We start from the raw sequence: 53,807 nt of genomic DNA on the forward strand, positions 1-53,807 counted from the left end.
GCAATTGCGACGCTGGAGCTGTTCAAGGAAGAACAGCTGTATGAACGTGCCGGCCAGATGGGCAAGGTATTGGGCGACGCGATGCACAGCGGCCTGAAGGGCCTGCCCAATGTGATCGGTATTCGCAGTCTGGGGCTGGCCGGCGCGGTCGAGCTGGCGCCGGTGGCGGGTGTGCCGGGCAAGCGCGCCTATGACATCTTCATGGACTGCTTCCACAACGGTGTGCTGGTGAGGCCGGCGGCTGACAACGTCGTGGTCTGCCCGCCCTATATCGTCGAAAAAGAACATATCGACCGCATCGTCAATGTGGTCGCCGACGCCATCCGCAAAAACGCCTGATTCACCGATGGAAGAGCCTCAAAGGGCTCCTCAGGGTTTGGGTGCCAGCTGCTTCTGCAGGCCCGCGCAATAGTCGGTCTCCGGGAGCGGGGCCGTTGCCCACACAGCATCGAAAGCGTCTGCCCTCTCAGCATTGGCAGGGTTCCCGGCAAGCAGGCGCACTGCTTTGGCCTTTACGTCCGTCGGCAGATGTTGCGGCACGCCCAGTTGCCGGTTCGCATGGCCGCTTCCGGCCAGCTGCAGCACTGTCTTGCCGGGCAGCACGGCCTGACCCAAGGTATTGGCCATGGTGATGTCTTTGGCAATCTGGATGCGTGTCATGGGCGTGATCTGGCTCTCGGGCAACAGGTTGCAGTGGCCGAGACGGATCAACTGCTGCTGGGCCTTGAGGGCGGGGCCTGGCAAGCGCGTGTCAAGCCGGCTGTCAGCCATGCTGTCTGGCATCTGCACCCGGGGCAGATTGGCGCCCATCACGGGGACACCGGCGCGCACGGCGGTCATCACGGCAGGCCCGTAGGCTGTCCAGGGCCAGCCCTTGTCGTTCCAGTTGAGCGCATTGCGCACCTGCTGCTCGGTGGCGCTGGGCCTGAGCGCGGAAGTGCTTGCACCCGTGTCGGCCATCTCAAGGGCTACCGCAGCCAGCGCCCCTTTGGCCGCCAGGGCGGCGACCACCTGCTGTTCGATTGTCTGGTGCTCAGCGGCGTCGTGCTGCTCCCCGAGGATCAGGACGTCGGCAGGGAGCAGCGCCTCCAGCCGGGTGGATGTCTGTGCGGCTTCGCTGCCCGGCGCCTGCAGGATGGGCGCTTCGGGCCGTCCCGCGCAGCCTCCCGCCAAAGCCGTCGTGGCGGCGCAGACAAGGCATGCCAAAGCACGAGGGGTGAGGAGATGGGGCATCGGTGGATACTACCGCTTCCAGGCCCTCCTTGCCCCATCGCACCGCCCAGTCCCGCCCGTGCGTGTCGTCCTGACCTTGTTGCCGGCCTGGGGTGCCGCTTCTCTGTGTATTGCGCTGCGCACGCCTTTGGCCTTTGCCCTGGATGATCGGCCGCCTTGCTGGCGGCGACGATGGTTTCAGTGCTGAGTGGAACCACGGCCCACTGGACGCCGCTGCGGAACGTCGGGCAATGGATCATCGGCTGCGCACTGGGCTGCACCTCACGCCGCTGGTGGTGCAGGCAGAAAGCCCACCAGGCGATTGATTGGGCAGAAAGACACACCCAGCGGGGGACTCTCTTTCAAGTAGGGGCCGCGGGACTGGTTTCGCCAGGCCGCAGGCGCGGCGGCCCCCTCGGGGGCAGGGAGCTACACGAGGTGAGCGATCGTGGAGGCGCTACTTCTAATGAAGCGATATCGGCGTGTTGGCAAGGCCGCTGTAGCCTTCCAGCGTGTCTTCGATTTCTTCCTGCGTGGGAGTATTTTGCGCCCAGGCGCTCAGGCGCTGCTGAAACATTTCAGCCCAGGAGCCGTCCAAGTAGACCTCTTTGCCGGAGCGCTTGTCCACAATTTCAAAGCCGTGACGGGCCAGTTGAGGCACTGCGGGCGCGGGCGCGGATTCTTCCGGTGCGTTCGCGTGAATCTGCATCACCACAAAAGAGTCTGAGTCGTATAGCATTTGCATGATTTTGTCCTTTCTCCTTACATAGCAACGATGGTGCCAAGTTCAAGAGGACAGGGTAAGCCGCAATACGCCGTATAAACAGGCAGAAAGTCACGTGAGGGCATTTATGGCAACTTGCGCAGCCGTTTTCAGAATTTATTCACGGCATTGTGTTGCTGGGCGACAAAATCGCCGTTGTGCTGCGTGATTTGTTGCGAACCGGCAAGCCGCCCAGGGGGCATACCAGACTTCGACTTTTTGGTCGAATTCGCGACGGGGTTGTCGGGTCAGCTAGAGGCGCCGAGCCGGCGCATAGCAGCGCAAGGGACGCAAGTTAAAGCAGGGGCGTGCGGACGTTGAGGAAAGAAAAGTCGATTTGGCGTGCCCCGCCCCTCTCATGGTTTGCTTAGCTCCGAAAGTTGCTGGTCGAGGAACTCCCCGTTGGACTGGGTGATCTTGTTGCGAACCGGCAGGTAACCCAGCGACGGGGCATACCAGACCTCGACTTTGGTATCGAACTCCCGCCGGGGCTGTCGGGTGAGTTTGAGGGTGTCGGTTTCGCCAAAAGGCAGGCGGAGTTTTTCTTCGGTCTCCACCAGGAAAGTCCAGGTATCGGCATCGCGTGGCCCGACGGTGTAAAACGAAATGGTGGATCCCACCGGAAACGCCGGTGGATTGGCGGCCAGCATGCCGGCCATTTGGAAAAATACGCTGGTGCGGTCCTGCGCACCCTTTACCCAGGGCGCCGTGGGTGTGTTGGCGCTAAAGATGATCAGGCCCTTGTCGGGTTCGAAATGCGCGGCGACCTCGCTGCGTGATTTCTCGAAATAGCGTGTGGGGGCGAGCCCCTCGGTATTGATCTGGCCGGCGCTGCCCACGCTGCGCGAGCCGAGACCCCAGGCACTGGCGTCGATGCGGGCTTCGTAACTGTCGCCGCGGTTTTGCCAGTTCAACTGAGCGGTCGCATGCCACGACAAGCCCCGCGCATTGCTGGTCATCTTGTATTCCAGGATGGTGCTGGCAGGCAGCGTCATGGCTGTCGCCGGCGTCAGGGCAGGGTCGCCGGTGGGCATAGACACAGGGGCACTGGCCGCCGCGATTGCGGGCGTTGGCTGGCCGGGCGTGCTTTCCGGACTTTCCGCCTGAGGCATGCTCGGTGCCACCGCATCAGGAGGCAGGTTTGCTATTAAATCAGTAGCTGGTTGCGCCGGACTTTCTTGGGCTACAGCGGGTTTCCTCTTCAAAGTATCTGGTTTCGGAGGTGGTACGGAAGGCGTGGGGGCAAGCGCGGCCGGTGCAGGAGTTGATGTGATGCTGCGCGTTGCGAAAACCTGGCTGCGGGCGAAGGCGGCAGTTTGCTCGGGACCGAATCGTACCGGCGATGACTTCAGCATCAGCGTGTGGACCGCCAGCACCCCTGCAGCCAGTGCTGCAAGCACACGCCAGCGAGGCGCCGAAGGATAGCGGTCGGTGGACGTGGTCACGCCTGTGTGAATCCAAGATCACCGGAAAGTTGCCGGGCGGCGGCGGCCAGCGGCCGTGCCACCGCGCCGTCCCAGTCCGGATCAAACGTTGCAAGCGAACCCAGCGCCACAATGCCGAGTGCGAGGTGGCCGTCGGCATCGAACACCGGCGCACAGAAGCCGGCTACGCCGGGCAGCAGGGTATTGACTGCGCGCGCCATGCCGCGGCGGCGGATATCTTCCAGCAAGGCATTCAGTTCGGCCATGGTGGCGGGAACATCTTTGCGCGCCAGCTTCTGGTTGCGTGCCAGTTCAGCCCTGACCAGCAGCGCCAGCCTCCCTTGTGGTTTGGCTTTGGCCTTGGGCAGGTTCGAAGACAAAAATGCGGCAAAGCACAAGCCCGTGGCGGACGACAGCAGCGGCATGACATCGCCCAGCCGCAGGTTGACCGTCACAGACTGCGGCGATTCTTCCCAGTGGACGAGGGTCGGTCCCTGGTTGCCCCAGACCGCCAGTGCGAGGGTCTGGCCGGTTTGCATCATCAGGCGCGGCATGAGCTGGCGGGCCAGCTTCACGCTGTCCAATCTCGAAAGGGAAGCGAGTCCTAACTTGAGCGCAGCCGGGCCGAGGTCGTATCGGGCGGTTGCCTCGTCCTGGACGACCAGCGCCAGCCGCTGAAAACTGACGAGATAACGGTGCGCCTTGGCCGCGCTCATGCCCGCGGCGGCTGCCAGGTCGCGAAGCATCAGTGGACCGGGTGAGGTAGAGAGTGCCTCCAGCAAGCTGAAGCCGACCTCGACCGACTGGATACCCGCGCGTTGCGGCGGCAGGCTGCTGCGTGCTGTGGCGGGGGCGCCTGGGCTTGCTTTCATGGCTTGTCTAGAATTTCGGGTTAGCCGTCGGTCAATGAATGCAGGGATCGTAACGCGAGGGGGGCGCAATGCCGGCCGGTCGCCAGCCACGGCACAATTGGCCCTTCGGTAACACCGACAGCCACCAATCAGGATATTGATGAAACTTGCCACTTACAAAGACTCTTCACGCGACGGCCAGCTGGTCGTGGTGTCGCGCGATCTTTCAACAGCCCATTATGCGACGGGCATCGCGGGCAAATTGCAGCAGGTGCTGGACGACTGGAACTTCATGTCGCCGCAGTTGCAGGACTTGTACGAAACATTGAACCAGGGAAAGGCGCGGCACGCCTTTCCGTTTGAGCCATCGCGCTGCATGGCACCGCTGCCGCGCGCCTACCAGTGGGCCGACGGCTCGGCCTATATCAACCACGTGGAACTGGTGCGAAAGGCGCGCAATGCCGAAGTGCCGGAAAGTTTTTACACCAACCCGCTGATGTACCAGGGCGGCAGCGACGATTTCATTGGGCCCTGCGACGATGTGGTGGTGGCGAGCGAGGAGTTCGGCATTGACTTCGAGGCCGAGATCGCCGTGATCACCGGCGATGTGCCCATGCGCGCCACGCCCGAGCAGGCACTGGAAGGCGTGCGCCTGCTGATGCTGGCCAACGACGTGTCCTTGCGCAACCTGATTCCCGATGAGCTGGCCAAGGGTTTCGGCTTCTTCCAGAGCAAACCGGCAACCGCTTTCAGCCCGGTGGCAGTGACGCTGGACGAAGTCGGCGACGCCTGGGACAAAGGCCGCCTGCACATGACCCTGCAAAGCACCTGGAACGGCCGCAAGGTCGGTATGTGCGAAGCCGGCCCAGAGATGACATTCAGTTTCGGCCAGCTGATCGCCCACATCTGCAAGACCCGCAATGTGCGCGCCGGCAGCATCATCGGTTCAGGCACCGTCAGCAACAAGGACTGGAGCCACGGCTACAGCTGCATCGCCGAAAAGCGCGCCATCGAAACCATCGAGGATGGCAAGCCCAAAACCGAGTTCATGAAGTTCGGCGACACCATCCGCATTGAAGCCAAGGGCAAGGATGGGCTCTCAGTATTTGGCGCCATCGACCAAAAAATTGTCGAGAACGTCTGAGCTACCCCGAATAAAACCAGCAGGGGCCGCGGAACCGGCTTTGCCGGGCCGCTGGCGCCGCCCCCTCGAGGGGGGAACAGGCTACACGCAGTGAGCCTGGACGGGGGTGTTATCTTGAATAGGCCTTGCGTGAACCGTCTTCGAACACGGCGTCGTCACGTGAGGGCTTGCCCTCGTCGTCCCAGGTTCTCTCGCGCGTGATGCGGCCGCGCTCGTCGTAGCTCGATTCGGCCACCAGCCTGCCGGCTTCGTTAAAGCGCTGGTGCGTACCCTGGGGCAGTTGCCGGTAGCGGTTGGAGGCTGTGTAGCGGCCGGTGGCGGCGATTTTTCCGCTGTCGAAGAAGTCGGTAGTTTGCAGCCAGGCGGTGTCGCCTTCGCCACCGTACTCGGTTTTGCTGCGCGGCTGGCCGTTCAGGTAGTAAGTCTGGTCGCTGACCGGCTTGCCGGCCGACCAGCGCCTGTCGCGCGTCAGGGCGCCGCTGTCGGTGAACTCCTGCTCGCGTTCCTTGAACGAGGTTTTTGACGGGTTGGTCTCCAGCAGCCACTGGATTTCGCGGCGTTTCACGCCAGCGTTATTGAAATAGCGTTCAGTGCGAATGTTGCCCGACACTTCATCCAGGTAATCTGGTTTTCCACCGTCACCCAGCGTTTCATGGCGAATGCGTTTACCGGCCAGGTAACTGCTGGTGCCGTTCAGCACGCCCTTGCTGCTGAAGAGTTCGATTTTTGAGGCGCCTCCCGAAAAACCGCACCAACGGGCGTCCTCGGCCGGCGCTGCCAGCAAAGGCTTGTCGCCGCAGCGCAAGGCCTGGAGCTGGCCGCGGTCATTGAATTCGGCATAGGCCTGCTCGACGCTGCCGCCTGCGCGCGGCCCGTAAAACACGATGCGCCGCAACTGCCCATTGGTGTGAAAGCTGCGCGCCAGGCCGGCCTCGGTGCCGTTGTCGTAGATGGAGTCGCGCAGCACCTGGCCGTCCGGTGCGAATTCACGCGCGCGGCCATGGCGGTTGCCGCGCTCGTTTTCGCCGTATTCCCGCTGTAGCTTGCCATTCTGGTAGTAGCGCATCAAGCCCATGAACTTGCCGCCCTGCAACTCCTGTTCACGTGTCAGCTGGCCCGAATCGCGGTCCTTGCAGCGCATGATGCCGGTCTTGCCGGCGGTGGTGCCACCGTGGTTGGGGTTGACGCTTTCGCCGTTGACTTCGCAGTCCTGCACCGCATGTGCCCAGACCGGGGCCAGCAGGCAGAGGCAGAGCAGGGCCAGCCGGTGCGCGGCAATCATGCGGCTCCCCCGGTCTGGGTGATGAACAGCCGTATGCCGCGCAGCAACATTTCAACTGAAATGGCCACGAGGATGAGGCCCATCAGGCGCTCGAAGGCCATCATGACGCGGTCGCCCGCCACCCGCTGGATCCGCTCGGACAGCACCAGCACCACGGCGCACACCGCCATGGTCACGCACAGCGCCGCGATCCATTCGAGCCGCCGTGCCGGCGCCTGGGACACCAGCAGCATCACCGTGGCCAACGCCGAGGGGCCGGCCAGCGCGGGAATCGCCAGCGGCACAATCAGCGGCTCGCCCTGCAGCGGCGCGGCCTCGGGCTGGTCCGACGGGAAAATCATGCGCAGCGCGATCAGGAACATGACGACGGCGCCGGCGATCTGCAGCGACAAATCGCTGAGGTTCATCAGGCGCAGGAAACCGTCGCCGACAAACATGAAAGCCAGCAGCAGCAAAAACGCGATCAGCACCTCGCGCAGGATGACGCGCATGCGCCGCTCCGGCGCCACACCCTTCAGGGCATTGACAAAAATCGGGATATTGCCGAACGGATCGGTGATCAGCAGCAGCAACACCGTAGCGGAAGCAAAGGTATAGGCCATATATATCTCAGGCCGGGTTGGCCGAGTAAAGGGCTTCAAGTGATTTGAAACCCTTGATCTCGATGGGGTTGCCAAAGGGGTCGCAGAAAAACATGGTCCATTGCTCGCCGGCTTCTCCTGCAAAGCGCACTTGCGGCTCCAGCACAAACTCCATGCGGGCCGCTTGCAGGCGCTGCGCCAGGGCCTGCCAATCGGCCAGGGCAAGCACCAGGCCGAAATGCGGCATGGGCACGAGCTTGTCGCCGACATGGCCGGTGCGCTCTGTCTTGAACGGTTCGCCCAAGTGAAGCGACAGCTGGTGTCCGAAAAAGTCGTAGTCGACCCAGGTAGGGGCCGAGCGACCTTCCGCGCATCCCAGGACCCCGCCATAAAACCGGCGGGCCACGTTGAGGTCTCTGACATTGAAGGCAAAGTGAAAGAGGCTTTTCATGGTGCAAGCTTATCAGGGCATTGCCCGAAAGAGACGCTTTTGCAACCTGGCCGGCAACAGGCATGGCGTCAGGCTTGCCGATGAATGCTATGAAATGGATAGCTGCTTGCGCCCGTCAATAAAGGTTCGTGGGCTTTTTTTGCTTGAATCTATATCGAGATCGATTCGACGCCGGTGTTTGCTTGCTGAAAACACAAAAAGCGGTTGACGCGCTGCTGCGGCGTTGCACAATGAAGGCGTGCGCTGGATCATCCAGCCGCCCGATGCAAATCGTGCACAACCTGCCAGGAGACATTCATGAGTGACGCGGACAATCCTTCCTTCCCCGGTTTCGGCAAGCTGGTGCCCGGCTTTGACTTTTTGCAGAACCTGGCCAAACAGGCGGCAGGCAGCGCCACACAAAGCATTCCGCAGTTGCCCAACCTCGGCAACTGGGTAGCGCCCACGCTGAATGTCGAAGAGCTCGACAAGCGCATCGATGAACTCAAGGCCGTCCAGTTCTGGCTTGACCAGAACGCCACAGCGCTCAAGGCGACCATCCAGGCGCTGGAGGTGCAGAAGATGACGCTGGCTACCCTGAAAGGCATGAACTTCAACATGGGCGACGTGGCCAATGCCTTCAAGCTCAAGGTGGCCGACAGCGTGGCCGGTGGCGTGCAGCGTGTGGCCGACAAGGCCCGCACGTTTTCGGGGCTGGAGGTCCCGCCAACGAGCTTTGGCGCGGACAAGCCGGCCGCCAAATCCAAGGCACCCGCCGCAGCCAAGGACGGCGCGCCGCCGGCCGGCGTGGTCGACCCGATGCAGTGGTGGGGTGCCCTGACCCAGCAGTTCCAGACGATTGCGGCAGATGCCATGAAGGATGCCGCCAAAAAAACGGCCATGGACACCACCAAAAGCCTGGCGACCGGCCTTGCCAAGGACGCGATGAAGACCGCCACCGGCATGGCAACGGGCATGGCCCGCAACATGGCGGAGTCCGCCGGTAAAACCGTGGCGGGCGGCGCACGCGCGGCCATGAACACGGCCCTGCGCAGCAGCCAGGCCTGGCCTACACCGGCCGCCGGCAAAACTGCCGCCAAAACGAAACCCAGGGCCAAGGCGCCAGCGCGTAAGGCTGCAACTAAAACCGCACGCAAAACCACGCGTTGATACAGGCTGGCTTTTCGCTGAATTTCACCAGGACCCCATGAAGCTTTTTCCCTACGGGCACGCCACCCATCCGCAATGGCAGATGGCGGCAGGCCTTGTGCTGGCGCAGCTGCGCGCCTACCTCGCATTGCCCGGCTACGCCAAATCGCCCACGCTGGCGCTGCTCTACATCACCGATCACTATGCGGCACATGCGCAGGACATTCTTGACCATCTGAGCGCCGAATTGCCCGACATCACCGATTGGAGCGGCACGGTGGGTGTGGGTATCGCCTCCAACAATGTCGAGTACTTTGACGAGCCGGCGCTCACGGTCATGTTGTGCGAGCTTCCGCACGACCAGTACCGTGTGTTCTCTGGAGTCTCGCCCTTGCCCCCGGCCAGCCTGGGAAGGTTCAAGGCGCATACGGCGCTGGTGCATGCGGACGCCACGACGCCCGACGTCGCCGAATTGATCGACGAAATGGCGCAGCGCACCGGCAGCGGTTATGTGTTTGGCGGCCTGGCCTCCAGCCGTTCCAGTACGGTGCAGTTTGCCCTCAGCGGGCATGGCAATGTCAAGGGGCAGGGTGCGGCCGGCGGTGTCTTCACGGGTGGTCTCAGCGGTGTGGCTTTTGGCCAGGGTGCGGCGCTGATGTCGCGCATTACCCAGGGGTGCAGGCCCGTGTCTGCGCATCATGAAATCACGGCCTGCGAGTCCAATGTGGTGACGGAGCTCGATGGACAGCCGGCACTGGAGGTGATGCTGGCAGACCTGGACGTGTCGCTTGATGAGCCGCGGGAGGCCCTGGCCAAAGTGCGGACCACGCTGGTCGGCCTGAGCCGCCCGGCAGACATTCCCCATGATGGCGCCGGGCGGCACGGCCAGTTTGGCGCAGAGGTGCTGGTGCGTCACCTGATCGGGCTGGATCCGGCGCGCAAGGGGATTGCCATTGCGGAGGTGCCCGTCGTGGGCATGAAGCTGGCTTTCTGCGAACGCAACATGGAAGCCGCGCGCGCCGACCTGGTGCGTGTGTGCGCCGAGATCCGTGAGGAACTGGAACCGGAAGAAGTCACACTGGAAGTTGCCAGCGCCTTGAGCGCGTCAGAGGCCGAGTCCGCGCCGCATGCGGCCCGGCGCATTGCGGGCGCGGTGTACGTCAGTTGCTCCGGCCGTGGCGGCCCGCACTTCGGCGCGCCCAGTGCCGAACTGCAGATCGTGCGGAGGGCCTTGGGCGATGTGCCGCTGGTTGGCTTTTTCGCCGGCGGCGAGATCGCCCGGCACCACCTTTACGGCTACACCGGCGTGCTGACGGTGTTTACGGCGCCTGGATAGGCTTACCCCTATCGGACGCTCACTGCGTGTAGCGCCTTTTCCCCTTCCAGGGGACGGCGCCTGCGGCCCGGCAAAGCCGGTTCCGCGGCCCCCACTTGAAGTTGCCGTGGGACGCTATAAAACCTGAGCTTCCAGCAATTCAACAGGGTCGCCATAGCGCGCTGCCATCGCCACCACCGACGGGTCGCGCAGCGCGCACAAAAAACCGTCCTTGATCAAGGTCTGATTGCCTGCGGTCACGGTGCCGTCCAGCGTGATGAGGTCCATGTGTACGGGCGGCTCTTCCCAGTCAGGCATGACGCGGCGTATGTAGTCGCTGGGTTGCGCCAGGTCGATGCCGAAGTGCAGCGCGCCGGGCGCGTTCGAGCCGGCGGGGTACACCGTGTGGCGCGGCGCCTTGGGGTTGAAGCCGCAGCCGCCGCCTTCGATCATGCGGCCGCCGACCAGCATCTCGCGCAGGATCACCGCTTCGTCTGAAATTCCGTCGACCGAGGAAATCGTGTCGCCTTCAAAATGCACGGCGATTTTTTCCTCAAACGGTTTGGCAAAGCCGACAGCCCATTGCGGGTAAAGCACGCCCGCCATGGGCACCACGGCCTTGAAGTCGTTTTTGACCGAGTTGTGGTCCCACAGGTTGGGGCCGTGTGTCGGCAGGTAGTGCACATAACAGCCGTCTTCCTCGGCCGTCATCTGGCCGCGCCAGCGGTTGGTGGCGAGCTGGTTCGCGCGCATCGCCTGCGTGAAGCTGATGCGGAAGTCGCTGCCCCGCGGATCGGTGAAGCGCAAGTCAAAATCGCCTTCGGCCGGGTAACGGCTGGCCGTTTGGCGGATGATCTCGCCGATGAGGTCGACCGGAAAGCGCGCCTGCGGCGTGTGCAGCAGATCCAGATTGCGAAAATAGGTGATCTTGACCCAACGCTGGCCGGTGCGGCGCAGGTTGATGCACAAAGGGTCCAGGATGGAGCAGAACCAGGTTGAGACCACAAAGGTGGCCTTCTTCAGCATGGCGTGTACTTCTTCGGGCACGGCAGTCACCTGCGTGCTCGGCTCCATGTAAATGCGCACTTCGGCGCCGCGTGACTTGGCAATGCCGATCACGGCGTCGATCACACGCGGGTCCAGCAACGGATCAGCCAGTATCAGGACCCGGTCCCCGGGGCGTATCGCCATCACGCGCGAGAAGTTGTCCAGCGCCTGGAAGAAGTACTTGGTGTCGGTCAAATTGACCGCAACCGGGATGGGAAGGCCAACGTAGGTGGAGATGGGGTTCATCGTGCTTCTGATGGAAATTGCATGCATAAATCAGTCTTGCAGGCTGCAATTCGCTGAATATTACCAGTAAATTCCGTTTTTTCTTAGCCAACTAATATAATTGCGTGCAATGGGCTCGGGCGGCGACCTGAACTGAATACCAGCAGGCCCCGCGGAACCGGCTTTGCCGGGCCGCAGGGGTCGCCCCCTTGAGGGGGGAGCAGACTACACGAAGTGAGTCTGAACGGGGGTGCTACCTACGGAGCGCAGCGAAGGCCTCGAACTCCCAGCTCCGCATCGCCAGCAGCAAGGTGAATCCTTCGCGGTCCTTGTCGCCCAGCTTCTGGTCGGTCTGGTGCTGTTGGGCAAAGTCCTGCGCCACTCGCTGCATGCGCTCAAGGAACGAAGGCGCCAGGCCGCGGCTGATGGAGCCATGTACCAGCAGCAGGCCTTCGCCATTGCCGTCAAATCCACCGGAAAAATAGTCAAGAAGGGCGTTTTCGCGGAAGTAGTCCATGACCGGCCCGTGCGGTCGCCAGCGGAAGGTCTTGGCGAGCTTGAGCCGGTAGCGGTTCAGCGGCTTGAGCTCGATGATGCCGATGCGGTCGAGTTGCGCGAGGTATTTGATGCACTCGGCTTCGGTCAGCCGGTAACTGGTGGTGATTTGCTCCAGCGTCCATTGCGACAGCACGCAGATGGCGGCCAGCAACAGCTTCTTGTCGGCCACCACGGCTTTTTCCTGTGCTTCGGTCAGTTCGGCCAGCAGGGGCTGGGTGTCGGCGATGCGCCTGGCCAGGTCGGCAAAGTCCAGCTTGAGCGCGCGGCAGATCGCGTCGATACGCGAGAGGGGCATATCGCCCCTGGCCAGCATGCGCTTGACGCTTGACTCGGCCATGCCAAGTTTGACGGCCAGGTCGGCGTACGTCATGCGCGCCGCCTTGAGCTCTTTTTTGAGGGCGGTGATCAGATCTGCGGTAGTGCTCATAAGTATCGATTATCGGTACTTTAAGGATGAGCGGCGAGAACTGGTTCTAATTTCGGTGCTTTTTCGGAAGATGGCCTGCACAGTGCGGCTTCATTCACACAGGAGCTGCCCATGCCAATCAGCCTGAAAACCGCCCACCGCCGCGTTGTGCCACCACCTTCCTGGTTCGCGCAGATGAAGGTATCGGGCTGGAAAGCACCGGCCTGCCGCCGCGAATGCGCGCTCGCCGGCGTGTTGCTTGCGATGCTGGCGGCGGCATTGCTGGGGCCGTCGGTGGCGCAGCCTTTGCACTATCACGACTTCGCCGACCAACGAGCCTGGGGATGGTTGCCGCATGCGATGGACGTCCTCAGCAACCTGCCGTTCGCGCTGTGGGGTATGGCGGGTGCCTGGGCCCTTGTGCGGGCGGTGAAGGCGCGGGCTGTCAGCGCCGCAGCCGCAGGTTTCGCAGGGCTGTTCTTTGCCGGCCTGGCCCTCACCTCCGTGGTTTCTGCGGCCTACCATCTGCAGCCGGGAGATGCCGGGCTGGTCTGGGATCGCGGCGGCATGGTGTTTGCCTTCGCCGGCCTGCTCGGGCTTGGCACCATGCAGGCCGTCAGCACCCGTGCCGGTATGGCGGTTGCTGCAATGGTCCTCGTTCTCGGACCGTTGTCCGTGCACCTGTGGTCGCAGACGGGCAATGTGCTGCCCTGGGCCGTTTTGCAACTCGGTGGCATGTTGCTGATTGTCGGCGTCGCCTGTTTGCGGCCCACGCTGGCAGGGCGGGTGTTGCCCATCCGCTGGATGCTGGTGGTGGCCATTTATGCGCTGGCCAAGCTGCTCGAGCTGGGTGACCACGCGGTGTTCGAATGGACGGGCCAACTGGTTTCGGGCCACACCCTGAAGCACATGGTGGCCAGTTGTGCTGCCTGGCCCGTCGTTGCGGCGCTTCTGGACGCCCGAAAATTCAAGGCAGAATCCACAGCAGCATTAAAAAACAGAGCAGGCAGGCCATCTCGCCACAGCTTGCCGCACAACAACTGAAAAGAGGAGTCAAGCATGCCTGTTGATATGGCCGCCGCGGTGTCGCCACCCCCCGTTCACGAGCATCCGAACCAGTTCGCGCTCCTCAAGCAGCGCCGCTTTGCCCCTTTCTTCTGGACGCAATTTTCAGGCGCCGCCAACGACAACCTTTTCAAGTTTGCCTTCACCGTGATGGTGACCTACCAGCTCAGCGTGAGCTGGCTGCCTCCCGCGCTGGCGGGGCTGGCCATCGGGGCATTGTTCATCTTGCCGTTTTTGCTGTTCTCTGCTACCAGCGGGCAGCTCACGGACAAGTTTGAGAAGACGCGCGTGATCCGCTTTGTCAAGAATCTGGAAGTGGTGATCATGCTGATCGCTGCGGTCGGCTTCATGAGCAGCAATGCCAATGTCCAGGTGCCCGTGCTTTTGGGTTGCACGTTTTTAATGGGGTTGCATTCCACGATATTCGGCCCGGTCAAATTTGCCTACCTGCCGCAGGCGCTCAACGAGCGCGAGCTGACCGGCGGCAACGGCATGGTTGAGATGGGCACCTTTGTGGCCATTTTGCTGGGCCAGGTGGTGGGCGGGCTGATGGTGGCCGTACCCCAGGTCGGGCCGGACTATGTGGCCATTGCATGCATCGGCCTCGCACTGGTTGGCCGGCTTGTCTCGCAGTTCATTCCGCTGACGCCTGCGACTGACCCGGGCCTGAAAATCAACTGGAACCCGGTGACAGAAACCTGGCGCAACCTCAAGCTTGCCAACGGCAACCTGGTGGTGTTCCGCTCCATGCTGGGTATCAGCTGGATGTGGTTTTTTGGCGCGGTATTCCTGAGCCAGTTCCCGAGTTTTGCCAAAGAGGTGCTGCACGGCAATGAGCAGGTGGCGTCTTTACTGTTGGTCGTTTTCTCCATCGGCATCGCGACCGGATCGCTGCTCTGTGAGGTGCTCAGCAAACGCCACGTCGAGATAGGGCTGGTTCCTGTGGGAGCCATCGGCATGAGCGTGTTTGCGGTTGACCTTTACTTCGCCTCGCGCGGCTTGCCGTCAGCGCCCGTCATGACCTTGGGCGCCTTCATGCCGCAGCCTGCGCATTGGCGCGTAATGATCGACCTGGCCTTGCTCAGCCTCTTTGCCGGCCTTTACAGCGTGCCGATGTACGCGCTGATCCAGTTGCGCAGCCAGTCCACGCACCGGGCGCGCATCATCGCGGCCAACAACATTCTCAATGCGCTGTTCATGATCGTCAGCGCCATCCTGGCCGGCGCCCTGCTCAAGGCCGGGTTCAGCATTCCGCAAATATTCCTGTTCGTTGGACTGGCCAATGCAGTGGTGGCGTTCTACATCTTCATGCTGGTGCCCGAGTACCTGCTGCGTTTTATCGCGCTGATTGCTTCGCGCCTGGTCTACCGCTTCAAGATCACCGGCGACGACAACATCCCTGCCGCCGGCGCCGCCGTGCTGACCTGCAATCACGTCAGCTTTGTCGACCCGGTGCTGCTGATGGCCGCCAGCCCGCGCCCCATCTACTTTGTGATGGACCACCGCATCTTCAAAATGCCAGTTCTGGGCTGGCTGTTCCGGCTGGCCAAGGCGATCCCGATTGCACCGCGCACGGAAGACCCGGCGTTGTACGAGGCGGCTTTCGAAGCCGCCGCCAAGGTGTTGCGTGACGGCGACTTGCTCGCAATATTTCCCGAGGGCGGTATTACAAAAAATGGCGAACTGCAGGAGTTCAAAGGCGGCGTCATGAAGATTCTGGAGAATGCCCGGCGTGATGGTGTGCAGGTCAATGTGGTGCCGATGGCGCTGACCGACTTATGGGGTTCATTTTTCAGCCGCGCCGAAAAAGGAGTCGCCATGACCAGACCCTTTCGGCGCGGGCTCTTCAACCGGGTGGGCCTGAATGTAGGCATGCCAATTGCTGCGGACAAAGTGGAGCCTTCGGATCTGAGGGCGAAGGTGGAACAACTTCTGGGACAGGACAAGACATGACTGCGCTTCAATTTTTCAAGGCTGGCGGCAGGCTTTCTCGCGGTGGCTTCTGGCTGCATGGCCTCATCGCGTGGATGGTTTTGTACCTGGCCTGGGCAGCCGCAGGGCCGGCGCCTTCGGTGGTTCTGGCCTGGCTCATCAATGGTCCGGTACTGGCGGCGTTGATATTGCTCTGCATCCGGCGCCTGCATGACCGTAATCGTTCGGGCTGGTGGCTGCTGCTGGTCCTTGTGCCGGTGGCCGGTGCGTTGTGGCTGGCGTGGCAACTGGCTTTCAGGCGCGGCTTGCCGCAAGACAATCGTTGGGGCCCCGACCCATTGGCGCCGCGCGGCGACTATCTGGTGGTGCGGTAGAGGATGACGCGGGACCACCACATGCACAACAACACTTTGATCGTGAACGATGTGACCGGCCTCAACCCGGTTGCCGTCTGGGCCATCAGCAAACCCAAAACCGTGGACGAGGTGTGCGATGCCGTGCGCCGTACCGATGGCCCGCTGTCGGTGGGCGGCGGGCATTTCAGCATGGGCGGGCAAACCGCCAGCCCCGGCAGCCTGCACCTGGACATGCGTGAACTCAACCAGATCATCCGCTTCTCGCCGATGGAGAAAACCATACGCGTACAGGCTGGCATTCGCTGGTGCGACATACAGCGCTTTGTCGATCCGCACGACCTGGCCGTGAAGATCATGCAAACCTATGCCAACTTCACGGTGGGTGGCGCGCTGAGCGTCAACTGTCACGGCCGCTACATGGGCCTGGGCGCAGTAGTGATGTCGGTGCGGGAGATCCGGGTGGTGCTGGCCGACGGCAGCGTGCAGGATGCTTCTCCTTCCGTCAATGCGGAACTCTTTTACGCCGTGATCGGCGGCTACGGCGGTGTGGCCGTGATCGTTGAGGCCGAACTGGACCTGGCAGACAACACCAAGGTCAAGCGACTGGCCCGCAAGATGAGTGCGGCCGAATACATCAGCCACTTCAAGGCCAAGGTCAGGTATTTTCAGGATGCTGTTTTCCACAATGCCGACCTGTACCCGCCGCATTACCGCAAGGTGCGCTCCGTCACGTGGGCGCGCACTGACGAAGCCACCACCGAGCCAAGACGTTTGCAGCAAGGCGGCGAAACCTATCCTGTGAACCGCTACTTTGTGTGGGCCGTGACCGAAACCCCCCTGGGTAAATGGCGGCGCGAATACCTGATTGACCCCCTCCTTTATCTTTTCCGCAAGGTGCACTGGCGCAACTTCGAGGCGGGTTACGACGTGGCGGAGCTTGAACCGGCTTCGCGCAAGTACACGACCTATGTGCTGCAGGAATACTTCATTCCGGTGGAACGGTTTGACGACTTCGTGCCGATCATGGCGGAAATCCTGCAGCGCTATCGCGTCAATGCGCTTAACGTGTCGGTGCGGCATGCGCGGCCCGACCCTGGCACCCTGCTGGCATGGGCCCGGGGTGAGACCTTTGCGTTTGTTCTCTATTACAAGCAGCGCACCCGCGACAACGCGATCAACCGCGTTTCGGTCTGGACGCGGGAGCTGATTGATGCGGCCATCCGTGTCGGCGGCAGCTACTACCTGCCTTACCAGCCGCATGCAACGGCCGAGCAGTTCCATGCTGCCTATCCGCGGGCCAAAGAGCTGTTCGCGCTGAAACGCAAGCTCGATCCGCAGTTCCGCTTGCGCAATGTGCTCTGGGACAAATACTACGCTCCCACACTGAACCCCACATTGAATGCCTCCAACACCTGAACGACAGGACCTGCCATGACCACCACCTCACCCGTCTCGGAATTTCGCGCCGTTTTCAGCGTCACCCGCTGGCACGACGGCTTTTACAAGTTTCTGCAGAACATCTACCGCCTTTATCCCGAGGACCGCTTTCACACACTGATAAAGAACACCTCGGCCGAGCTTGACAACGATGAAGCCATTTACCGCAGGCTCCAGCGTGAGCTGCCGAAGATCAAGCCCTTTATGGCGGACCTGACCCTGGCGTTGCCGGCGCTCTTCAAGCAGAAGAAGGAGATGGCCGACCAGACCCAGCGGCTCCTGGGCGACAAAAAGCAGGTTGACGGTTATGTGGAGATCGGCTCCACCGGCCGCTATATCAGCGAACTGAAGAAGCGCATCAAGGTCAATGGCCCCATTACCCTGATGAACGATGTGGCGCCCACCAACTCGCCGGTGGACATCGCCGAGCGCGGCGGCCTGTTCAAGATCGGCAGCTTTGTGCCGATGAACGACTATGACCCGCTGCCGGCGAGCATTCCCGATGCCAGCGCGGACCTGGTGACCTGCTATATCGGCCTGCACCACTGCCCGCTGGACAAGCTGGATGCCTATGTTGCCTCCATCGTGCGTGTGCTTAAACCGGGCGGCGTGTTCATCCTGCGCGACCACGACGTCACGACGCCCGAGATGTTCACGTTTGTCTCGCTGGTGCACACCGTCTTCAATGCCGGCCTGAACGGCGCATGGGAAACCAACCAGCGAGAGCTGCGCTACTTCCGTCCCGTCGCCGAGTGGGTGGCTTACCTCGGCGAACGCGGGCTGAAGGACAGCGGCAAGCGCGAGCTGCAGGCGCACGATCCTTCCGACAACGTGCTGCTGGCGTTCACAAAATCCGGCGAGGCTGCCGCGTGATGCGCTGGCTGCGCAATCTCACAGTTGCGGGCGCCTTCGCCGCGCTTGTCGGAATGGCGCCGGCAGCCGGTCCTGCACCGGTTGCGGGGCCCGAGCATGTGCGCGGCGTCGAGCAGACGCTGCTCACTTACCCCGAGTGGTTCCTGGTGTTCAGCCCCTATGAGTACGGCGAGTTCATAGGTACCAGTGCGCCCAGCCGCTTTCCTTTTTATGGCCACATCGGCCAGTTCTGGGAAAGCTACAAAGCTGTCTTCGACGAGACGCGCCGCCGCGGGCTCGACCTCAACCCTGGCTATCACCTGATGATCATGGTGATAGGCACCAGCACGACGGTGGAATATGCGCTCAAGTCGGCCTATGAGACGCTCGTCGGGCGGCTCGCCGAATCACTGGCCGGCCGCACCACGCCCGAGGACAGGCATGCGGCCAGCGTTGCGCAGGACTATGTGCGGTTTATCCGCGTAGAGCCCTGGTACCTGTATGACTTCGACAAGGCGCTGGCAGGCCTTTGGCGCGATGTGCCTCTCACGGGGCCCGACATGGTCCGCAAGTGGGAGCGCCGCTTTGCCCTCACAACCGAATACCTGGTCAAGGCGGGTTATGCCCGGCTGATCAAGCTGGGCACGCAGACGATCTACGATGCGCCCTTGCCGGTCACTGCCGTGGTGGCAAAGCCTGTGCCGCGGGCCGACACCGCGCTGCCGGAGCTGAAGGTGCTTTCGCCGAAGCCCGACGGTTCGGCCCTGGTCACCATCCCCCGCTATGAGGCATTCATGCGCTATGCCCAGGCGCTGGCGGTGCAAGGCGTCAATTTCAGCGAGATCGCAGGCAATGATTCATTCATCCTGGTCAGCGTGCTGGCGCCAGCCACCTGGGAACCCACCAGCCCCGCCGCGCCACTGCTGAGGCAACCCATCCTCACCCGGCCCGGCATCCGGCGGGTGGTGTTGACGGTGCCCGTCAAACACCTGGCCGAGTCGTTGCGCCAGTGGCAAGCCGGCAATCTGCAGGTGGAGCACATTTTTGACTATTAAGCGGCTAGAGCAGAAGCCAGGGCGCACCTGGCTTTTTTACCCGTGGCGCGTACTCATGGCGCTGGTGGCCTGCCTGTTGCTGGTTGTGGTTTTTTCCTGGGCCCGCATGTTGTGGGTTGAAGACCAAAGCCCGCGCGAGGCGGCACCCAGGGAAGGGCGCTGGCTGTATGCGCATGACGTGGACCTGTATGTGCAGGAATTCGGCGACCCGGCCGCGCCGCCCCTGGTACTGACCCACGGCACCGGCGCATGGAGCGGCACCTGGGACCAGAACGTGAAGGCCATGGCGGCCGCCGGCTATCGCGTCATTGCGGTGGACCTGCCGCCCTTCGGCTTCAGCACGCGGCCTGCTGCGCGCGACTACAGTCGCAACGCACAGGCGCGCCGCATCATCGGCTTGATTGATGCACTGAAGCTTGGCCCGGTGACACTGCTGGGCCACTCCTATGGCGGCGGGCCCGCGGCCGAAGCCGCCATGCTGCAACCCGACCGCGTGCGCCATCTCATCCTGGTCGACGCGGCAATCGGCCTGATGGAATATCCCGCACCAGCGAAAAGCGGCGGCGTGGCGGCGAGCCTCTTTGGCATTCGCCCGCTGCGCACGGCACTGATTGCCACGGTGGGCACTCAGCCCTTGTTCAGCGAATTCTGGTTGCGCCAGTTCGTGGCTCGCAAGGAGGTGGTCACGCCTTCGCGCACGGCAATTTATCGGCAGCCTTTCGTGCTGGACGGCTTCACCGCCAGCCTGGGCGACTGGGCCGCGCAATTTGCCAGCGAGAGCGGCAAGTCCTTGAGCGAGAAACCTGAAGGTTTCCGCGAGCTGCCCATGCCGCTGACCTTGGTCTGGGGGCAAGAGGACACGATCACGCCGCTGTCCCAGGCCGAAACCCTGCAGCGCCTGGTCGCCGGATCAAGACTGCTGGTATTGCCTGGCGTCGGCCACATTCCACAGATTGAGGATCCAGCGCTGTTCAACCAGCGTATGGCTGAAGTGCTCAAACCTTGATCGTTCGCGAGTGCCGCTTCTGCCGGCTTTACAGGTTTTATTTGCTATGAAATCAGGAGCTGCTTGCGCCCGATTAACGTGGCTTCCGGCTACTATTCGCTGAAATTTAGCCGCTCACACGACTGGCCGCCCAAAAAATGGGTAACCCGGGTCGTTGTAGCCGTGGCTGGATGCGTGGCCGGGCACGACCAGATCATCAATAAAGATTTCGTCGTCCTTGTCCAGCACCAGTTCCACCGCACCATACACATCTTCCAGGTGCGGCAGGGTGCGCGGGCCGACGATGACCGAACTGATCAGTGGATTGGTCAGCACCCAGGCTGCGGCGAACTGGCCGGGCACTTGTCCCCGGGCTTCGCAGCGCGCCTTGATCTTCTGCGCGATAACGAGTGACTCTTCGCGGAACTCGGTCTCCAGGATGCGCTTGTCGCCGCTGCCCGCGCGTGTGCCTTCGGCCGGCGGCTGGCCGGGCGGGTACTTGCCGGTCAGCACGCCGCGTGCCAGCGGGCTATAAGGCACCACTCCAATGCCGTAGTGGCCACAGGCCGGCAGGATTTCAACCTCCGGGCCGCGGTTGAGCAGGTTGTAGTACGGCTGGCACACCACGGGCTGCGGCACGCCCAGCGCTTTGCACAGGTGCACCACCTCGGCGATGCGCCACCCCCTGAAATTGGACAGGCCGAAGCTGCGGATCTTGCCCGCGCGAATCAGGTCGCCCAGCGTGCGCACCGCCTCCTCCAGGTTGGCGTCGTGGTAGTCACGGTGCAGGTAAAGAATGTCCAGGTAGTCGATTTGCAGCCTGGACAGAATGGCCTCGGTTTCCTGCACCAGCCAACGGCGGGAGTAGTGGCCATCGTTGACAGCCTCGCTGACAGGGTTGCCCAGCTTGCTGGCCAACACCCAGTGGTTCCGCTGGCCCGCGAGAAGCCTGCCCAGGTCTTTTTCGGACTGCCCTTGGTTGTAGACATCGGCTGTGTCGATGAAGTTGAGCCCGTGCTCGCGCGCCGACGCCACGATGCGGCCTGCTTCTTCAAACGGTGTCTGCTTGCCGAACATCATGGTGCCCAGGCACAGGACGGAGACTTTGAGGTTGCTGTTTCCAAGGCGGCGGTATTGCATGGTCATCTTTGCAAAAAAAGTGAGCGGGATCGCTGATAGTGCCTGAGCCTGAATCTTTGCGCTGCACGTCGGCTATTTGGCGATTGCGGCCCCCCGCCATGAAGACTTGCTGTCTATATGTCGGTTTTCGATGAAGTACCTTTATTTGATGCTAATCGTACTAATTTAATGATCTTGTATCTTTAAACGAAACTTTTAAGGTATTCCGCTCCACACTGCCTCTACAAGCATGTGCTTGGGCCTTCGGGTTATTTATGAAGATCGACTCTTCCCTGTTCTCCCTGTCACGCCTGACGCGTTGCACGGCTTTGGCCGCTGCGGTGTTGGGTGCCACTGCCCTGACGGGCTGCTACGTCGTGCCGGTCCAACCCGGCCATCCGCCGGTTTCCTCCACGGTGTATGTCACACCGGCCATGCCGGCAAGCACGACCTTTGCGGCGCGGCTGTACCCGGCGAACGACGCTGCCCAGGCCTACGGCATGGTGGGCGCGGTGGTGACCAATGACATGAACGGGCGCGGCACCTTCACCACCAACATCAACGGTGAAAGCTTTAACGGGGAAGCTACGCGCATCGCGGGCTCTTCAACGCGTGAAGGAGTGGCCAACGGCTCCGGCAGCCGGGGCAGCTATATCAGCTGCCGCTACCAGATGAACTCGTCAACGATGGGGACGGGGCAGTGCAAGCTCTCCAACGGTGCGCAGTTCACGATGCACATCGGCGGTTGAATCAACTGAAGTGGCCGTCGTCATAACGACCGCAACAGCGGCGCCGGCTACTGCTGCATCTGCTCGACAGCGACGATCTGGGGCGCCGCCTTGAGGTGCCCCACATACCGCAGCGGCTTGTGAATCATGATGGAGGGCACATCGCCCTCCCGCATGTGCAGCAGGTCGCCGGGGTTGATCAGCCGGGGGTCGGCGTCGGTCAGCGGCAGGCCGGCACTGCGGTAGGCCTCCAGGATGAATTGCGAACAGAAGAACTGGTCATTGCGACCCAGCCCCAGCTGCACGGCTGCGATGCCGCGAATACAGAAGTCGCGCACCATGGAAGGCACCAGCGGCAGCTCGCACATGCGGCGCTCCAGCGCAAAAGGCGCCTGCAGCATCACGCCGACATAGTTGTATTTCTTGCCTTCATGGCTGGCCGCGAAGGTGTTGATCTTGATGGCCTGTTCGGCGGTAAGGTCGGGATGGCGAAACGCCACCACCGTCGCCTCATCATTGAGCAGCGCGTCCATGCTGCGCACGCGGATACCCGAGCCCACGGCTTCGGCGATCTGCCGGTTACCCATATATATCGCAGCATGGCTGACCGGCGATAGCGTGATCAGGCGAATACCCACCGAGTTGATGCCGTTTTCGGCGGTAAGGATGATGTCGCCCGGCAGCAGGACATCGGGCCTGATCAGCTCTCCACCATTGCCCGGGTTCAGGGCCATGTTCTGAAAACCCAGCATAGGCGCACCGGTCTCCGCATGCGGCTTGATGGCCGTGGCGCAGCCGCCAAGCGCAAGGAGCAAGCCGCCCAGGACAGTCACCAGGGACAGCAGACGGGCCATCGCGGCCTGCGGTGAGGTTTTCGGCATGCGCAGGGCTCCAGTCAAATACGGGGTTGGAATGAACAAAACAAACAGCGGACGCTCAGGGCGCGGCGTGCTCGACCAGGTATTCTTGGGCATACCAGAAGGTTTCGGGCGACTTGAACGCGCCCAGCGTGCCTTCTTTTTCGTCCTGCCGTGAGCGCAGGTCCCAGCGCTGGTCGATGATGCGGCAGCCGTCGCAGGGCTTTTGCCCGGCACGCCGCTGCACCAGGGCGTAGCGCGTGTTCTTGAACAGCGCACTCACGTCTTCGTAGTCCACCGGCTGCGCGGCAAAGTAAGGAACGATTTTGGCGCCCGGGATGATGAACTCATAGCGCTCAAAGTGCCCGTTGAAATTGCTTGGCACCGACACGGACTGGCCTTTGAGCAATGCATCGGTATCGGCGCGGAAATGGCCCATGTCGCCGTTGAAGGGCAAGGTCACCCATGCGAGCGCAAAGAGTACGGCGAAGCTGCTCAGCGCAGCGATCGGACGCGTGAAGGCGGGCTTGAACATGCCTGCTATGCAAGCAAGCGTCAGTGCTCCCAGGAAGAGCCAGTAGAGCGGTGAGTACAGCCATGGATCCTGTGTAGCCCGCACCCCGCCAAAGCCGATCAGTCCCATGGCCAGCGCGCCGCCCAGGCAGATCAGCAGGGTCAGGCTGAACCAGATGCGCGAGATACGCTCCCAGTACAACGCGATCAGTACCGCCAGCGCGGGCATGGCGGGGATCAGGTAACGGGTGGAGCGCTGGGTGGGAACCATGAACACCAGCGCAAAGGCCAGCATCCAGAGCCACATGGCTTTTTCTGCATCACTGACGGTCTGGTCGGCGCCCTTGCGCTGCCGCCAGGCGCGCCACGCCGCCACAAAACAGCCCACGGCAACGGGTAGCAGGAAAAGGGCGTTGGAGAAGTAACCCGTCAATATCGTCAACACGCCGCTGCTGCCGCTCAACGCAATGGCAAAGTAGCCCTTGGACGAATTCATCTTGCCGGCATTTTCGCCGACGACGAACTCGCGCCAGACTTCTCCCGGTTGCGGGTCGATGGCAAACCACAATCCGAAGATTGCAAGTGCCAGCACGCAGATGGCTGTGACCTTGATGCCGTCGGTGATGATCCCGGGCCGGGAAATTGCCCAAGGGGCTTTTTGCGCACCCACCATCTGGTAACACAAGGCCAGGCCGAACCCGACCGGCACCACCATGACAAATGATTTGTAGAGGCAGCCTATGCCGATGGCCAGGCCGGCGAGCAATGGAAATTTCCAGCGCGAGGCCAGCAGCTTTGCCGGCGCCCAGGCAACGGCAAACATCACGCCAAACAGCCAGAAAGTTTCGGGCGCGCTGGTGAGGTAAGGCCTGCCATAGCGGTAGGTGCTGAAGAACGACAGGTACACGATGGCCGCGATGGCGCCCATCGTCAGGGCATGGCGGCTGTTGCCGGTTGCAGCGGCCCGGCCGGCCGGCTCTTCAGCACCGGTGACCGTGCCGGTAGCCGTGTTGCGAACGATCTTCCAGGTCAGCAGCCCGACCATAAGCGAAATTGCCCACGTATAGACCACGCTCGGCAGGCGCAGATTGAGCAGCGTCCAGTGCCCGCCCCATCCGCCGGCGACCATCGCCTGCCAGAACAGCACGGGTGGCTTGGTGTTGCGCATGAAATCGTAGGAGCTGACCAGTGGCAGCCACTTGCCGGTCGCAGCCGTCAGCCGGGCGATATGGGCATAGACCAGCTCGTCGCCGTTGCGCGGAATGTGGTCACCGGCCAGGCCAAACAAGTAAGCCAGCGCGACCAGTAGCGCCAGCGTTATCCAGATGCGGTGGGCCGGGATACGATTTTTCAGGGACTCAGGGCTTGTCATGGGTATCGGTGGAGGGCGGCGCAGCGCCATCGGCATCAGGGGTCACGATTTTCGCGCGCCGCCGGCGAAATGTCATGCGGTCATTGGCCACAAAGTTACACACGCTGGACAAGGCAATCGCCAGCACGTTGGCCAGGATGTAGTGCATGTACAGCGCCAGCCATTTGGTCAGCAGTGACTGCAGCACGATGGCCAGGCCGGCCGCCATGACGTACTTGGAAAACAGGAAAAGTGCCGAGTGATGCACCTCATGCTTGCGGTCGCGCCAGGTCAGGCGCCGGTTCCAGTAGAAATTGCTGATGGTGGCGATGGTTATGGCCAGCGCAATGGAGTAGTTCAGCCGGGAATGGAAGTCGGCAATGTGGCTGAACAGGAATTCCTGGGCAACGTACAGCACGGCGACATTTACCACCGTGCCGCTGGCGCCCACCACGCCGAACTTGATGAAGCGCCAGCGCGCCATGGGTTGCAGGCGCTCAGGCAGGCGGCTGATGACAGCCTCTGCTATGGATCGGAGTGTTGTCATCGGAATGGGGTCAGGGCGTTGCCAGGCACTCGCGCGCCTTGGCCAGTACGGCTTCGGGCGCAATGACCTTCAGGCACTGGTTGTCGCCGTCGCAATAGGACGAGCGGTGGTTATAGGCAGTGAGGCAAGGCGAGCATGGCCACTGGCTGTAAAAGGAATGGCACTGCGGTGTGAGCGGCGCATACAGGCCCGGGGTCTCGGGGCCAAACAGCATCAGTGTCCAGATGGGCGTGAGCGCCGCGAACTGCCCAGGCCCACCGTCGTTGGTGACCAGCAGGCGAGCCACATGAAAGAGCGCCAGCAGTTCGGAAATGGACCGCGTATAGCCGGTCAGGTCAATCACGGGGCTGCCCGGGAAGGCAGCCTGCACATTGGCCACCAGCTGCTGCGCCAATGCCTGGTCGTCTTTCAGGCCGATCACGGCCACGGCGCAGCCGTCGGCCACCAGGCCTTCACACAACGCGGTGTAGGAAGCCAGTGGCCAGGCCCGTATCGGCAAGATGCCCCCGCCCGGGTAGACCAGCACGAGAGGCTTGCCGGCAATCGCGGGAAAGTCCTGCGCCAATCGCGTCCGGATGCCTGGCACCAGCGCGGCATCCAGCTGTACGTGCGGCGGTGGTTTTCCGGTGCCTGCCGCGGCAAGATTCGCGGGCAGTTTGGATTTGGGAACGGCCGTGGAATCAATCGCGCGCGCCAGCGTCAGAAACTGGGCGCTGATGTGCTGGTAAGGGTTGTAGGGAACGGGCCGGTTGATGTGCGAGCCCCGATACAGGCCTTCCTGCGTGTGGCGGTGAAAGCCCACGCGGATGCGCGCGCCGCTGGCATACGACAGCAGGCTGCTGATCCGCGAGAACAGCTCGCAGTCAATCGCCACGTCAACATTCGCGCGCCGCAGCTCGCCAATCGCTTTCCATAAACTGGAGAGCAGGCCGCCCAGCGACTTGTCGTCCACCGTGTGCACGTTGGCCGGCTCAAGCACCTGCATGAGGTCGAGGATTTCGCGGTTTTTGCCGAAGAGCAGGGCATGCAGCGGCGCGTCGGGATACCGCTGCTTCAGGCGTGCGAACATGTCGTGGGCCAGCACCAGGCTGCCCATCTCCGACAGCAAAATTACCACGATGGCGCGCGGCGCGGGGTCGGCGCCGGAGCGGAATTGCCGCAGCACGGCATCAACACCCGATACCGCAGCACACAGCGGAATGCCGACCCAGCGGTCAATCCAGCGTTGCAGGTTGATGTTCATTACACGCCTCGCTGCCGGTCGGCGCGGAACTGCGCGGTGAACTCGCCAAAGCGCCCCGCATCGAGCGCATCGCGGACTTCTTGCATCAGGTTGAGGTAGTAATGCAGGTTATGGATGCTCGACAGCATGGGCCCCAGCATCTCGCCGCAGCGGTCCAGGTGATGCATGTACGCGCGGGAGAAATTCTTGCAGGTGTAGCAACTGCAGGTGGCGTCAACGGGCTGGTCTTCGGTCTTGTAGCGCGCATTGCGGATTTTCAGGTCGCCGAAGCGTGTGAACATATGGCCATTGCGCGCATTACGGGTCGGCATCACGCAGTCGAACATATCGACGCCGGCGGCCACGCCTTCGACGAGGTCTTCAGGCGTACCCACTCCCATCAGGTAGCGCGGCTTGTTTGCCGGCAGGCGATGCGGCGTGTGCGCCATGATGCGCTGCATTTCTTCCTTGGGCTCGCCCACGCTCACGCCGCCTATGGCGTAACCGGGCAGGTCCAGTTCAACCAGCGCTTCGAGTGATTCCTGGCGCAGGTTCTCAAACATGCCGCCCTGCACAATGCCGAACAGCGCGTTTGGGTTCTCAAGCTTTTTGAATTCGGCGATGCAGCGGCTGGCCCAGCGTAGGCTCAGCTCCATCGAGCTGCGCGCTTCGCCTTCGGTGGTGATATGGCCTTTGGTGTCGTAAGGCGTGCACTCGTCGAATTGCATCACGATGTCGCTGTTGAGCACGGTCTGGATCTGCATCGAGATTTCGGGCGTCAAAAAGAGCTTGTCGCCGTTGACGGGCGAGGCGAACTTCACGCCCTCTTCGGAAATCTTGCGCATCTCGCCGAGCGACCAGACCTGGAAGCCGCCGCTGTCGGTCAGGATGGGCTTGTTCCAGCTTTCAAACTTGTGCAGGCCGCCGAACTGCTGCATCACATCCAGGCCGGGGCGCATCCAGAGGTGAAAGGTGTTGCCCAGGATGATTTGCGCGCCCATGTCGTGCAGCGACTGCGGCATCACGCCTTTGACCGTGCCATAGGTGCCGACCGGCATGAAGATGGGGGTTTGCACCTCACCGTGGTTGAGTGTCAGCTTGCCGCGCCGGGCGTACGAACCGAGGTAGGCGCCGGCGCCTTCGCCAGCCGGAGCATCGGTCTTCAGAACTTCAAATTCGAGCATCTTGGGATTGTCGCAGGTGTATAGGGGTGTATCAGGCGCCTGCCAGAGGGGTTTTACGGGCCAGCAGCATGGCATCGCCATAGCTGAAAAAGCGGTATCGCCCGGCAATCGCATGGCGGTACAGCGCCATGATGTGTTCGTAGCCCGAAAACGCGCTGACCAGCATCATCAGCGTGCTTTTGGGCAGGTGAAAGTTGGTCAGCAGCAGGTCAACCACGGCAAATTCAAAGCCCGGGGTGATGAAGATGTTGGTGTCGTTGCAGTCGGGGCCGAATTTGGCGTGCGACTCCAGCGCCCGCACGGTGGTGGTGCCCACGGCCACCACGCGGCCACCACGCGCCTTGCAGGCGGCGATGGCCTGTTGCGTCGCTACGGGAACCTCAAAACGTTCGAAATGCATGGTGTGGTCGGCAATGTTTTCGGCCTTGACGGGTTGGAAAGTGCCGGCACCCACGTGCAGCGTCACGCTCGCGCGCTGGATGCCGCGCGCTTCGAGTTGCGCCAATATGACTTCATCGAAGTGCAGCGCGGCGGTGGGGGCGGCCACGGCGCCCGGGTTTTTGGCAAACACCGTCTGGTAGCGCTGCTCGTCGTCCGCGGAGTCGGTATGGGTAATGTAGGGCGGCAGCGGCACGTGGCCGTGCTGCGCCATCAGCGCATACGGGTCGCTGCTAAGGCGGAAGCGGTACAGAGGCCCGCTTTCCTCGGGCCAGCGGCCCAGCAGCGTGGCGGTGAAACCGCCATCCATTTGCAGCACTGCGCCCGGCAGGGGCTTTTTGCTGACTTTCATGTGGGCGGCGACTTCATGGCCGGCATCCGCATGGGGCGACAGCACGCGTTCGATCAGCAGTTCCAGTTTGCCGCCGCTGGCTTTCTGGCCGAAGAGCCGGGCTTTGACGACTTTGGTGTCGTTGAAGACCAGCAAGTCGCCCGGCAGCAGCAGGCCGGGGAGTTCGGTGAACCGTCGGTCCACTGGCAGGTCTTCACGCCCGTCAAGCAGGCGCGAGCCGCTGCGCTGGGCGGCAGGGTGTTGGGCAATGAGTTCTTCGGGCAGCGTGAAATCAAAATCGCTGAGGCTGAAATGGGGCTTCATAAACCTAGAAACCGCAGTTGGATGCGCCCGAGTGTGCCGCCCGCGCTGCGCCAGGCAAGGCGCGACAACGCTGTGGGCTGTTGCCCACAAGGCGGAGCAACGCCGCATGGTGCTGTGCGGGTGGCGCAATCGGGTGCATAGCGTTGTTATGCACAAGCTGAGTGCCAGCGAAGGGAGGGGTGACGGTATTCAAGCGGATTCTGAGAGGTTTACAGGCGGTCAACTGCGGTTGCTAGGTTGACGGCACAATTGTCCCATGTCGCCACCCGGTGCCTCCGTCCGAAAAACTGTCCCGCCTGAGGCCGCGGCCGGGAACACGGCCGCGCCTCAGGCCAAGGCTGAAAAAGCCTCGCCCAAATCACCCGCGCAAAAAGCGCTGGAGAAGCTGGGCCTGCGCCGCGACATCGATCTGGCCTTGCACCTGCCGCTGCGCTACGAGGATGAAACCCGCATCGTGCGGCTGGCGGACGCGCGGGACGGCGAGCTGGTGCAAATCGAAGGCCAGGTGACGCACAGCGAGATCGCCTTTCGCCCGCGCCGACAGCTACGGGTGACTGTAGACGACGGCAGCGATACCTGCGTGCTGCGCTTCATCAATTTTTACCCGGCTCACCAGAAAACGCTGAGCACAGGCGCCCATGTTCGGGTGCGGGGTGAAATCCGCGGCGGCTTTCTCAGCCGTGAAATGATCCACCCCAGCTTCAGGCTGGCCGGCGGCGAGCTGCCCGGCGCGCTGACGCCGGTGTATCCCACCGTGGCCGGACTGCCGCAAACCTACCTGCGCAAAGCTGTGCTCAGTGGTCTGGCGCGGGCTGATCTCCGCGAAACCTTTCCGCCCGAAGTTTTGGGTTGGAACAGGCTGCAGCCCTTATGGAACCTGCGCGAGGCGCTACAGTTTTTGCATCACCCCACGCCAGATGTCTCGCTGGCCACGCTGGAAGACCGCAGCCACCCGGCCTGGCAGCGGCTCAAAGCCGAGGAACTGCTGGCCCAGCAGCTGTCGCAGCTGCAGGCCCGGCGCATACGCGCAGCCATGCGCGCACCTTCGCTGGCAGGCCCACCCATGCGCGGCACGCAGTGCACGCTGCATGACCAATTGCTGGAGCGACTGCCTTTCCGGCTGACCGCCGCCCAGCAGCGCGTGTGCGATGAGATTGAAGCGGACCTGAAAAAAAATATCCCCATGCACCGCCTGTTACAGGGCGACGTGGGCGCCGGCAAAACGGTGGTGGCGGCGCTGGCTGCGGCACGCTGCATGGATGCGGGCTGGCAATGCGCGTTGATGGCGCCTACGGAAATCCTGGCCGAGCAACACTTCCGCAAGCTCATCGGCTGGCTGGAACCGCTGGGCATCAAGACCGCCTGGCTGACCGGCAGCCAGAAGACAAAAGAGCGGCGCGAGATGCTGGCGCTGATCGAGAGCGGGGAGGCGGGCCTGGTCATAGGCACCCACGCCGTGATCCAGGACAAGGTGAAGTTCAAAAACCTGGCGCTCGCCATCATCGACGAGCAGCACCGTTTTGGCGTGGCGCAGCGGCTGGCCTTGCGCAGCAAGATGACTGAGGGCGGGCAGGAACCCCATCTTTTGATGATGACCGCCACACCGATTCCGCGCACGCTGGCGATGAGTTATTACGCCGACCTCGACGTCTCCACCATCGACGAGCTGCCACCCGGCCGCACCCCCATTGTGACCAAGGTGGTGAGCGACGCGCGTCGTGATGAAGTGATCGTACGCATACGCGGCCAGTTGGCGGAGGGGCGGCAGATTTACTGGGTCTGCCCACTGATTGAGGAAAGCGAGTCCATCGACCTGGTCAATGCCACGCAAACGCATGAAGCGTTGAGTGCGGCCTTGCCAGGCGTCAGCGTGGGGCTGCTGCATTCGCGCATGCCGGTTGCAGAAAAGAAGGCCGTCATGAGCCAGTTCACCGCCGGGAAAATGGGCGTGCTGGTGAGTACGACGGTGATTGAGGTTGGCGTTGACGTGCCCAATGCTTCGTTGATGGTGATCGAGCATGCCGAGCGCTTCGGCCTGAGCCAGTTGCACCAGTTACGCGGCCGTGTCGGGCGCGGCGCGTCGGCGTCGGCCTGCGTGCTGCTGTATTCGACCGGCGATGCGTCCCGACTCGGCGAGATGGCGCGCGAACGCCTCAAAGCCATGGCGCAAACCAATGACGGCTTCGAGATTGCCCGGCGCGACCTGGAAATCCGCGGGCCCGGCGAGTTCCTGGGAGCGCGGCAATCGGGCGCGCCGCTGCTGCGGTTTGCCGATCTCGAGACCGATGCCGCGCTGCTGGCCTGGGCACGCGAGCGGGCGCCGCTGATGCTGGACCGGCATACGGAACTGGCTCACCGGCACATCCTGCGCTGGCTGGGCGGCAAAGCCGATTACCTGAAGGCCTAAGCAACATCCGGCGATGCAGCGATTGAGAAAAGCAGCACAATAAGCCCATGACGCTGACCGAACTCAAATACATCGTCGCTGTTGCCCGGGAAAAGCATTTCGGCAAGGGCGCCGACGCCTGTCACGTCTCGCAGCCCACGCTCAGCGTGGCTATCAAGAAGCTGGAGGAAGAGCTGCAGGTCAAGCTCTTTGAGCGCAACGCCAACGAAATCACCGTGACGCCTCTGGGCGAAGAAATCGTGCGCCAGGCCCAGAGCGTGCTGGAGCAAGCCGACAACATCCGTGAAATTGCCAAGCGCGGCAAAGACCCGCTGGCCGGTGCGCTGCGGCTGGGCGTGATCTATACGATTGGCCCCTACCTGTTGCCCGACCTGGTGCGCCAGGCGATTGCGCATACGCCGCAGATGCCGCTGATGCTGCAGGAAAACTTCACCGTCAAGTTGCTGGAAGAGTTGCGTACCGGTGAAATTGACTGTGCCATCCTGGCAGAGCCCTTTCCCGACACCAACCTGGCCATCGCGCCGCTGTATGACGAACCCTTCATGGCGGCGGTGCCCAGCGCCCATGCGCTGGCGTCACGCAAGAGCGTGACGGCCGAGGAGCTCAAGAAGGAAACCATGCTGCTGCTGGGTACCGGCCATTGCTTTCGCGACCACGTGCTCGAGGTTTGCCCCGAATTTGCACGCTTTTCCAGCAGCGCCGAAGGCATCAGCAAAAGCTTTGAAGGTTCGTCGCTGGAAACCATCAAGCACATGGTGGCGGCGGGCATGGGCATCACGCTGGTGCCTCGACTGGGCGTGCCCAAGGAGGCTCTGGCAGAGCAGGCCGCAGCTGCCAGGAAGCCCGCCAAGGGAAAAACCGCCGCAAGCCGCAGCAAGGTGGCGGCAGAGCAACCGTCGTTCATCAAATACCTGCCGTTTGACGGCGATGTGCCGAGCCGGCGCGTGGTGCTGGCCTGGCGCCGCAGCTTCACGCGATACGAGGCTATTGCCGCGCTGCGCAACGCTATTTACGCCTGCGAGCTGCCCGGGGTAATCCGCCTGTCGTGAGCCCGTTTGTGTCGGGTATTGAGGGCAGTCGCCGCGGCCCTCGCACTGATTTCGTAAAGTTAAAGTTATCCCTGAATTTTTAAAAAGGAAACACCATGGCCAAGTCTTCTGCCAAACCAGCCGGCAAAACCACCGGCAAGCCCGCACCTTCCATCAACATTGGCATCAATGAAAAAGACCGCGCAGCGATCGCCAAGGGCCTGAGCCGCCTGCTGGCCGACACCTACACGTTGTACTTGACTACCCATAACTTCCACTGGAACGTGACGGGGCCGATGTTCAACACGCTGCACCTGATGTTCATGACGCAGTACACCGAATTGTGGGCAGCGGTAGACCCCGTAGCGGAGCGTATCCGCTCCCTGGGCCATCCGGCGCCGGGCTCGTACGCACAGTTCAGCAAACTGGCCTCCATTCCGGACGTACCGGTGGTGCCGCCCAAGGCGCTGGAAATGGTGCGCATCCTGGTGCAGGGCCATGAAGCCGTGGCACGCACGGCGCGCGAGCTGTTTCCATTGGCCGACAAAGCCAGCGACGAGCCGACGGCCGATTTGCTGACACAGCGCCTGACGGTGCATGAGCAGACGGCCTGGATGCTGCGTTCTTTGCTGGAAGACTGACGCGCTCCTCGCTTGTTGAAGCAAAAGCTTGACCTCTACCTTCAACTGATCCGCTGGAATCGCCCCGCGGGTTGGTTGCTGCTGCTGTGGCCCACCCTGTCGGCGCTGTGGGTAGCTTCGCACGGCTTTCCGGGCTGGCATCTGCTGGCCGTGTTTACCTTGGGCACCTTCCTGATGCGCAGCGCGGGTTGTTGTGTCAACGATGTGGCCGACCGCGATTTTGACCGCCACGTCAAACGCACGGCCGAGCGGCCCGTGACCAGCGGCGCCGTCTCCGTCAGAGAGGCGCTGTTGCTGGGTGCAATGCTGGCCCTGTTGGCTTTTGGCCTGGTACTCACCACCAATACCGTCACCATCGCCTGGTCATTTGCCGCGCTGGCGGTCACGCTGGCCTATCCCTTTGCCAAACGTTATGTCTCCATGCCGCAGGCGGTGCTGGGGGTCGCTTTCAGTTTCGGCATTCCGATGGCCTTTGCCGCCGTGCAGTCGCGCGTGCCGATGCTGGCCTGGGTGCTGTTGCTGGGCAACCTGTTCTGGGTGATTGCCTACGACACGGAATACGCCATGGTCGACCGTGACGACGACCTGAAGATCGGCATGAAAACGTCGGCCATCACATTGGGGCGGTTCGATGTGGCGGGTGTCATGCTCAGCTACCTGGTTTTCCTATCGATTTGGGCTGTAGCCCTTATGGATCGTGCGCAACCAGCTATTTATTTGATAGCGATTGGGGTGGCGCTCGGGCAGGCGCTGTGGCACGGCTGGCTGATCCGCAAGCGCGAGCGCGATGACTGTTTCAAGGCATTTCGCCTCAACCATTGGCTGGGTTTTGCGGTATTTGCGGGAATTGCGCTGTCTTACCTGGGCCTTTGAGCCTGCTGCGCCGAAACAGACGGCCACAAAAAAGCCCGCATGCGCGGGCTTTTTTTAATCCTGCCGTTGCCGGATCAAGGGCTCAGCGGAACTTCATCCGGCTAATTACACCGATTTTTTGGCTTTTGCCTTGGCCTTGTGCTTGACCTTGTGTTTGGCTTTTGCCTTGGCTTTGGCGGGAGGGGTTGCTTTTTCAGCAGGTGCGGCAGCGGGAGCTGCTGCGGGTGCGGCGGCCTGGGCAGCTGCTGGCGTGGAGATCACGGCCAGGGGCATGGCGAGGACGGCTGCGCTGATGAGGGTGGACAGTAATTTGTTCATGTGAAGCTCCGGATGTTGGAAAAGTTATGGTGCGGGTGTTGCCGGGTGAACTGTCCACGAAGGATCAGGATAGCCGTGACAGACGCCCTTCTTCAACGTCTTCCCTCACAGGGCGGTTGACTTGCCCGGTGGTGTCACCCGTGCTAATTCCCTGGCCCTGTGCCGCTGCGGCACAAGAATCATGCTGCTATCAAATAGATAGCTGCTTGCGCTCATCCATATTGGATTTCAGGCGGTTTTTTCTTAAATCATTTCAGCCCGCGCCAAACTCGTCACCTAATTCACCGGCACGTTGCCTTGCTGTGTGGATGGCACGCATGAACTGCATCTTGACGCGGTCCTGCTCCATGGAGGTCAGTGCGGCGTAGGTGGTGCCCCCTTTGGATGTGACCTGGGCACGCAGGGCCTGTGGCGTCTCGTCGGACGCCTGCAGCAGCGCCGAAGCGCCGGCAAAGGTGCCAACGGCAAGCTTGCGTGCCTGTTCGGGCGAAAGGCCCATATCCGTCCCGGCCTCGATCATGGCTTCCACAAAGTAAAAAACGTAGGCCGGGCCGGAGCCCGAAATGGCGGTGACGGCGTCCAGGTGGGCTTCTTCGGTGAGCCACAGGTAGTCCCCTGTGGGCTTGACCACTTTCTCGACGGCCAGCCTGTCGGCATCTGTCACGGCATCCCGCGCAAACAGCGCCGTCATGCCTTTGCCGACCAGCGCCGGCGTGTTGGGCATGGCGCGCACCACGCGTTCGGTGCCCAGCCAGCGCGCGATGCTGCTGGACCGCACACCGGCTGCCACGCTCAGGTGCAGGGCGGCCCTGGTATGAAAGCGTGTTTGCAGCGCTGCGTCCTTGAAAGTCTGCGGCTTTACGGCCCAGACCACCAGGCCGGCGCTGGCCAGTGGAGCGCCCGGTTTTTCATGCACCTGCACGCCGAATTGCCGGGTGAGCTTGTTGCGTTGCTCCTCAAAAGGCTCGACCACCTGGATCTGGCTGGCTGGCATGCCTTGTTTAAGCAGGCCGCCAATGACGGCGCTGGCCATGTTGCCGCCGCCTATGAAGGCGATGTGTTCGTTGCTTGCGCGGGAAGTGGAGGTCATGCGTTGTCAATCCAAAAATTCAAAGGCCAGCCACTGGCTGATTTGCCGGGAGCTGAAATTGTCGTCGCTAATGAAGACCAGGCTGCGATTTCCGTTGGGCAGTACCGGCCCCCAGGCCATGCCCTCCGTATTGTCCAGACGCTCCAGCCGGAGGCCGGGGCCCGGGCCGGTGAAGGCGGAAAAGTCGGCGATCAGTGTTTTGTCGACCGCGCGGTAGGTGCCGGTCTGCAGGACAGGCGTTGCGAGCGTGTCGGATCCCTGCCGCGTGTCGATGAGGTACAGGCGCAGCGAGTTACCTGCTTGCGGGCCCCATCCGGCCATATAGGCCCGCTCCAGCACCAGCATGCGGTCAGCGTCGAGCATCAGGATTTCCACCACGCCATTGTCCGCATGGGTGGCCGGTGGGACAGGTGCGCGCGGAATGGCGTCGGGCACATACGCGATTTGCCGCAATGCTTTCCCGCTGGCAAGGTCAATTTGGGTGAAGCGGCAGGGCCCGCCCTTCGCTTTCACCGTGGGTACGGGTCCATCTTGACGGAAAGCGTTTTCCATGGCGATCCAGGCTTTCTTGTCATCGGGTGTCAGCGCCAGGCCTTCCAGCGCCAGATTGACGCGCGGCCCCCGGATGAGATGAAACTCAAACATGGGCGGCAGCGTAAATTCGCGAACCATCGTGCCGTCAGCCCGGCTTTCGCGCAGCTCCGGCGCCACGCCCGCCAGGGAGTGCCCCTCGCTGGTCCACAGCAGCGTCTGGCTGGTGGGGCGCCAGCGAATCGCCTCCGGGTCGGGAATCTGGATGCCCCGCAATACGGCCGCATACGCGTCGCCATCGCCTTCGCGCAGGGTGGTGACGCTCAGCAATTCCGGCTGGCCCAGGCTGTTCATGTCCAGCGCGATGCGTGCGGTGTAAAACCGCGCGGGGTTGATGTTGGAGGCGTCGTCGCTGATCAGGTAATACAGGTTGTTGGCGGCGTCGTAGTCAATGCCTGATAGCCCGCCCACCGTGGTGCCCTGGAATTGCAGGCGGTATGGAATGCGGGATTCACCAATCAGGCGCAGGCGTGTATGAGGCGGCGCGGTGGCTGCAGCTGCCGGCTGCGGTGCCCTGGCGCTGGCCAGACCCAGCACTGCGGCTGCGCTGGCCCCAAGGAGCAGCCGGCGCCTGGAGGGTGCTGTGGCATCTGTGACAGAAGGGTTCATGCAGCCAAGTCTAGCGGCCGCGCTTGTGGGAATTGTGACGGCGGTGACAAGCGCAGGGCGCGCAGGCCGCGCCGGGCATCCGTGCTTACTGCAGGACGGTTTGCCGCACTGCCTGTTCCCACCGCGCCATCAGCTCGGCGGCCCGGTCCGCGCCCAGCGTGGGCAAGAACTTGCGCTCGGCGCGCCACATGCCGGAGAGCTCGTCGGTGCTGCCATAGACACCACTGGAGAGCCCCGCCAGGTAGGCGGCGCCCAGTGCGGTGGTTTCAATCACGGCCGGACGGATCACCGGTATGCCGAGCAGGTCGGCCTGGAACTGCATCAGCAGGTCGTTGACGCAGGCCCCGCCATCGACGCGCAGTTCAGCCACGGGGGCCGCGCCGGCACTGACGGCGTCTCGGCTCATGGCCTGCAAAAGGGCGGCGCTCTGGTAGGCAATGCTTTCGAGCGCAGCGCGCGCAATGTGGGCCACCGTGGTGCCGCGTGTCAGGCCGGTGATGGTTCCACGCGCATCCGGTTTCCAGTAGGGCGCGCCCAGGCCGGTGAAGGCCGGCACCACCATCACGCCACCCGAGTCGGGCACGCTTTCGGCCAACCCCTGCACTTCGGCGCTGCCCTTGATGGCGTGCAGGCCGTCGCGCAGCCACTGCACCACGGCGCCGCCGACGAAGACGCTGCCTTCGATGGCGAACTGGGTTTGGGCTGTTACCTGGGCTGCGCTGGTGGTCAGCAGGCCGTTGCGCGAGGTTTGAAATTGATTGCCCGTGTGCATCAGCATGAAGCAGCCGGTGCCGTAGGTGTTTTTCGCCATGCCGGCCTTGAAGCAGGCCTGGCCGAAGAGCGCGCTTTGCTGGTCGCCGGCGACGCCGCCAATGGCAATGGCGTGACCCAGCAGGTCGGGCTTCACCTCACCGTAATGCGCGCTCGACGGCAACACCTTGGGCATGAGCGAGGCCGGGATGCCCAGCAGCTCCAGCAGTTCGTCGTCCCACTGGTTGGTATGCACATTGAACAGCATGGTGCGGGACGCGTTGCTGACGTCGGTGGCATGCAGCGCGCCGCCGGTGAGCTGCCACATCAGCCAGCTGTCGATGGTGCCAAAGGCCAGCTCGCCGCGCTCGGCTTGCGCACGCGCGCCGGGTACGTTGTCAAGCAGCCATTTGAGTTTGGTGCCGGAGAAGTAGGCGTCGATCAGCAGGCCGGTTTTGGACTGGATCAGCTTTTCCTTGCCCTGCTCGCGCAACGCGGCGCAAGTGGCTTCGGCGCGCCTGTCCTGCCAGACGATGGCGTGGTGAATCGGCTGGCCGGTTTTGCGGTTCCAGACTGCGGTGGTTTCCCGCTGGTTGGTGATGCCCAGTGCGCGGATGTCGCCGGCCTTGATGTTCGCCTTGACCAGCACTTCGCGCGCCGTCGCCAGCTGGGTGCGCCATATCTCATTGAGGTCGTGCTCGACCCAGCCGGGCCTGGGGTAGATTTGCGGCAGCTCTTGCTGAGCCAGGGCCACGATGTGGCCATGTTCGTCAAACACGATGCTGCGGGAGCTGGAGGTTCCCTGGTCGAGTGCGAGAAGGTATGTCATGCGCTGGAGTGTATGAAAGGGTGGCAGGCGCGCACAAGTGCGCGGGGCTCAGGAATGGGCCACTTCACAGTTGACGTCCGCCTCTTCCAGCAAGGTTGGAAACGGCTCGGGCGGGGGCATGTCGGTGAACAGCCGGTCAATTTGGGAGAGCGTGGCCAGCTCCACCATGGCAGGCCGGTTGAACTTGCTGCTGTCGGCTGCCAGCCAGACTTCGCGGGCATGCTCGATGATGGTCTGGGCAACTTTGACTTCGCGGTAGTCAAAGTCGCGCAGGGAACCGTCGGACTCGATCCCGGAGATGCCGATGACGGCGATGTCGACCCGGAACTGGCGTATGAAGTCGACCGCCGCCTCGCCCACGATGCCTCGGTCGCGCGCACGCACCACGCCGCCCGCCACGATGACCTCGCAATCGGTATTGCCGCACAGGATGCCCGCCACATTCAGGTTGTTGGTGATGACCCGCAGCCCCTTGTGGTGCAGCAGGGCCTTGGCGATGGCTTCGGTGGTGGTGCCGATATTGAGGATCAGCGAGCAGTCGTTCGGAACACGCCTGGCCACTGCGCGCGCGATGCGGGCCTTGCCTTCGGCATGAAGGCTTTCACGCTGGCGGTGCGCAATGTTTTCGATGGTGGAACTGGGCACCCGCACGCCGCCGTGAAAACGCGTCAACAGGCCGGCTTCTGACAGGCGCTGCACATCCCGCCGGACGGTCTGCAGGGTCACGTCCAATTTTTCTGCAAGCTGCTCGACGGAGGCCGACCCGTGGGTTCGCACGACGTCAAGGAGCTTGATTTGCCTGGGATTGGAGTTCACGCGGATTCAAGTTTGAGGGAATCGTGGAGGTCTGGAAACTTTATATCGAAACAAAAGGAAACAGATAAGGGAAAACAAGTAGATAAAACAATCATAAAAGAAGAAAAATAGAAAAAAACCGAACTTCATTCCAAGTCTCGCCGGGAGCCTCTCTCTTGTTTATTGCTTCTTTTTGTTTGACTGCCGCCGCTTTGACACCGAGGCGTCACCGTCATTTCGGGCCGCTGCGGCGTTTGTGCCATGGCGTGGTGTATGGGAAGGGCGCGTGATGCAGCTGGCCCTGGACCGCATCAGCAAAAAAGTCGGGGCCGAACAATGGCTTTACGAGCTGAACCTGGCGCCGCGCAGCGGCGAAGTGACGGTGCTGCTGGGGGCGACGCAGGCCGGAAAAACCAGCCTGATGCGCATCATGGCGGGCCTGGATGTTCCTACGCATGGGAAAGTCCTGGTGAACGAAATTGACGTGACCGGCATGCCGGTTCGTGAGCGCAATGTCGCCATGGTCTACCAGCAGTTCATCAACTATCCCTCGCTGCGGGTGGCGGACAACATCGCTTCGCCCCTCAAGTTGCGCGGCGAAAAGAACATTGACCAGACGGTGCGAAAACTGGCCGAGCGCCTGCATATCGAGATGTTTCTGGACCGCTACCCTGCGGAGCTGTCGGGCGGGCAGCAGCAGCGGGTGGCCCTGGCGCGTGCACTGGCCAAGGGGGCTCCCCTCATGCTGCTGGACGAGCCATTGGTTAACCTGGACTACAAGCTGCGCGAGGAACTGCGTGAAGAGCTGACCCAGCTTTTTGCAGCCGGCGATTCCACCGTGATCTACGCCACCACCGAGCCTGGCGAAGCCCTGTTATTGGGGGGCTACACCGCCGTGATGGACGGTGGGGAGCTGCTGCAGTACGGCCCGACCGCCGATGTCTTCCACTCGCCGCGGTCCTTGCGCGTTGCGCGTGCCTTCAGCGACCCACCGATGAACCTGATGGCGGCACTGCCCTTGGCGCAAGGCCTGCAGCTGGCGGCAGGGCCCACCCTGGCGCTGGCCTTGCCCGATGCGCCGGCGCAAAGCCTGGCCACCCTCACGGCCGGTGTTCGCGGGAGTGCCCTGCGCGTCGAAAAGCGTGAGGGTGATGTGGCGTTGCCGGGAAAGGTCGAGTTGGCCGAAATTTCGGGCTCCGACACTTTTGTCCACGTTGCCACGGCGGTGGGTGAGCTGGTGGCCCAACTGACCGGCGTGCACTACTTCGAGCTGGGTGCGCCCATCACCTTGTTTCTCAGCCCCGCCCAGGTGTATGTCTTTGATGCGACCGGTGCCTTGCTTTTGGCGCCAGAGCGCAAGGGAGGACTTGCATGAAGCACCTTTTTGCAACGACTTCTGTGCTGCGGAGGCCTTATGGCGCGTATTGATCTCGACCTGGCCCATGCCTACCGGCCGAATCCGCGCGAAGACAGCGACTACGCGTTGCTCCCGCTCACCATGAGTTTTCGCGATGGCGGCGCTTATGCGTTGCTGGGCCCGTCGGGCTGCGGCAAGACCACCATGCTGAACATCATGTCGGGCTTGCTGGTGCCGTCGCAGGGCACAGTCAAATTCGACGGGGTGGATGTGACACATGCGACGCCGCAGCAGCGCAATATCGCGCAGGTGTTCCAGTTCCCGGTGATCTACGACACCATGACAGTGGCTGAAAATCTGGCGTTTCCGCTGCGCAACCGCAAGGTGCCGGAAGATCAGATCAAAAAACGCGTCGGTGAAATTGCCGAGATGCTGGACATGAGCGGCCAGCTCAACCACCGCGCGGCTGGGCTTGCGGCAGATGCCAAGCAGAAGATCTCGCTGGGCCGCGGCCTGGTGCGGCCTGACGTGTCGGCCGTGCTGTTTGACGAGCCACTGACGGTGATTGACCCGCACCTGAAATGGCAGCTGCGGCGCAAGCTCAAGCAGATTCACCATGAACTCAAGCTGACCCTGATTTATGTGACACACGACCAGGTGGAGGCGTTGACCTTTGCCGAAGAGGTGGTGGTCATGACGCGCGGCCGCGCTGTGCAGACCGGCTCGGCCGATGCGCTGTTTGAGCGCCCCCGCCATACGTTTGTAGGCCACTTCATCGGATCGCCCGGCATGAACTTCTTGCCGGCCACCGTCGTCGGTGGCGCGCTGCGCGTCGCGGAGCGGCCGTTGGCGCTGCCACCTGAACGAGCCATGCCCGACGGCGAGCTCAAGCTGGGTGTGCGTCCTGAATACGTGGTGAAGACGGCACCGGGTGACCCGGCGGCGCTGCCATTCACTGTCACGCTGGTGCAGGACATCGGAACCCACTGGATGCTGACGGCCCGGATCGGCGAACACACCCTGAAGGCCCGGTTGAACCCGGCTTCTCGCGCGCCGCAGGTGGGTGAGGAAGTCTGGCTGCAAGTGATGGGGCCGCATACCTGCCTTTACCTCAATGATGAATTGGTGGAAGCATGAGCGCAGCGCAGAATCGCTTCAAGCAAGCGTCCGCCCCCTCGGGGGGCAGCGTAGTACACGCAGTGACAAGCGTGGGGGTAAATCCATGAGCACCACAACCAAACCGGTGAATCAAAAAGCATGGCTGCTTGTCTTGCCGGTCATCATCTGTGTGGCGTTTTCCGCCATCCTCCCGCTCATGACGGTCGTCAACTACTCGGTGCAGGACATCATTTCGCCTGAGCGGCGCGTGTTTGTCGGAACTGAGTGGTTTGCATCGGTGATGCGCGACGAAGAACTTCATGCGGCCTTGTGGCGGCAGCTCACATTTTCGCTGGCAGTGCTGGCAGTCGAGATCCCCTTGGGCATTGCGCTGGCGCTGTCCATGCCCGCTCAAGGCTGGAAGGCCTCGCTGGTGCTGGTGCTGGTGGCGTTGTCGCTGCTGATCCCCTGGAATGTGGTGGGCACTATCTGGCAGATCTATGGACGGGCCGACATCGGCCTGCTGGGGGCCATGCTGCAGAAAATGGGGTTTGACTACAGCTACACCGGCAACGCCGTGCATGCCTGGGTGACGGTGCTGCTGATGGACGTGTGGCATTGGACGCCGTTGGTGGCGCTGCTGGGCTACGCAGGCTTGCGCTCCATTCCCGACGCTTACTACCAGGCCGCGCGCATCGACGGCGCCAGTAAATTTGCGGTGTTCCGTTATATCCAGCTGCCCAAGATGCGTGGCGTGCTGATGATTGCCGTGTTGCTCCGCTTTATGGACAGCTTCATGATTTACACCGAGCCTTTTGTGTTGACGGGCGGCGGGCCGGGCAATGCCACGACATTCCTGTCGCAATACCTCACGCAAAAAGCCGTCGGCCAGTTTGACCTGGGCCCGGCAGCGGCTTTCTCGCTGATTTACTTTTTGATCATCCTGCTGCTGTGCTTCATCCTCTATAACTGGATGCAGCGTGTCGGCACGCAAGAGAAGGAGGGCGTGGAATGAACTCACCAAACACTCCAAAATTTCAGGCGCGCACGCTGTTCCTGATCGCGTACATCTTGTTTGCGCTCTTGCCCATCTACTGGATGGTCAACATGAGCTTCAAGACGAATTCTGAAATTCTGTCGAGCTTCTCGTTCTTTCCCCAGGACTTCACCTGGAACAACTACAAGACCATCTTCACCGACCCGTCCTGGTATTCGGGCTATATCAATAGCCTGATTTATGTGGCTATCAATACCGTGATTTCGGTCACTGTGGCCCTGCCGGCCGCCTATGCGTTTTCGCGGTACAGCTTTTTGGGCGACAAGCATGTGTTCTTCTGGCTGCTGACCAACCGCATGACGCCGCCGGCAGTGTTTTTGCTGCCCTTCTTCCAGCTCTACACCACGGTGGGGCTGATGGACACCCACATCGCGGTGGCCCTGGCGCATCTGCTGTTCAACGTGCCGCTGGCGGTGTGGATCCTGGAAGGTTTTATGAGCGGCATCCCGCGCGAGATTGACGAGACCGCGTACATCGACGGTTATTCCTTCCCGCGCTTCTTCGTGCGTATCTTCCTGCCGCTGATCAAGGCCGGTGTGGGTGTTGCAGCCTTCTTCTGCTTCATGTTCAGCTGGGTCGAGCTGCTGCTGGCGCGCACGCTTACCAGCGTCAATGCCAAGCCCATCGTCGCGACCATGACGCGCACTGTGTCGGCTTCAGGTATGGACTGGGCAACGCTGGCGGCAGCCGGAGTGTTGACCATCGTGCCGGGCGCCATCGTGATCTGGTTTGTGCGCAACTACATCGCGAAGGGTTTCGCGATGGGCAGAGTTTGATGCACCCCCGAAGCGCCTTCGGCGCCTCCCCCTCAAGGGGGCGCCCCCTGCGGCCCGGCAAAGCCGGTTCCGCGATGGCACTTGAATGGGGTCAGATTGGGGTGGCTGCGGCCATTGCGTTTAAGGAGATGAAAGATGTTTGACTGGATGGCCTGGACGACGCCTGTGGCAATTTTCTTTACGTGCATCGTGCTGATGCTGGTGGGCATGACGGTATGGGAATTGAAATCTCCGACAACGATGCGGCGCGGTTTTTTGCCGCTGGAAACCACCCGCGGCGACCGGCTTTTTATTGGCCTGCTCAGTGCGGCCTATGTCAACCTCATCTTTGTGGGCATCAGCGGCAAGCTGGCCGGGTGGCTGGGCCTGGACGGCGATCCGTCGATCTGGATCAGTTTTTTACTGTCGATGGCCCTGCTCGCGTTTGTCATGCGCAAGGGATAGAAATCAAAAAAGGAACCCGGCTCATATTCCCCGGAGCCGAACAAGCCTTCAACCACGGGGAGTGAACCAATGAGGAGACAAATCATGAAGATGCGTTATACGGCCCTGGCAGTGGCCGCAGTGTGTGCCATGGCCAGCCCGGGGTGGGCCGACGAGGCGGCTGCCAAGAAGTGGATTGACAATGAATTCCAGCCCTCTACCCTGAGCAAGGACAAACAGCAGGCGGAAATGAAATGGTTCATTGACGCGGCCAAGAAACTGCAGGCCAAGGGCGTGAAGGAAATCTCGGTCGTGTCCGAGACCATCACCACCCATGAATACGAATCGAAGACGCTGGCCAAGGCCTTCGAGGAAATCACCGGCATCAAGGTCAAGCACGACCTGATCCAGGAAGGCGACGTGGTCGAGAAGCTGCAGACTTCCATGCAGTCCGGCAAGTCGATTTACGACGGCTGGATTTCCGATTCCGACCTGATCGGCACCCACTACCGCTATGGCAAGGTGATGAACCTGACCGACTACATGGCGGGCAAGGGCAAGGAATACACCAATCCGGGCCTGGATCTCAAGGACTTCATCGGTACCAAGTTCACCACCGGCCCGGACGGCAAGCTGTATCAGCTGCCCGACCAGCAGTTTGCCAACCTGTACTGGTTCCGCGCCGACCTGTTCGCGCGCAAGGACTTGCAGGACAAGTTCAAGGCCAAATACGGTTACGAGCTGGGCGTGCCGCTGAACTGGAGTGCCTATGAAGACATCGCCGAGTTCTTCACCAACGACGTGAAGACCATCGACGGCAAGCCGATTTACGGTCACATGGACTACGGAAAAAAGGATCCATCGCTGGGCTGGCGTTTTACGGATGCATGGCTCTCGATGGCCGGTACGGCCGACATCGGCACACCCAACGGTTTACCCATCGACGAATGGGGCATTCGGGTGGCGGCCGACAAGTGCACGCCCGTCGGCGCCTCGGTGGCGCGAGGCGGCGCGACCAATTCACCGGCTGCTGTTTACGCGCTGACCAAGTACGTGGACTGGATGAAGAAGTACGCGCCCAAGGAAGCCACCGGCATGACCTTCGGGGAAGCTGGCCCGGTGCCGGCCCAGGGCCAGATCGCCCAGCAAATCTTCTGGTATACGGCCTTCACCGCCGACATGACCAAGAAGGGTCTGCCCGTGGTGAATGCCGACGGCACGCCGAAGTGGCGCATGGCTCCCGGCCCCAATGGGCCGTACTGGAAGCAAGGCATGCAGAACGGCTATCAGGACGTGGGTAGCTGGACCTTCTTTGCCGCGCATGACGAGAACAAGACGGCAGCCGCCTGGCTTTATGCGCAGTTCATCACCGCCAAGACCACCTCGCTGAAAAAGACCATCGTCGGCCTCACGCCGATCCGCGAGTCGGATATTCAGTCCAAGGCGATGACCGACATGGCGCCCAAGCTGGGCGGCCTGGTGGAGTTCTACCGCAGCCCCGCCCGAGTGGCCTGGTCGCCGACTGGCACCAACGTGCCTGACTATCCCAAGCTCGCGCAGTTGTGGTGGAAGAACGTGGCGCAGGCTGTGACGGGCGAAAAGACGCCCCAGGCCGCCATGGACACTCTGGCAGGCGAGATGGACGACGTGATGGGGCGCCTGGAGCGAGCCGGCATGGCCAAGTGCCCGCCTAAACTCAACCCCAAGGGAGATCCCGCCAAATGGCTGAGCGACAAGGCCGCCCCCTGGGCCAAGCTGAGCAATGAAAAGCCCAAGGGCGAAACCATCAACTACGACAAGCTGCTGCAGGCCTGGAAAGACGGGAAAGTACGCTGATCGGATGGCCGTGCGGTGCGCGAGCGCTGCACGGCTTTTTTTTCTGGATTCAGGTTATTGCAACAAGCGCAGGGTAAGCTCGGCGCACTTTTTACCAATGGGTTTGTATGGAAACGGGAAGCAAAGCCCATGACGACTGAATTAGCGCCCGCGCAGACGCGGCGCCAGGATTTAATGGCCCGGTTTGCCGAGCCGCACCACTACGACATCGCGATCATTGGCGGCGGCGCTACCGGCCTGGGAGTCGCACTGGATGCGGCCGCCCGCGGGTTTTCCGTCGTGCTGGTCGAATCGCACGACTTTGCCAAGGGCACATCGTCCCGCGCCACCAAGCTGGTGCATGGCGGTGTGCGCTACCTCGCGCAGGGCAATATCTCGCTGGTGCGTGAGGCCTTGCATGAACGCACCACGCTGCTGGCCAACGCGCCGCATCTGGCGCAGCCCTTGCCCTTTGTCATGCCTTCCTACAAGTTCTGGGAGGCGCCGTTCTACGGTATCGGGCTCAAGATGTATGACGCGCTGGCTGGCAAGGCGGGTCTGGGCGCCACGGAATTCCTGAACCGGCAAGAAACTCTTGCCTGCCTGCCGACAGTGCAGGCTCAAGATCTCAAGGGCGGCGTCAAGTACTGGGATGGCCAGTTTGATGACGCGCGGCTGGCGTTGGCGCTGGCCCGCACGGCGGCGCGGCAGGGTGCGTTGCTGGTGAATTACTGCGCGGCAACGGGCCTGATCCATGAGGGCGGCAAGCTGGTCGGCCTGCATGCGCGCGACCAGGAAACAGGCCGTACGTTTGAGCTCAGGGCAAATTGCGTGGTGAACGCGGCGGGTGTCTGGGTGGACCAGTTGCGGCTGCAGGATGGACAGGCCATAGGCCGCGACGCCAAGCCCATGGTGGCACCCAGCCAGGGTGTTCATATTGTGGTGGATCGCTCGTTTCTGCCTGGCGACCACGCCCTGCTGGTGCCCAAGACGGCCGACGGCCGGGTGCTGTTTGCAGTGCCATGGCTAGGTAAAACCATTTTGGGAACCACGGACACGCCGCGCCACGACCTGGCGCGTGAGCCGTTGCCTTTCCGGGAAGAAGTCGACTTCATCTTGCGCGAATCAGCCCGCTACTTGAGCCGGGCTCCCGGTCCGGCTGACATCAAAAGCATCTGGGTGGGATTGCGGCCCCTGGTCAAGCCGCCGGATGAGGATGCCGGAAGCACCCAGGCGTTGTCGCGTGAGCACACGGTGCTGGTCAGCAAAAGCGGCCTGGTCACGGTGACGGGAGGGAAGTGGACCACTTACCGGGCGATGGCGGAAGACGTGCTGGACAAATGTTTTGGCGCGGCGTTGCTGCCAACACGCGGGGCCGGCGTCACCACAAACTTGAAGTTAGTTGGCGCTCACAATTCGAATCACAAAATCAGCGAGGCGCCAGGGGCTCATCTGTATGGCAGCGAGGCGTCGGCCATGGAAAACCTGCCGGGTGCCAGCCGCGAGTTAGGCGGTGGGCTGACGGAGGCAATGGTGCGTTTCGCTGCGCGCCATGAATATGCCCGCACCGTTGAAGACGTGCTGGCACGGCGTTCCCGTCTGCTGTTTCTCGACGCGGCACTGGCCAGAACCCTGGCGCCGGAAGTAGCCACTCTGCTACAGCAGGAAAACGGCGTGGATCCCCAGCTGGACGAATTCCTGACGCTGTGTGGCCAATACCTCAGCCTGCCAGCCTGAATTGCCGCCAGTTGCCGTCCTGCAAAGGAGGCGGGCGAAATTGGATGCCCGGGCAGATTTTTGCTCTCTTTTTGATAGCTGCTTGCGCCCATCCCTATTGGCCAAAGGCCGAATTTAATGCCGAAAATCTGCCCGCGGCGTAAGCGCGAAGCGTGGCCGGTACCCGAGGGCTCCCCGGCTTCTGGAGGGACCGCTGCTTTATTGTGGGGATATTTTCACAACAAGCGGTTGACAGTGGCTTTTCGCTCAGTCATAATCGTGGGCTTCGCTCTAAAAAGGCGAGGAATTCTGCCTAACGGAAACACTACAAGTGGTTTGTGGTGTGGACGACAGGCCCAAGACTGATTGGTTGGTGATCTCAAGGGGTTGCCTTCCGGTGCAAGTTGGGAACACATTTAAATGATTCAAACGCAATCCAAGCTCGATGTTGCTGACAACACGGGTGCCAAGTCCGTGATGTGCATCAAGGTTCTGGGCGGATCCAAGCGCCGGTACGCCAGCGTTGGTGACGTCATCAAGGTGAGCATCAAAGAAGCCGCTCCGCGTGGCCGCGTCAAAAAAGGCGAGGTTTACAGCGCTGTGGTCGTTCGCACCGCCAAGGGCATTCGCCGTGGCGATGGTTCGCTCGTCAAATTCGACGGCAACGCAGCAGTGTTGCTTAATGCCAAGCTGGAGCCAATCGGCACCCGCATCTTCGGACCAGTGACGCGCGAACTGCGCACTGAAAAGTTCATGAAGATCGTGTCCCTGGCTCCTGAAGTTCTGTAAGGACTCGCCATGAACAAAATCCGTAAAGGCGACGAGATCATCGTGATCGCTGGTCGCGACAAAGGCAAGCGCGGCAAGATTTCGCTGCGCAAAGACGACAGCTATGTGCTGGTGGATGGGGTCAACCTGGTGAAAAAACACACCAAGCCCAACCCCCTCAAGGGCACCACCGGCGGCATCGTCGAAAAAAGCATGCCGATTCACCAGTCGAACGTGGCAATTTTCAATGCCGCTACCGGCAAGGCGGATCGCGTTGGCATCAAGCTCCTGGCAGACGGCAAAAAAGTGCGCGTCTTCAAGTCCAGTGGCGAAGAAATCAAGGTTGCATAACATGGCAAAGACCGCACCTGTACAAGCTGCTTCGCAGGCACGCCTGCAAGCCCAGTACCGCGAAAAAATCGCCCCCGGCCTGATTGAGAAATTCGGCTACACCTCGCCCATGCAGGTTCCCCGTATCACCAAGATCACGCTCAACATGGGTGTGAGCGAGGCTGTTGCCGACAAGAAGGTCATGGACAACGCCGTTGGCGACATGACCAAGATTGCCGGCCAGAAGCCTGTCGTGACCAAGGCCAAGAAGGCTATCGCCGGTTTCAAGATCCGCGAAGACCTGCCTATCGGCTGCATGGTGACCTTGCGCGGCGTGAAGATGTATGAGTTCCTCGATCGTTTCGTTACCGTGGCCCTGCCCCGTGTGCGTGACTTCCGTGGTATTTCCGGCCGGGCCTTCGATGGCCGCGGAAACTACAACATCGGCGTGAAAGAGCAGATCATTTTCCCTGAGATCGAGTACGACAAGGTTGACGCCTTGCGCGGCCTGAATATCAGCATCACCACAACGGCAAAGACCGATGAAGAGTGCAAGGCACTCCTCACCGCCTTCCGTTTTCCGTTCAAGAACTGAGGCGGGACATGGCAAAACAAGCTTTACTGCAACGTGAACTGAAGCGCGAGAAACTCGCCGCAAAGTTCGCCAAAAAATACGCTGAACTCAAGGCGACGTCCAACGACGCCAAGCGTTCTGACGAAGAGCGTCAGCTGGCTCGCCTCGAGCTGCAGAAACTGCCCCGCAATGCGAACCCGACCCGCCAGCGCAACCGCTGCGCGATCACGGGCCGCCCACGCGGTACTTTCCGTCAATTCGGTCTGGCTCGCGCCAAGATCCGTGAGTTGGCTTTTGCTGGTGATATCCCTGGTATCACCAAGGCAAGCTGGTAAGCATAGGAGAACCACAAAATGAGCATGAGTGATCCTATTGCCGACATGTTGACCCGCATCCGCAATGCACAGATGGTTGAAAAAGCCGTCGTGCTGGTGCCTTCGTCAAAAGTCAAAGTTGCCATCGCGCAGGTATTGAAGGATGAGGGCTACATTGATGGCTTCTCCGTCAAGACCGACGAAGGCAAGTCCCAGCTGGAAATCGCCCTGAAGTATTACGCAGGCAAGCCCGTGATTGAGCGCATTGAGCGCGTCAGCCGCCCAGGCCTTCGTGTTTACAAAGGCCACGGCGCCATCCCCCAGGTCATGAATGGCCTTGGTGTGGCAATTGTCACGACCCCGCAAGGCGTCATGACCGATCGTAAAGCCCGCGCTACCGGTATCGGTGGTGAAGTGCTTTGCTACGTGGCCTAACGGCGGCATTGAGGAGAAACTGAAATGTCTCGTGTAGGAAAAATGCCAGTGACCGTACCTCAGGGTGTGGACGTGGCCATGAAAGCAGACCAGATCAATGTCAAGGGTGCTCTCGGCACCCTGGCGCTGACGCAGAACGCGCTTGTCACCATCAAGAATGATGCGGGCAAGCTGACTTTTGTGCCGGCCAATGATTCGCGTGAAGCCAATGCCATGAGCGGCACGATGCGTCAGCTCGTGAACAACATGGTGACTGGTGTGACCAAGGGCTTCGAAAAGAAGCTCAGCCTGGTCGGCGTGGGCTACAAGGCCCAGGCTCAGGGCGCCAAGCTGAACCTGACCGTGGGGTATTCGCACCCTGTGATCATGGACATGCCTGCTGGTATCACCGTTGCAACCCCGACTCCCACGGAAGTGGTGATCAAGGGTTCCGACCGCCAGCGCGTCGGCCAGATCGCCGCTGAAGTTCGTGCTGTTCGTCCTCCCGAGCCTTACAAGGGCAAGGGCATCCGCTATGTGGATGAGAAGATCACGATCAAAGAAACCAAGAAGAAATAAGGAGCTGCATCATGTTGACCAAAAAAGAGCAGCGCCTTCGTCGTTCACGCCAGACCCGCATTCGCATTGCCACGCAAGGTGTTGCCCGTCTTACCGTGAATCGCACCAATCTGCACATCTATGCCAGCGTTATTTCTGGCGACGGCACCAAGGTTCTGGCTGCTGCTTCCACCGCGGAAGTGGAAGTCCGCAAGGAAATCGGCGCCTCGGGTAAAGGTGGAAACGTTGCTGCTGCGCAAGCCATTGGCAAGCGTATTGCCGAAAAGGCAAAAGCAGCAGGTGTTGAAAAAGTGGCGTTTGATCGCGCCGGTTTTGCGTACCACGGCCGCGTCAAAGCGCTGGCTGAGGCGGCTCGCGAAGCTGGTTTGCAGTTCTAAGCAGACTGGAATTAAGTATGGCTAAGTTTCAAGCAAAACAGCAAAACGACGCTCCAGACGATGGTCTGAAGGAAAAAATGATCGCGGTTAACCGCGTGACCAAAGTCGTAAAGGGCGGCCGTATCCTCGGTTTCGCCGCATTGACCGTCGTGGGTGACGGCGATGGTCGCGTCGGCATGGGCAAAGGCAAGTCGAAAGAAGTGCCAGCAGCCGTGCAAAAAGCGATGGAAGAAGCGCGTCGCAACATGACCAAGGTTTCGTTGAAAAACGGCACCATCCACCACAATGTTTTCGGCCATCACGGTGCAGCCAGCGTCATGATGGCGCCGGCTCCCAAGGGTACCGGCATCATCGCTGGCGGCCCAATGCGCGCCGTTTTCGAAGTCATGGGCATTACCGACATCGTGGCGAAGAGCCATGGTTCGAGCAATCCTTACAACATGGTGCGTGCCACCATGGATGCACTGAATAATTCCACGACCGCTTCTGAAATTGCGGCCAAACGTGGCAAATCGGTCGAAGAGATCTTCGGCTAAGGCGGCATTGAAATGACCAAAGAAACCAAAGTCAAAGTCCAGCTGGTTCGCAGCCCGATTGGCACCAAGGAATCGCATCGCGCCACTGTGCGCGGTCTGGGCCTCCGTGGCGTCAACAGCGTCAGCGAATTGCAGGATACGCCCGCAGTGCGCGGCATGATCAACAAGATCAGCTATCTGGTCAAGATTGTCTGAGCGGAGACTCAAAATGGAATTGAACGGAATCAAGCCTGGCCAAGGCGCCAAACATGCCAAGCGACGCGTCGGTCGTGGCATTGGCTCTGGTCTGGGTAAAACATCTGGACGCGGCCACAAAGGCCAGAAATCACGTGCTGGTGGCTACCACAAGGTCGGCTTCGAAGGCGGTCAAATGCCTATGCAGCGCCGTTTGCCAAAGCGTGGCTTCAAGTCGCATCTGCTCAAGTTCAACGCCGAGGTTACCCTGAGTGCGCTGGAGCAACTGGGCCTGGCCGAAGTCGATCTGCTGGCGCTGAAGACTGCTGGCCTGGTGGGTCAGCTCGCCAAGAATGTCAAGGTCATCAAGTCGGGTGAGTTGTCCAGGGCTGTCAAGCTGAACGGCATCTCCGCCACGGCGGGTGCCAAGGCCATTATTGAAGCCGCCGGCGGCTCTGTCGCTTAAATACCTGACTGGAAAATCAGTGGCAACCAACTCAGCTCAAATTGCGAAGACCGGCAAGTACGGTGATTTGCGTAACCGGCTTGTGTTTTTGCTGCTGGCTCTCGTGGTGTACCGCATTGGCGCGCACATCCCGGTGCCAGGGATTGATCCTGGCCAGCTCAAGGAGTTGTTCAAGGGCCAACAAGGCGGCATATTGAATTTGTTCAATATGTTTTCTGGTGGTGCCCTGTCGCGCTTTACGGTATTTGCCCTGGGCATCATGCCGTACATCTCGGCATCGATCATCATGCAGCTGCTGACGTACGTCGTTCCGACGTTCGAGCAGATGAAAAAAGAAGGCGAAAGCGGTCGGCGCAAAATTACGCAGTACACACGTTACGGCACGCTGGCTTTGGCATTGTTCCAGTCCATGGGCATTGCCGTGGCGCTGGAAAGCTCGCCAGGTCTGGTGTTGGCACCCGGCTTTGGTTTCCGCATGACGGCAGTGTTCAGCCTGACGGCCGGCACGATGTTCCTGATGTGGTTGGGTGAGCAGATTACCGAGCGTGGTTTGGGTAACGGCATTTCGATCCYGATTTTTGCCGGTATTGCGGCAGGCTTGCCGAATGCCATGGGTGGTTTGCTCGAATTGGTTCGCACCGGCGCCATGAGTATCCTGGTAGCCATCGTGATCGTCGCGGTGGTTGTGCTGGTGACGTATTTCGTGGTGTTCGTAGAGCGTGGGCAGCGCAAGATTCTTGTGAACTATGCGCGGCGACAGGTGGGTAACAAGGTTTACGGCGGACAGTCATCGCACTTGCCGTTGAAGTTGAACATGGCGGGCGTGATTCCACCGATTTTCGCTTCATCGATCATTTTGCTGCCTGCCACGGTTGTAGGCTGGTTTAGCGCCGGTGAAAGCATGCGTTGGCTCAAGGACATCGCCAGCACGCTGACGCCGGGCCAGCCAATCTACGTAATGCTGTATGCCAGTGCGATTGTGTTTTTCTGCTTCTTCTATACGGCGCTGGTGTTCAACAGCCGTGAAACGGCGGACAACCTGAAAAAGAGCGGGGCGTTCATTCCGGGTATTCGGCCGGGCGATCAGACGGCCCGCTACATTGACAAAATCCTGGTGCGTTTGACGCTGGCGGGTGCGGTTTACATCACATTCGTGTGCCTGTTGCCGGAGTTTTTGATTTTGAAATACAACGTGCCGTTCTATTTTGGCGGTACGTCGTTGATGATTATTGTCGTGGTGACCATGGATTTCATGGCGCAGGTGCAGAACTACATGATGTCGCAACAGTATGAGTCGTTGCTTAAAAAGGCGAACTTCAAGACGTCACTGGGCGGTTAACTGGGTATTTGATGGGATATGTCTAAAGACGATGTGATCCAGATGCAGGGCGAGGTTGTAGAAAACCTCCCCAATGCAACTTTCAGGGTGAAGCTGGAAAATGGACATGTTGTACTGGGACATATCTCGGGAAAAATGCGTATGCACTACATCCGCATTCTTCCCGGTGACAAGGTAACGGTTGAGTTAACGCCTTACGATTTATCGCGCGCACGAATTGTTTTCCGTGCCAAGTAGCACAGAGTGAAAGTTTAGGAGTAATAGAAATGAGAGTTTCAGCTTCGGTCAAGAAAATTTGCCGTAACTGCAAAGTTATCCGTCGCAAGGGCGTTGTCCGTGTGATTTGCACGGATCCGCGTCACAAACAGCGTCAAGGCTGATTTCAAGAGTTTTAGAGGACGAACATGGCTCGTATCGCTGGTATCAATATTCCGCCGCAGCAACACGCCGAAATCGGCTTGACTGCTATCTTCGGCATCGGTCGCACACGCGCTCGCAAAATTTGCGAAGCATGTGACATCGCTTACGCCAAAAAGGTCAAAGACCTGACCGATGGCGATCTGGAAAAAATCCGTGAGCAGATCGCCCTGTTCACCATCGAAGGTGACTTGCGTCGTGAAACCACGATGAATATCAAGCGCCTGATGGACATCGGCTGCTACCGCGGTTTCCGCCACCGTCGCGGCTTGCCGATGCGCGGCCAGCGCACCCGGACCAATGCCCGTACCCGCAAGGGCCCGCGCAAGGCCGCTGCAGCTTTGAAGAAATAATTGAGAGGTCGTCATGGCAAAATCACCAAGCAATAACGCCGCACAGCGCGTTCGCAAGAAAGTTCGCAAGAACGTGGCCGATGGTATCGCCCACGTCCACGCTTCTTTCAACAACACGATCATCACCATCACGGATCGCCAGGGCAATGCTTTGTCCTGGGCATCTTCCGGTGGTCAGGGTTTCAAGGGCTCGCGCAAATCCACCCCATTCGCAGCGCAGGTCGCTTCCGAAGTGGCTGGTCGTGCCGCCATTGAGCAAGGCATCAAGAATCTTGACGTCGAAATCAAGGGTCCTGGTCCAGGTCGTGAA

General features: G+C 61.3%; 59 protein-coding genes (2 of these 59 cut by a window edge). 38 read left to right on the forward strand and 21 right to left on the reverse strand.

The annotated features are described in order from the left end of the window. Nucleotides 1–339: the 3' portion of an omega-aminotransferase AptA gene (aptA, locus tag AC1DYQ_RS12720; protein WP_477687091.1), read on the forward strand. Its footprint begins 1,002 nt before the window's first position; 339 of the gene's 1,341 nt are visible here — the last part of the coding sequence; the start codon falls outside the window, past its left edge; the stop codon is at nucleotides 337–339. A gap of 30 nt (nucleotides 340–369) precedes the next feature. On the opposite strand, the gene AC1DYQ_RS12725 is transcribed toward aptA, so the two are convergent. The 4 genes from AC1DYQ_RS12725 to AC1DYQ_RS12740 form a co-directional block, all read right to left on the reverse strand. After that, nucleotides 370–1,233: a ChaN family lipoprotein gene (locus AC1DYQ_RS12725; RefSeq protein ID WP_477687092.1), complete on the reverse strand. Its 864-nt coding sequence runs from the start codon at nucleotides 1,231–1,233 to the stop codon at nucleotides 370–372. 442 nt (nucleotides 1,234–1,675) lie between these two features. Next, on the reverse strand, nucleotides 1,676–1,957 hold the full coding sequence (locus tag AC1DYQ_RS12730) for a BTH_I0359 family protein (protein ID WP_477687093.1): 282 nt from the start codon (nucleotides 1,955–1,957) through the stop codon (nucleotides 1,676–1,678). A 374-nt stretch (nucleotides 1,958–2,331) separates the two neighbouring features. Next, complete coding sequence (locus AC1DYQ_RS12735; protein WP_477687094.1) at nucleotides 2,332–2,970, reverse strand: DUF3108 domain-containing protein; 639 nt, start codon at nucleotides 2,968–2,970, stop codon at nucleotides 2,332–2,334. A gap of 446 nt (nucleotides 2,971–3,416) precedes the next feature. After that, nucleotides 3,417–4,229, reverse strand: coding sequence for an IclR family transcriptional regulator (locus AC1DYQ_RS12740; RefSeq protein ID WP_477687164.1), 813 nt, complete (start codon nucleotides 4,227–4,229; stop codon nucleotides 3,417–3,419). Nucleotides 4,230–4,410: 181 nt separating this feature from the next. Between AC1DYQ_RS12740 and AC1DYQ_RS12745 the strand changes: the two genes are divergently transcribed. Continuing rightward, entirely contained in the window at nucleotides 4,411–5,394 is a 984-nt protein-coding gene (locus AC1DYQ_RS12745) for a fumarylacetoacetate hydrolase family protein (RefSeq protein ID WP_477687095.1), read from the forward strand. 109 nt (nucleotides 5,395–5,503) lie between these two features. On the opposite strand, the gene AC1DYQ_RS12750 is transcribed toward AC1DYQ_RS12745, so the two are convergent. From AC1DYQ_RS12750 to AC1DYQ_RS12760, 3 genes are read right to left on the reverse strand one after another with little or no spacing between them, the layout of a single operon-like run. Next, the gene (locus AC1DYQ_RS12750) at nucleotides 5,504–6,676 is read right to left on the reverse strand and encodes a toxin-antitoxin system YwqK family antitoxin (RefSeq protein ID WP_477687096.1); all 1,173 of its coding nucleotides are present in this window, start codon (nucleotides 6,674–6,676) and stop codon (nucleotides 5,504–5,506) included. Continuing rightward, the gene (locus tag AC1DYQ_RS12755; RefSeq protein ID WP_477687097.1) at nucleotides 6,673–7,278 is read right to left on the reverse strand and encodes a MarC family protein; all 606 of its coding nucleotides are present in this window, start codon (nucleotides 7,276–7,278) and stop codon (nucleotides 6,673–6,675) included. The genes AC1DYQ_RS12750 and AC1DYQ_RS12755 overlap by 4 nt, the downstream gene beginning before the upstream one ends. A 7-nt stretch (nucleotides 7,279–7,285) precedes the next feature. Then, the gene (locus AC1DYQ_RS12760) at nucleotides 7,286–7,708 is read right to left on the reverse strand and encodes a VOC family protein (protein WP_477687098.1); all 423 of its coding nucleotides are present in this window, start codon (nucleotides 7,706–7,708) and stop codon (nucleotides 7,286–7,288) included. A gap of 297 nt (nucleotides 7,709–8,005) precedes the next feature. On the opposite strand from AC1DYQ_RS12760, the gene AC1DYQ_RS12765 reads away from it, so the two are divergent. Beyond that, nucleotides 8,006–8,857, forward strand: a complete 852-nt coding sequence (locus AC1DYQ_RS12765; RefSeq protein ID WP_477687099.1) for a PhaM family polyhydroxyalkanoate granule multifunctional regulatory protein — start codon at nucleotides 8,006–8,008, stop codon at nucleotides 8,855–8,857. A gap of 37 nt (nucleotides 8,858–8,894) precedes the next feature. Then, nucleotides 8,895–10,172: an FIST signal transduction protein gene (locus tag AC1DYQ_RS12770; protein ID WP_477687100.1), complete on the forward strand. Its 1,278-nt coding sequence runs from the start codon at nucleotides 8,895–8,897 to the stop codon at nucleotides 10,170–10,172. Nucleotides 10,173–10,286: 114 nt separating this feature from the next. Here the strand turns inward: AC1DYQ_RS12770 and AC1DYQ_RS12775 are convergent, their stop codons facing one another. Together AC1DYQ_RS12775 and AC1DYQ_RS12780 are read right to left on the reverse strand one after the other, a co-directional pair. Next, the gene (locus tag AC1DYQ_RS12775; RefSeq protein WP_477687101.1) at nucleotides 10,287–11,444 is read right to left on the reverse strand and encodes a hypothetical protein; all 1,158 of its coding nucleotides are present in this window, start codon (nucleotides 11,442–11,444) and stop codon (nucleotides 10,287–10,289) included. 232 nt (nucleotides 11,445–11,676) lie between these two features. Next, the gene (locus AC1DYQ_RS12780; RefSeq protein ID WP_477687102.1) at nucleotides 11,677–12,408 is read right to left on the reverse strand and encodes a helix-turn-helix domain-containing protein; all 732 of its coding nucleotides are present in this window, start codon (nucleotides 12,406–12,408) and stop codon (nucleotides 11,677–11,679) included. A gap of 111 nt (nucleotides 12,409–12,519) precedes the next feature. On the opposite strand from AC1DYQ_RS12780, the gene AC1DYQ_RS12785 reads away from it, so the two are divergent. The 7 genes from AC1DYQ_RS12785 to AC1DYQ_RS12815 are packed head-to-tail and all read left to right on the forward strand — an operon-like array spanning nucleotide 12,520 to nucleotide 20,090. Beyond that, nucleotides 12,520–13,431, forward strand: a complete 912-nt coding sequence (locus AC1DYQ_RS12785) for a hypothetical protein (protein WP_477687103.1) — start codon at nucleotides 12,520–12,522, stop codon at nucleotides 13,429–13,431. A gap of 15 nt (nucleotides 13,432–13,446) precedes the next feature. Continuing rightward, nucleotides 13,447–15,405, forward strand: coding sequence for an MFS transporter (locus tag AC1DYQ_RS12790; protein ID WP_477687104.1), 1,959 nt, complete (start codon nucleotides 13,447–13,449; stop codon nucleotides 15,403–15,405). Then, nucleotides 15,402–15,758, forward strand: a complete 357-nt coding sequence (locus AC1DYQ_RS12795) for a DUF805 domain-containing protein (RefSeq protein WP_477668725.1) — start codon at nucleotides 15,402–15,404, stop codon at nucleotides 15,756–15,758. Before AC1DYQ_RS12790 ends, AC1DYQ_RS12795 begins: the two co-directional genes overlap by 4 nt. A gap of 21 nt (nucleotides 15,759–15,779) precedes the next feature. Continuing rightward, on the forward strand, nucleotides 15,780–17,156 hold the full coding sequence (locus AC1DYQ_RS12800; RefSeq protein WP_477687105.1) for an FAD-binding oxidoreductase: 1,377 nt from the start codon (nucleotides 15,780–15,782) through the stop codon (nucleotides 17,154–17,156). Between the two features lie 15 nt (nucleotides 17,157–17,171). Further along, complete coding sequence (locus AC1DYQ_RS12805; RefSeq protein ID WP_477687106.1) at nucleotides 17,172–18,050, forward strand: methyltransferase domain-containing protein; 879 nt, start codon at nucleotides 17,172–17,174, stop codon at nucleotides 18,048–18,050. Continuing rightward, nucleotides 18,050–19,084, forward strand: a complete 1,035-nt coding sequence (locus tag AC1DYQ_RS12810) for a hypothetical protein (RefSeq protein ID WP_477687107.1) — start codon at nucleotides 18,050–18,052, stop codon at nucleotides 19,082–19,084. Before AC1DYQ_RS12805 ends, AC1DYQ_RS12810 begins: the two co-directional genes overlap by 1 nt. Before the next feature lie 55 nt (nucleotides 19,085–19,139). Beyond that, entirely contained in the window at nucleotides 19,140–20,090 is a 951-nt protein-coding gene (locus tag AC1DYQ_RS12815) for an alpha/beta fold hydrolase (protein WP_477687108.1), read from the forward strand. Between the two features lie 114 nt (nucleotides 20,091–20,204). On the opposite strand, the gene AC1DYQ_RS12820 is transcribed toward AC1DYQ_RS12815, so the two are convergent. Further along, nucleotides 20,205–21,209 carry an aldo/keto reductase gene (locus AC1DYQ_RS12820; protein WP_477687109.1) on the reverse strand — a complete coding sequence of 335 codons (1,005 nt, stop codon included), beginning with the start codon at nucleotides 21,207–21,209 and terminating at the stop codon, nucleotides 20,205–20,207. Between the two features lie 254 nt (nucleotides 21,210–21,463). Here AC1DYQ_RS12820 and AC1DYQ_RS12825 point away from each other — a divergent pair, with 254 nt between their 5' ends. Then, the gene (locus AC1DYQ_RS12825) at nucleotides 21,464–21,937 is read left to right on the forward strand and encodes a hypothetical protein (protein WP_477687110.1); all 474 of its coding nucleotides are present in this window, start codon (nucleotides 21,464–21,466) and stop codon (nucleotides 21,935–21,937) included. 47 nt (nucleotides 21,938–21,984) lie between these two features. Here the strand turns inward: AC1DYQ_RS12825 and AC1DYQ_RS12830 are convergent, their stop codons facing one another. From AC1DYQ_RS12830 to queA, 6 genes are read right to left on the reverse strand one after another with little or no spacing between them, the layout of a single operon-like run. Further along, nucleotides 21,985–22,797 carry a YiiX/YebB-like N1pC/P60 family cysteine hydrolase gene (locus tag AC1DYQ_RS12830; RefSeq protein WP_477687111.1) on the reverse strand — a complete coding sequence of 271 codons (813 nt, stop codon included), beginning with the start codon at nucleotides 22,795–22,797 and terminating at the stop codon, nucleotides 21,985–21,987. Nucleotides 22,798–22,852: 55 nt separating this feature from the next. Then, on the reverse strand, nucleotides 22,853–24,658 hold the full coding sequence (locus AC1DYQ_RS12835; RefSeq protein ID WP_477687112.1) for an ArnT family glycosyltransferase: 1,806 nt from the start codon (nucleotides 24,656–24,658) through the stop codon (nucleotides 22,853–22,855). Further along, nucleotides 24,645–25,184: a GtrA family protein gene (locus tag AC1DYQ_RS12840; RefSeq protein ID WP_477687113.1), complete on the reverse strand. Its 540-nt coding sequence runs from the start codon at nucleotides 25,182–25,184 to the stop codon at nucleotides 24,645–24,647. Before AC1DYQ_RS12840 ends, AC1DYQ_RS12835 begins: the two co-directional genes overlap by 14 nt. A 10-nt stretch (nucleotides 25,185–25,194) precedes the next feature. Further along, the gene (locus tag AC1DYQ_RS12845) at nucleotides 25,195–26,427 is read right to left on the reverse strand and encodes a glycosyltransferase family 9 protein (protein WP_477687114.1); all 1,233 of its coding nucleotides are present in this window, start codon (nucleotides 26,425–26,427) and stop codon (nucleotides 25,195–25,197) included. After that, complete coding sequence (gene tgt / locus AC1DYQ_RS12850; RefSeq protein WP_477687115.1) at nucleotides 26,427–27,590, reverse strand: tRNA guanosine(34) transglycosylase Tgt; 1,164 nt, start codon at nucleotides 27,588–27,590, stop codon at nucleotides 26,427–26,429. The genes AC1DYQ_RS12845 and tgt overlap by 1 nt, the downstream gene beginning before the upstream one ends. A gap of 31 nt (nucleotides 27,591–27,621) precedes the next feature. Beyond that, the gene (queA, locus tag AC1DYQ_RS12855; protein ID WP_477687116.1) at nucleotides 27,622–28,683 is read right to left on the reverse strand and encodes a tRNA preQ1(34) S-adenosylmethionine ribosyltransferase-isomerase QueA; all 1,062 of its coding nucleotides are present in this window, start codon (nucleotides 28,681–28,683) and stop codon (nucleotides 27,622–27,624) included. Between the two features lie 256 nt (nucleotides 28,684–28,939). On the opposite strand from queA, the gene recG reads away from it, so the two are divergent. From recG to ubiA, 4 genes are all read left to right on the forward strand, one after another. Beyond that, entirely contained in the window at nucleotides 28,940–31,090 is a 2,151-nt protein-coding gene (gene recG / locus AC1DYQ_RS12860) for an ATP-dependent DNA helicase RecG (protein WP_477687117.1), read from the forward strand. A gap of 47 nt (nucleotides 31,091–31,137) precedes the next feature. Continuing rightward, complete coding sequence (locus AC1DYQ_RS12865; protein WP_477687118.1) at nucleotides 31,138–32,139, forward strand: LysR substrate-binding domain-containing protein; 1,002 nt, start codon at nucleotides 31,138–31,140, stop codon at nucleotides 32,137–32,139. Between the two features lie 95 nt (nucleotides 32,140–32,234). Further along, nucleotides 32,235–32,759: a Dps family protein gene (locus AC1DYQ_RS12870; RefSeq protein WP_477687119.1), complete on the forward strand. Its 525-nt coding sequence runs from the start codon at nucleotides 32,235–32,237 to the stop codon at nucleotides 32,757–32,759. A gap of 12 nt (nucleotides 32,760–32,771) precedes the next feature. Beyond that, nucleotides 32,772–33,632, forward strand: a complete 861-nt coding sequence (gene ubiA / locus AC1DYQ_RS12875) for a 4-hydroxybenzoate octaprenyltransferase (protein ID WP_477687120.1) — start codon at nucleotides 32,772–32,774, stop codon at nucleotides 33,630–33,632. Nucleotides 33,633–33,737: 105 nt separating this feature from the next. Here the strand turns inward: ubiA and AC1DYQ_RS12880 are convergent, their stop codons facing one another. From AC1DYQ_RS12880 to AC1DYQ_RS12900, 5 genes are all read right to left on the reverse strand, one after another. Continuing rightward, nucleotides 33,738–33,950 carry a hypothetical protein gene (locus tag AC1DYQ_RS12880; protein WP_477687121.1) on the reverse strand — a complete coding sequence of 71 codons (213 nt, stop codon included), beginning with the start codon at nucleotides 33,948–33,950 and terminating at the stop codon, nucleotides 33,738–33,740. Nucleotides 33,951–34,203: 253 nt separating this feature from the next. Then, a complete protein-coding gene (gene proC, locus AC1DYQ_RS12885) occupies nucleotides 34,204–35,040 on the reverse strand; it encodes a pyrroline-5-carboxylate reductase (protein ID WP_477687122.1) in 837 nt (278 codons plus the stop codon). Nucleotides 35,041–35,046: 6 nt separating this feature from the next. Then, entirely contained in the window at nucleotides 35,047–36,240 is a 1,194-nt protein-coding gene (locus AC1DYQ_RS12890) for an esterase-like activity of phytase family protein (protein ID WP_477687123.1), read from the reverse strand. An 85-nt stretch (nucleotides 36,241–36,325) separates the two neighbouring features. Beyond that, nucleotides 36,326–37,819, reverse strand: a complete 1,494-nt coding sequence (glpK, locus tag AC1DYQ_RS12895; protein ID WP_477687124.1) for a glycerol kinase GlpK — start codon at nucleotides 37,817–37,819, stop codon at nucleotides 36,326–36,328. A gap of 48 nt (nucleotides 37,820–37,867) precedes the next feature. Then, nucleotides 37,868–38,635 (reverse strand): DeoR/GlpR family DNA-binding transcription regulator, encoded by a 768-nt coding sequence (locus AC1DYQ_RS12900; RefSeq protein WP_477687125.1) that lies wholly within the window; start codon nucleotides 38,633–38,635, stop codon nucleotides 37,868–37,870. Between the two features lie 268 nt (nucleotides 38,636–38,903). Here AC1DYQ_RS12900 and AC1DYQ_RS12905 point away from each other — a divergent pair, with 268 nt between their 5' ends. From AC1DYQ_RS12905 to rpsK, 22 genes are all read left to right on the forward strand, one after another. Next, nucleotides 38,904–39,989 (forward strand): ABC transporter ATP-binding protein, encoded by a 1,086-nt coding sequence (locus tag AC1DYQ_RS12905; RefSeq protein ID WP_477687165.1) that lies wholly within the window; start codon nucleotides 38,904–38,906, stop codon nucleotides 39,987–39,989. Between the two features lie 39 nt (nucleotides 39,990–40,028). Beyond that, nucleotides 40,029–41,108 carry an ABC transporter ATP-binding protein gene (locus tag AC1DYQ_RS12910; RefSeq protein WP_477687126.1) on the forward strand — a complete coding sequence of 360 codons (1,080 nt, stop codon included), beginning with the start codon at nucleotides 40,029–40,031 and terminating at the stop codon, nucleotides 41,106–41,108. An 85-nt stretch (nucleotides 41,109–41,193) separates the two neighbouring features. Further along, complete coding sequence (locus AC1DYQ_RS12915) at nucleotides 41,194–42,084, forward strand: carbohydrate ABC transporter permease (protein WP_477646620.1); 891 nt, start codon at nucleotides 41,194–41,196, stop codon at nucleotides 42,082–42,084. Next, complete coding sequence (locus tag AC1DYQ_RS12920) at nucleotides 42,081–42,902, forward strand: carbohydrate ABC transporter permease (RefSeq protein WP_477687127.1); 822 nt, start codon at nucleotides 42,081–42,083, stop codon at nucleotides 42,900–42,902. Before AC1DYQ_RS12915 ends, AC1DYQ_RS12920 begins: the two co-directional genes overlap by 4 nt. Nucleotides 42,903–43,037: 135 nt before the next feature. Then, nucleotides 43,038–43,346, forward strand: a complete 309-nt coding sequence (locus tag AC1DYQ_RS12925) for a DUF2160 domain-containing protein (RefSeq protein WP_477687128.1) — start codon at nucleotides 43,038–43,040, stop codon at nucleotides 43,344–43,346. A gap of 84 nt (nucleotides 43,347–43,430) precedes the next feature. Then, entirely contained in the window at nucleotides 43,431–45,161 is a 1,731-nt protein-coding gene (locus AC1DYQ_RS12930; RefSeq protein WP_477687129.1) for an ABC transporter substrate-binding protein, read from the forward strand. A gap of 129 nt (nucleotides 45,162–45,290) precedes the next feature. Further along, nucleotides 45,291–46,877 carry a glycerol-3-phosphate dehydrogenase/oxidase gene (locus AC1DYQ_RS12935; protein ID WP_477687130.1) on the forward strand — a complete coding sequence of 529 codons (1,587 nt, stop codon included), beginning with the start codon at nucleotides 45,291–45,293 and terminating at the stop codon, nucleotides 46,875–46,877. 399 nt (nucleotides 46,878–47,276) lie between these two features. Beyond that, the gene (gene rplN / locus AC1DYQ_RS12940) at nucleotides 47,277–47,645 is read left to right on the forward strand and encodes a 50S ribosomal protein L14 (RefSeq protein ID WP_007869247.1); all 369 of its coding nucleotides are present in this window, start codon (nucleotides 47,277–47,279) and stop codon (nucleotides 47,643–47,645) included. 9 nt (nucleotides 47,646–47,654) lie between these two features. Beyond that, on the forward strand, nucleotides 47,655–47,975 hold the full coding sequence (rplX, locus tag AC1DYQ_RS12945) for a 50S ribosomal protein L24 (RefSeq protein WP_477687131.1): 321 nt from the start codon (nucleotides 47,655–47,657) through the stop codon (nucleotides 47,973–47,975). Nucleotide 47,976: 1 nt separating this feature from the next. Beyond that, a complete protein-coding gene (rplE, locus tag AC1DYQ_RS12950; RefSeq protein WP_092130238.1) occupies nucleotides 47,977–48,549 on the forward strand; it encodes a 50S ribosomal protein L5 in 573 nt (190 codons plus the stop codon). Nucleotides 48,550–48,557: 8 nt separating this feature from the next. Next, nucleotides 48,558–48,863 (forward strand): 30S ribosomal protein S14, encoded by a 306-nt coding sequence (gene rpsN / locus AC1DYQ_RS12955; RefSeq protein ID WP_188709725.1) that lies wholly within the window; start codon nucleotides 48,558–48,560, stop codon nucleotides 48,861–48,863. 18 nt (nucleotides 48,864–48,881) lie between these two features. Next, the gene (gene rpsH, locus AC1DYQ_RS12960; RefSeq protein WP_371436766.1) at nucleotides 48,882–49,277 is read left to right on the forward strand and encodes a 30S ribosomal protein S8; all 396 of its coding nucleotides are present in this window, start codon (nucleotides 48,882–48,884) and stop codon (nucleotides 49,275–49,277) included. 24 nt (nucleotides 49,278–49,301) lie between these two features. Next, the gene (gene rplF, locus AC1DYQ_RS12965) at nucleotides 49,302–49,835 is read left to right on the forward strand and encodes a 50S ribosomal protein L6 (RefSeq protein WP_457281396.1); all 534 of its coding nucleotides are present in this window, start codon (nucleotides 49,302–49,304) and stop codon (nucleotides 49,833–49,835) included. A gap of 11 nt (nucleotides 49,836–49,846) precedes the next feature. Continuing rightward, nucleotides 49,847–50,212 (forward strand): 50S ribosomal protein L18, encoded by a 366-nt coding sequence (gene rplR / locus AC1DYQ_RS12970; protein WP_457281395.1) that lies wholly within the window; start codon nucleotides 49,847–49,849, stop codon nucleotides 50,210–50,212. A 17-nt stretch (nucleotides 50,213–50,229) separates the two neighbouring features. Continuing rightward, nucleotides 50,230–50,748 (forward strand): 30S ribosomal protein S5, encoded by a 519-nt coding sequence (rpsE, locus tag AC1DYQ_RS12975; protein ID WP_457281394.1) that lies wholly within the window; start codon nucleotides 50,230–50,232, stop codon nucleotides 50,746–50,748. Nucleotides 50,749–50,760: 12 nt separating this feature from the next. Continuing rightward, nucleotides 50,761–50,943 (forward strand): 50S ribosomal protein L30, encoded by a 183-nt coding sequence (rpmD, locus tag AC1DYQ_RS12980; protein ID WP_122954340.1) that lies wholly within the window; start codon nucleotides 50,761–50,763, stop codon nucleotides 50,941–50,943. Nucleotides 50,944–50,956: 13 nt separating this feature from the next. Continuing rightward, nucleotides 50,957–51,388: a 50S ribosomal protein L15 gene (rplO, locus tag AC1DYQ_RS12985; RefSeq protein ID WP_477687132.1), complete on the forward strand. Its 432-nt coding sequence runs from the start codon at nucleotides 50,957–50,959 to the stop codon at nucleotides 51,386–51,388. Nucleotides 51,389–51,407: 19 nt separating this feature from the next. Beyond that, on the forward strand, nucleotides 51,408–52,727 hold the full coding sequence (gene secY, locus AC1DYQ_RS12990; protein ID WP_477687166.1) for a preprotein translocase subunit SecY: 1,320 nt from the start codon (nucleotides 51,408–51,410) through the stop codon (nucleotides 52,725–52,727). Between the two features lie 18 nt (nucleotides 52,728–52,745). Then, nucleotides 52,746–52,964 (forward strand): translation initiation factor IF-1, encoded by a 219-nt coding sequence (gene infA / locus AC1DYQ_RS12995; RefSeq protein ID WP_007869286.1) that lies wholly within the window; start codon nucleotides 52,746–52,748, stop codon nucleotides 52,962–52,964. Between the two features lie 29 nt (nucleotides 52,965–52,993). Continuing rightward, complete coding sequence (gene rpmJ / locus AC1DYQ_RS13000; RefSeq protein WP_028820150.1) at nucleotides 52,994–53,107, forward strand: 50S ribosomal protein L36; 114 nt, start codon at nucleotides 52,994–52,996, stop codon at nucleotides 53,105–53,107. A 24-nt stretch (nucleotides 53,108–53,131) separates the two neighbouring features. Next, nucleotides 53,132–53,497, forward strand: a complete 366-nt coding sequence (gene rpsM, locus AC1DYQ_RS13005) for a 30S ribosomal protein S13 (RefSeq protein WP_074579313.1) — start codon at nucleotides 53,132–53,134, stop codon at nucleotides 53,495–53,497. Between the two features lie 13 nt (nucleotides 53,498–53,510). Beyond that, a protein-coding gene (rpsK, locus tag AC1DYQ_RS13010; protein WP_007869288.1) for a 30S ribosomal protein S11 crosses the window boundary here: on the forward strand, nucleotides 53,511–53,807 show its 5' portion. 108 nt of this gene lie beyond the right edge of the window; only the first 297 of its 405 coding nucleotides appear in the window; the start codon lies at nucleotides 53,511–53,513; its stop codon lies beyond the right edge, outside the window.

The organism is Polaromonas sp. P1_F4 (assembly GCF_056405675.1).

Excerpts from the sequence above, each read along its gene's own strand:
- AC1DYQ_RS12725 (WP_477687092.1), bottom strand. The coding sequence starts at position 1,233 with ATGCCCCATCTCCTCACCCCTCGTGCTTTGGCATGCCTTGTCTGCGCC.
- AC1DYQ_RS12730 (WP_477687093.1), bottom strand. The coding sequence starts at position 1,957 with ATGCAAATGCTATACGACTCAGACTCTTTTGTGGTGATGCAGATTCAC.
- AC1DYQ_RS12735 (WP_477687094.1), bottom strand. The coding sequence starts at position 2,970 with ATGACGCTGCCTGCCAGCACCATCCTGGAATACAAGATGACCAGCAAT.
- AC1DYQ_RS12745 (WP_477687095.1), top strand. The coding sequence starts at position 4,411 with ATGAAACTTGCCACTTACAAAGACTCTTCACGCGACGGCCAGCTGGTC.
- AC1DYQ_RS12750 (WP_477687096.1), bottom strand. The coding sequence starts at position 6,676 with ATGATTGCCGCGCACCGGCTGGCCCTGCTCTGCCTCTGCCTGCTGGCC.
- AC1DYQ_RS12755 (WP_477687097.1), bottom strand. The coding sequence starts at position 7,278 with ATGGCCTATACCTTTGCTTCCGCTACGGTGTTGCTGCTGCTGATCACC.
- AC1DYQ_RS12760 (WP_477687098.1), bottom strand. The coding sequence starts at position 7,708 with ATGAAAAGCCTCTTTCACTTTGCCTTCAATGTCAGAGACCTCAACGTG.
- AC1DYQ_RS12765 (WP_477687099.1), top strand. The coding sequence starts at position 8,006 with ATGAGTGACGCGGACAATCCTTCCTTCCCCGGTTTCGGCAAGCTGGTG.
- AC1DYQ_RS12770 (WP_477687100.1), top strand. The coding sequence starts at position 8,895 with ATGAAGCTTTTTCCCTACGGGCACGCCACCCATCCGCAATGGCAGATG.
- AC1DYQ_RS12775 (WP_477687101.1), bottom strand. The coding sequence starts at position 11,444 with ATGAACCCCATCTCCACCTACGTTGGCCTTCCCATCCCGGTTGCGGTC.
- AC1DYQ_RS12780 (WP_477687102.1), bottom strand. The coding sequence starts at position 12,408 with ATGAGCACTACCGCAGATCTGATCACCGCCCTCAAAAAAGAGCTCAAG.
- AC1DYQ_RS12785 (WP_477687103.1), top strand. The coding sequence starts at position 12,520 with ATGCCAATCAGCCTGAAAACCGCCCACCGCCGCGTTGTGCCACCACCT.
- AC1DYQ_RS12790 (WP_477687104.1), top strand. The coding sequence starts at position 13,447 with ATGCCTGTTGATATGGCCGCCGCGGTGTCGCCACCCCCCGTTCACGAG.
- AC1DYQ_RS12795 (WP_477668725.1), top strand. The coding sequence starts at position 15,402 with ATGACTGCGCTTCAATTTTTCAAGGCTGGCGGCAGGCTTTCTCGCGGT.
- AC1DYQ_RS12800 (WP_477687105.1), top strand. The coding sequence starts at position 15,780 with ATGCACAACAACACTTTGATCGTGAACGATGTGACCGGCCTCAACCCG.
- AC1DYQ_RS12805 (WP_477687106.1), top strand. The coding sequence starts at position 17,172 with ATGACCACCACCTCACCCGTCTCGGAATTTCGCGCCGTTTTCAGCGTC.
- AC1DYQ_RS12810 (WP_477687107.1), top strand. The coding sequence starts at position 18,050 with ATGCGCTGGCTGCGCAATCTCACAGTTGCGGGCGCCTTCGCCGCGCTT.
- AC1DYQ_RS12815 (WP_477687108.1), top strand. The coding sequence starts at position 19,140 with ATGGCGCTGGTGGCCTGCCTGTTGCTGGTTGTGGTTTTTTCCTGGGCC.
- AC1DYQ_RS12820 (WP_477687109.1), bottom strand. The coding sequence starts at position 21,209 with ATGCAATACCGCCGCCTTGGAAACAGCAACCTCAAAGTCTCCGTCCTG.
- AC1DYQ_RS12825 (WP_477687110.1), top strand. The coding sequence starts at position 21,464 with ATGAAGATCGACTCTTCCCTGTTCTCCCTGTCACGCCTGACGCGTTGC.
- AC1DYQ_RS12830 (WP_477687111.1), bottom strand. The coding sequence starts at position 22,797 with ATGCCGAAAACCTCACCGCAGGCCGCGATGGCCCGTCTGCTGTCCCTG.
- AC1DYQ_RS12835 (WP_477687112.1), bottom strand. The coding sequence starts at position 24,658 with ATGACAAGCCCTGAGTCCCTGAAAAATCGTATCCCGGCCCACCGCATC.
- AC1DYQ_RS12840 (WP_477687113.1), bottom strand. The coding sequence starts at position 25,184 with ATGACAACACTCCGATCCATAGCAGAGGCTGTCATCAGCCGCCTGCCT.
- AC1DYQ_RS12845 (WP_477687114.1), bottom strand. The coding sequence starts at position 26,427 with ATGAACATCAACCTGCAACGCTGGATTGACCGCTGGGTCGGCATTCCG.
- tgt (WP_477687115.1), bottom strand. The coding sequence starts at position 27,590 with ATGCTCGAATTTGAAGTTCTGAAGACCGATGCTCCGGCTGGCGAAGGC.
- queA (WP_477687116.1), bottom strand. The coding sequence starts at position 28,683 with ATGAAGCCCCATTTCAGCCTCAGCGATTTTGATTTCACGCTGCCCGAA.
- recG (WP_477687117.1), top strand. The coding sequence starts at position 28,940 with ATGTCGCCACCCGGTGCCTCCGTCCGAAAAACTGTCCCGCCTGAGGCC.
- AC1DYQ_RS12865 (WP_477687118.1), top strand. The coding sequence starts at position 31,138 with ATGACGCTGACCGAACTCAAATACATCGTCGCTGTTGCCCGGGAAAAG.
- AC1DYQ_RS12870 (WP_477687119.1), top strand. The coding sequence starts at position 32,235 with ATGGCCAAGTCTTCTGCCAAACCAGCCGGCAAAACCACCGGCAAGCCC.
- AC1DYQ_RS12880 (WP_477687121.1), bottom strand. The coding sequence starts at position 33,950 with ATGAACAAATTACTGTCCACCCTCATCAGCGCAGCCGTCCTCGCCATG.
- proC (WP_477687122.1), bottom strand. The coding sequence starts at position 35,040 with ATGACCTCCACTTCCCGCGCAAGCAACGAACACATCGCCTTCATAGGC.
- AC1DYQ_RS12890 (WP_477687123.1), bottom strand. The coding sequence starts at position 36,240 with ATGAACCCTTCTGTCACAGATGCCACAGCACCCTCCAGGCGCCGGCTG.
- glpK (WP_477687124.1), bottom strand. The coding sequence starts at position 37,819 with ATGACATACCTTCTCGCACTCGACCAGGGAACCTCCAGCTCCCGCAGC.
- AC1DYQ_RS12905 (WP_477687165.1), top strand. The coding sequence starts at position 38,904 with ATGCAGCTGGCCCTGGACCGCATCAGCAAAAAAGTCGGGGCCGAACAA.
- AC1DYQ_RS12910 (WP_477687126.1), top strand. The coding sequence starts at position 40,029 with ATGGCGCGTATTGATCTCGACCTGGCCCATGCCTACCGGCCGAATCCG.
- AC1DYQ_RS12915 (WP_477646620.1), top strand. The coding sequence starts at position 41,194 with ATGAGCACCACAACCAAACCGGTGAATCAAAAAGCATGGCTGCTTGTC.
- AC1DYQ_RS12920 (WP_477687127.1), top strand. The coding sequence starts at position 42,081 with ATGAACTCACCAAACACTCCAAAATTTCAGGCGCGCACGCTGTTCCTG.
- AC1DYQ_RS12925 (WP_477687128.1), top strand. The coding sequence starts at position 43,038 with ATGTTTGACTGGATGGCCTGGACGACGCCTGTGGCAATTTTCTTTACG.
- AC1DYQ_RS12930 (WP_477687129.1), top strand. The coding sequence starts at position 43,431 with ATGAAGATGCGTTATACGGCCCTGGCAGTGGCCGCAGTGTGTGCCATG.
- AC1DYQ_RS12935 (WP_477687130.1), top strand. The coding sequence starts at position 45,291 with ATGACGACTGAATTAGCGCCCGCGCAGACGCGGCGCCAGGATTTAATG.
- rplN (WP_007869247.1), top strand. The coding sequence starts at position 47,277 with ATGATTCAAACGCAATCCAAGCTCGATGTTGCTGACAACACGGGTGCC.
- rplX (WP_477687131.1), top strand. The coding sequence starts at position 47,655 with ATGAACAAAATCCGTAAAGGCGACGAGATCATCGTGATCGCTGGTCGC.
- rplE (WP_092130238.1), top strand. The coding sequence starts at position 47,977 with ATGGCAAAGACCGCACCTGTACAAGCTGCTTCGCAGGCACGCCTGCAA.
- rpsN (WP_188709725.1), top strand. The coding sequence starts at position 48,558 with ATGGCAAAACAAGCTTTACTGCAACGTGAACTGAAGCGCGAGAAACTC.
- rpsH (WP_371436766.1), top strand. The coding sequence starts at position 48,882 with ATGAGCATGAGTGATCCTATTGCCGACATGTTGACCCGCATCCGCAAT.
- rplF (WP_457281396.1), top strand. The coding sequence starts at position 49,302 with ATGTCTCGTGTAGGAAAAATGCCAGTGACCGTACCTCAGGGTGTGGAC.
- rplR (WP_457281395.1), top strand. The coding sequence starts at position 49,847 with ATGTTGACCAAAAAAGAGCAGCGCCTTCGTCGTTCACGCCAGACCCGC.
- rpsE (WP_457281394.1), top strand. The coding sequence starts at position 50,230 with ATGGCTAAGTTTCAAGCAAAACAGCAAAACGACGCTCCAGACGATGGT.
- rpmD (WP_122954340.1), top strand. The coding sequence starts at position 50,761 with ATGACCAAAGAAACCAAAGTCAAAGTCCAGCTGGTTCGCAGCCCGATT.
- rplO (WP_477687132.1), top strand. The coding sequence starts at position 50,957 with ATGGAATTGAACGGAATCAAGCCTGGCCAAGGCGCCAAACATGCCAAG.
- infA (WP_007869286.1), top strand. The coding sequence starts at position 52,746 with ATGTCTAAAGACGATGTGATCCAGATGCAGGGCGAGGTTGTAGAAAAC.
- rpmJ (WP_028820150.1), top strand. The coding sequence starts at position 52,994 with ATGAGAGTTTCAGCTTCGGTCAAGAAAATTTGCCGTAACTGCAAAGTT.
- rpsM (WP_074579313.1), top strand. The coding sequence starts at position 53,132 with ATGGCTCGTATCGCTGGTATCAATATTCCGCCGCAGCAACACGCCGAA.